At 59.9% G+C, this 57,042-nt stretch carries 44 protein-coding genes, 17 pseudogenes and 1 other annotated feature; of the genes and pseudogenes, 41 read left to right on the top strand and 20 right to left on the bottom strand.

Annotated features, from left to right (window positions below; genetic code table 11):
* The first annotated feature begins 1,152 nt into the window (after window positions 1–1,152).
* Entirely contained in the window at window positions 1,153–1,677 is a 525-nt protein-coding gene (locus IVA75_RS04900) for a hypothetical protein (RefSeq protein WP_247282144.1), read from the top strand.
* A gap of 73 nt (window positions 1,678–1,750) precedes the next feature.
* On the opposite strand, the gene IVA75_RS04895 is transcribed toward IVA75_RS04900, so the two are convergent.
* The 3 genes from IVA75_RS04895 to IVA75_RS40100 form a co-directional block, all read right to left on the bottom strand.
* The gene (locus IVA75_RS04895; protein ID WP_247282143.1) at window positions 1,751–2,812 is read right to left on the bottom strand and encodes a pyridoxal-phosphate dependent enzyme; all 1,062 of its coding nucleotides are present in this window, start codon (window positions 2,810–2,812) and stop codon (window positions 1,751–1,753) included.
* A 335-nt stretch (window positions 2,813–3,147) separates the two neighbouring features.
* The gene (locus tag IVA75_RS04890; RefSeq protein ID WP_247282142.1) at window positions 3,148–3,546 is read right to left on the bottom strand and encodes a hypothetical protein; all 399 of its coding nucleotides are present in this window, start codon (window positions 3,544–3,546) and stop codon (window positions 3,148–3,150) included.
* Window positions 3,547–3,931: 385 nt separating this feature from the next.
* Window positions 3,932–4,057, bottom strand: coding sequence for a hypothetical protein (locus IVA75_RS40100; protein WP_018459068.1), 126 nt, complete (start codon window positions 4,055–4,057; stop codon window positions 3,932–3,934).
* Window positions 4,058–4,943: 886 nt separating this feature from the next.
* Here IVA75_RS40100 and IVA75_RS04885 point away from each other — a divergent pair.
* From IVA75_RS04885 to IVA75_RS04780, 22 genes and pseudogenes are all read left to right on the top strand, one after another.
* On the top strand, window positions 4,944–5,156 hold the full coding sequence (locus tag IVA75_RS04885; protein WP_249798980.1) for a nickel-dependent hydrogenase large subunit: 213 nt from the start codon (window positions 4,944–4,946) through the stop codon (window positions 5,154–5,156).
* Window positions 5,157–5,631: 475 nt separating this feature from the next.
* Window positions 5,632–6,723, top strand: coding sequence for a hydrogenase small subunit (locus IVA75_RS04880; protein WP_247282160.1), 1,092 nt, complete (start codon window positions 5,632–5,634; stop codon window positions 6,721–6,723).
* Window positions 6,724–6,754: 31 nt separating this feature from the next.
* Window positions 6,755–8,545: a nickel-dependent hydrogenase large subunit gene (locus IVA75_RS04875; RefSeq protein ID WP_247282141.1), complete on the top strand. Its 1,791-nt coding sequence runs from the start codon at window positions 6,755–6,757 to the stop codon at window positions 8,543–8,545.
* A 16-nt stretch (window positions 8,546–8,561) separates the two neighbouring features.
* Window positions 8,562–9,305, top strand: coding sequence for a Ni/Fe-hydrogenase, b-type cytochrome subunit (cybH, locus tag IVA75_RS04870; RefSeq protein WP_247282140.1), 744 nt, complete (start codon window positions 8,562–8,564; stop codon window positions 9,303–9,305).
* A gap of 18 nt (window positions 9,306–9,323) precedes the next feature.
* Window positions 9,324–9,908, top strand: coding sequence for a HyaD/HybD family hydrogenase maturation endopeptidase (locus tag IVA75_RS04865; RefSeq protein ID WP_247282139.1), 585 nt, complete (start codon window positions 9,324–9,326; stop codon window positions 9,906–9,908).
* Between the two features lie 25 nt (window positions 9,909–9,933).
* Window positions 9,934–10,230: a HypC/HybG/HupF family hydrogenase formation chaperone gene (locus IVA75_RS04860; protein WP_247282138.1), complete on the top strand. Its 297-nt coding sequence runs from the start codon at window positions 9,934–9,936 to the stop codon at window positions 10,228–10,230.
* Between the two features lie 238 nt (window positions 10,231–10,468).
* Window positions 10,469–10,912, top strand: a complete 444-nt coding sequence (locus IVA75_RS04855; RefSeq protein WP_247282159.1) for a hydrogenase accessory protein — start codon at window positions 10,469–10,471, stop codon at window positions 10,910–10,912.
* Entirely contained in the window at window positions 10,909–11,772 is an 864-nt protein-coding gene (locus IVA75_RS04850; protein WP_247282137.1) for a hydrogenase expression/formation protein, read from the top strand. The genes IVA75_RS04855 and IVA75_RS04850 overlap by 4 nt, the downstream gene beginning before the upstream one ends.
* Window positions 11,769–11,978, top strand: a complete 210-nt coding sequence (locus IVA75_RS04845; protein ID WP_247282136.1) for a rubredoxin — start codon at window positions 11,769–11,771, stop codon at window positions 11,976–11,978. The genes IVA75_RS04850 and IVA75_RS04845 overlap by 4 nt, the downstream gene beginning before the upstream one ends.
* Window positions 11,975–12,490, top strand: coding sequence for a [NiFe]-hydrogenase assembly chaperone HybE (hybE, locus tag IVA75_RS04840; protein WP_247282135.1), 516 nt, complete (start codon window positions 11,975–11,977; stop codon window positions 12,488–12,490). Before IVA75_RS04845 ends, hybE begins: the two co-directional genes overlap by 4 nt.
* Window positions 12,487–13,581 (top strand): nickel-dependent hydrogenase large subunit, encoded by a 1,095-nt coding sequence (locus tag IVA75_RS04835; protein ID WP_247282134.1) that lies wholly within the window; start codon window positions 12,487–12,489, stop codon window positions 13,579–13,581. The genes hybE and IVA75_RS04835 overlap by 4 nt, the downstream gene beginning before the upstream one ends.
* On the top strand, window positions 13,574–13,915 hold the full coding sequence (hypA, locus tag IVA75_RS04830) for a hydrogenase maturation nickel metallochaperone HypA (protein ID WP_247282133.1): 342 nt from the start codon (window positions 13,574–13,576) through the stop codon (window positions 13,913–13,915). The genes IVA75_RS04835 and hypA overlap by 8 nt, the downstream gene beginning before the upstream one ends.
* Window positions 13,915–14,806, top strand: a pseudogene (gene hypB, locus IVA75_RS04825) (hydrogenase nickel incorporation protein HypB). Before hypA ends, hypB begins: the two are co-directional and overlap by 1 nt.
* The gene (gene hypF / locus IVA75_RS04820) at window positions 14,803–17,058 is read left to right on the top strand and encodes a carbamoyltransferase HypF (RefSeq protein WP_247282132.1); all 2,256 of its coding nucleotides are present in this window, start codon (window positions 14,803–14,805) and stop codon (window positions 17,056–17,058) included. Before hypB ends, hypF begins: the two are co-directional and overlap by 4 nt.
* On the top strand, window positions 17,058–17,294 hold the full coding sequence (locus IVA75_RS04815) for a HypC/HybG/HupF family hydrogenase formation chaperone (protein ID WP_247282131.1): 237 nt from the start codon (window positions 17,058–17,060) through the stop codon (window positions 17,292–17,294). The genes hypF and IVA75_RS04815 overlap by 1 nt, the downstream gene beginning before the upstream one ends.
* Window positions 17,291–18,433: a hydrogenase formation protein HypD gene (hypD, locus tag IVA75_RS04810; protein WP_247282130.1), complete on the top strand. Its 1,143-nt coding sequence runs from the start codon at window positions 17,291–17,293 to the stop codon at window positions 18,431–18,433. Before IVA75_RS04815 ends, hypD begins: the two co-directional genes overlap by 4 nt.
* Window positions 18,430–19,470 (top strand): hydrogenase expression/formation protein HypE, encoded by a 1,041-nt coding sequence (gene hypE, locus IVA75_RS04805; RefSeq protein WP_247282129.1) that lies wholly within the window; start codon window positions 18,430–18,432, stop codon window positions 19,468–19,470. The genes hypD and hypE overlap by 4 nt, the downstream gene beginning before the upstream one ends.
* A gap of 8 nt (window positions 19,471–19,478) precedes the next feature.
* Window positions 19,479–20,273 (top strand): formyltransferase family protein, encoded by a 795-nt coding sequence (locus IVA75_RS04800; RefSeq protein WP_247282128.1) that lies wholly within the window; start codon window positions 19,479–19,481, stop codon window positions 20,271–20,273.
* 189 nt (window positions 20,274–20,462) lie between these two features.
* Window positions 20,463–20,720, top strand: coding sequence for a hypothetical protein (locus IVA75_RS04795; RefSeq protein WP_247282127.1), 258 nt, complete (start codon window positions 20,463–20,465; stop codon window positions 20,718–20,720).
* Between the two features lie 56 nt (window positions 20,721–20,776).
* Complete coding sequence (locus tag IVA75_RS04790; protein WP_247282126.1) at window positions 20,777–21,163, top strand: hypothetical protein; 387 nt, start codon at window positions 20,777–20,779, stop codon at window positions 21,161–21,163.
* A gap of 104 nt (window positions 21,164–21,267) precedes the next feature.
* Window positions 21,268–21,636: pseudogene (locus IVA75_RS04785) on the top strand (aminotransferase class I/II-fold pyridoxal phosphate-dependent enzyme); the annotation flags it as partial.
* Window positions 21,635–21,814, top strand: a pseudogene (locus tag IVA75_RS04780) (IS256 family transposase); the annotation flags it as partial. The pseudogenes IVA75_RS04785 and IVA75_RS04780, both read left to right, overlap by 2 nt.
* Before the next feature lie 103 nt (window positions 21,815–21,917).
* On the opposite strand, the gene IVA75_RS04775 reads toward IVA75_RS04780, so the two are convergent.
* The 3 genes and pseudogenes from IVA75_RS04775 to IVA75_RS04765 form a co-directional block, all read right to left on the bottom strand.
* Window positions 21,918–22,484, bottom strand: a complete 567-nt coding sequence (locus tag IVA75_RS04775) for a hypothetical protein (protein WP_247282125.1) — start codon at window positions 22,482–22,484, stop codon at window positions 21,918–21,920.
* Window positions 22,485–22,600: 116 nt separating this feature from the next.
* Window positions 22,601–22,759: a hypothetical protein gene (locus IVA75_RS04770; RefSeq protein WP_247282124.1), complete on the bottom strand. Its 159-nt coding sequence runs from the start codon at window positions 22,757–22,759 to the stop codon at window positions 22,601–22,603.
* Window positions 22,760–23,198: 439 nt separating this feature from the next.
* Window positions 23,199–23,423 (bottom strand): annotated as a pseudogene (locus IVA75_RS04765) (transposase); the annotation flags it as partial.
* A 129-nt stretch (window positions 23,424–23,552) separates the two neighbouring features.
* On the opposite strand from IVA75_RS04765, the gene IVA75_RS04760 reads away from it, so the two are divergent.
* The gene (locus IVA75_RS04760) at window positions 23,553–23,822 is read left to right on the top strand and encodes an HAD hydrolase-like protein (protein WP_247282123.1); all 270 of its coding nucleotides are present in this window, start codon (window positions 23,553–23,555) and stop codon (window positions 23,820–23,822) included.
* Between the two features lie 389 nt (window positions 23,823–24,211).
* On the opposite strand, the gene IVA75_RS04750 is transcribed toward IVA75_RS04760, so the two are convergent.
* Window positions 24,212–24,823 (bottom strand): hypothetical protein, encoded by a 612-nt coding sequence (locus IVA75_RS04750; protein WP_247282122.1) that lies wholly within the window; start codon window positions 24,821–24,823, stop codon window positions 24,212–24,214.
* A 40-nt stretch (window positions 24,824–24,863) separates the two neighbouring features.
* Window positions 24,864–25,125: pseudogene (locus IVA75_RS04745) on the bottom strand (integrase core domain-containing protein); the annotation flags it as partial.
* A 202-nt stretch (window positions 25,126–25,327) separates the two neighbouring features.
* Here IVA75_RS04745 and IVA75_RS04740 point away from each other — a divergent pair.
* A pseudogene (locus IVA75_RS04740) lies at window positions 25,328–26,601 on the top strand (transposase).
* Window positions 26,602–26,809: 208 nt separating this feature from the next.
* Here the strand turns inward: IVA75_RS04740 and IVA75_RS04735 are convergent.
* The 3 genes from IVA75_RS04735 to IVA75_RS04725 form a co-directional block, all read right to left on the bottom strand.
* A complete protein-coding gene (locus IVA75_RS04735; protein WP_247282121.1) occupies window positions 26,810–27,712 on the bottom strand; it encodes an NAD(P)-dependent oxidoreductase in 903 nt (300 codons plus the stop codon).
* A 358-nt stretch (window positions 27,713–28,070) separates the two neighbouring features.
* On the bottom strand, window positions 28,071–28,394 hold the full coding sequence (locus IVA75_RS04730) for a hypothetical protein (RefSeq protein ID WP_247282120.1): 324 nt from the start codon (window positions 28,392–28,394) through the stop codon (window positions 28,071–28,073).
* Window positions 28,395–28,403: 9 nt separating this feature from the next.
* On the bottom strand, window positions 28,404–29,993 hold the full coding sequence (locus IVA75_RS04725) for a hypothetical protein (protein ID WP_247282119.1): 1,590 nt from the start codon (window positions 29,991–29,993) through the stop codon (window positions 28,404–28,406).
* 727 nt (window positions 29,994–30,720) lie between these two features.
* On the opposite strand from IVA75_RS04725, the pseudogene IVA75_RS04720 reads away from it, so the two are divergent.
* Window positions 30,721–31,015, top strand: a pseudogene (locus tag IVA75_RS04720) (ATP-binding cassette domain-containing protein); the annotation flags it as partial.
* A 653-nt stretch (window positions 31,016–31,668) separates the two neighbouring features.
* Here the strand turns inward: IVA75_RS04720 and nodU are convergent.
* The 4 genes and pseudogenes from nodU to IVA75_RS04700 all read right to left on the bottom strand — a co-directional run bounded on the left by nodU (window position 31,669) and on the right by IVA75_RS04700 (window position 36,161).
* Entirely contained in the window at window positions 31,669–33,381 is a 1,713-nt protein-coding gene (gene nodU / locus IVA75_RS04715; protein ID WP_247282158.1) for a nodulation protein NodU, read from the bottom strand.
* A gap of 896 nt (window positions 33,382–34,277) precedes the next feature.
* A complete protein-coding gene (locus tag IVA75_RS04710; RefSeq protein ID WP_247282118.1) occupies window positions 34,278–34,973 on the bottom strand; it encodes a hypothetical protein in 696 nt (231 codons plus the stop codon).
* 226 nt (window positions 34,974–35,199) lie between these two features.
* Window positions 35,200–35,930 (bottom strand): annotated as a pseudogene (locus IVA75_RS04705) (helix-turn-helix domain-containing protein); the annotation flags it as partial.
* Window positions 35,931–36,038: 108 nt separating this feature from the next.
* Window positions 36,039–36,161 (bottom strand): RES domain-containing protein, encoded by a 123-nt coding sequence (locus tag IVA75_RS04700; RefSeq protein WP_247282117.1) that lies wholly within the window; start codon window positions 36,159–36,161, stop codon window positions 36,039–36,041.
* Between the two features lie 1,773 nt (window positions 36,162–37,934).
* On the opposite strand from IVA75_RS04700, the gene IVA75_RS04695 reads away from it, so the two are divergent.
* The 6 genes and pseudogenes from IVA75_RS04695 to IVA75_RS04670 all read left to right on the top strand — a co-directional run bounded on the left by IVA75_RS04695 (window position 37,935) and on the right by IVA75_RS04670 (window position 42,229).
* Complete coding sequence (locus tag IVA75_RS04695; RefSeq protein WP_247282116.1) at window positions 37,935–38,357, top strand: transposase; 423 nt, start codon at window positions 37,935–37,937, stop codon at window positions 38,355–38,357.
* Window positions 38,351–38,704, top strand: coding sequence for an IS66 family insertion sequence element accessory protein TnpB (tnpB, locus tag IVA75_RS04690; protein ID WP_247282115.1), 354 nt, complete (start codon window positions 38,351–38,353; stop codon window positions 38,702–38,704). The genes IVA75_RS04695 and tnpB overlap by 7 nt, the downstream gene beginning before the upstream one ends.
* A gap of 51 nt (window positions 38,705–38,755) precedes the next feature.
* Window positions 38,756–39,655 (top strand): annotated as a pseudogene (locus IVA75_RS04685) (IS66 family transposase); the annotation flags it as partial.
* Window positions 39,546–40,052, top strand: coding sequence for an ATP-binding cassette domain-containing protein (locus tag IVA75_RS04680; RefSeq protein WP_346658401.1), 507 nt, complete (start codon window positions 39,546–39,548; stop codon window positions 40,050–40,052). The pseudogene IVA75_RS04685 and the gene IVA75_RS04680, both read left to right, overlap by 110 nt.
* A gap of 1,214 nt (window positions 40,053–41,266) precedes the next feature.
* The gene (locus tag IVA75_RS04675) at window positions 41,267–41,872 is read left to right on the top strand and encodes an MATE family efflux transporter (protein WP_247282113.1); all 606 of its coding nucleotides are present in this window, start codon (window positions 41,267–41,269) and stop codon (window positions 41,870–41,872) included.
* 33 nt (window positions 41,873–41,905) lie between these two features.
* A complete protein-coding gene (locus IVA75_RS04670) occupies window positions 41,906–42,229 on the top strand; it encodes an MATE family efflux transporter (protein ID WP_247282112.1) in 324 nt (107 codons plus the stop codon).
* Between the two features lie 410 nt (window positions 42,230–42,639).
* On the opposite strand, the gene IVA75_RS04665 is transcribed toward IVA75_RS04670, so the two are convergent.
* Entirely contained in the window at window positions 42,640–42,897 is a 258-nt protein-coding gene (locus tag IVA75_RS04665; protein WP_247282111.1) for a hypothetical protein, read from the bottom strand.
* An 821-nt stretch (window positions 42,898–43,718) separates the two neighbouring features.
* Between IVA75_RS04665 and IVA75_RS04660 the strand changes: the two genes are divergently transcribed.
* The 5 genes and pseudogenes from IVA75_RS04660 to IVA75_RS04640 all read left to right on the top strand — a co-directional run.
* On the top strand, window positions 43,719–45,206 hold the full coding sequence (locus tag IVA75_RS04660; protein ID WP_247282110.1) for a pentapeptide repeat-containing protein: 1,488 nt from the start codon (window positions 43,719–43,721) through the stop codon (window positions 45,204–45,206).
* 206 nt (window positions 45,207–45,412) lie between these two features.
* Window positions 45,413–46,291 (top strand): pantoate--beta-alanine ligase, encoded by an 879-nt coding sequence (locus IVA75_RS04655; RefSeq protein ID WP_247282109.1) that lies wholly within the window; start codon window positions 45,413–45,415, stop codon window positions 46,289–46,291.
* A gap of 1,371 nt (window positions 46,292–47,662) precedes the next feature.
* Window positions 47,663–48,556 (top strand): TauD/TfdA family dioxygenase, encoded by an 894-nt coding sequence (locus IVA75_RS04650; RefSeq protein ID WP_247282108.1) that lies wholly within the window; start codon window positions 47,663–47,665, stop codon window positions 48,554–48,556.
* Window positions 48,557–49,513: 957 nt separating this feature from the next.
* Window positions 49,514–50,536, top strand: a pseudogene (locus IVA75_RS04645) (IS110 family transposase).
* A 367-nt stretch (window positions 50,537–50,903) separates the two neighbouring features.
* Window positions 50,904–51,314 (top strand): annotated as a pseudogene (locus IVA75_RS04640) (DDE-type integrase/transposase/recombinase); the annotation flags it as partial.
* Window positions 51,315–51,589: 275 nt separating this feature from the next.
* Here the strand turns inward: IVA75_RS04640 and IVA75_RS04635 are convergent.
* Window positions 51,590–52,791: pseudogene (locus tag IVA75_RS04635) on the bottom strand (IS3 family transposase); the annotation flags it as partial.
* Window positions 52,391–52,507 (bottom strand) — a sequence feature (AL1L pseudoknot). (Overlaps the previous pseudogene by 117 nt.)
* Window positions 52,792–52,911: 120 nt before the next feature.
* A pseudogene (locus tag IVA75_RS04630) lies at window positions 52,912–53,907 on the bottom strand (IS110 family transposase); the annotation flags it as partial.
* A gap of 79 nt (window positions 53,908–53,986) precedes the next feature.
* Here IVA75_RS04630 and IVA75_RS04625 point away from each other — a divergent pair.
* Window positions 53,987–54,183 (top strand): annotated as a pseudogene (locus IVA75_RS04625) (integrase core domain-containing protein); the annotation flags it as partial.
* A 79-nt stretch (window positions 54,184–54,262) separates the two neighbouring features.
* Here IVA75_RS04625 and IVA75_RS04620 read toward each other — a convergent pair.
* Window positions 54,263–54,595 (bottom strand): hypothetical protein, encoded by a 333-nt coding sequence (locus tag IVA75_RS04620; RefSeq protein WP_247282107.1) that lies wholly within the window; start codon window positions 54,593–54,595, stop codon window positions 54,263–54,265.
* A gap of 224 nt (window positions 54,596–54,819) precedes the next feature.
* On the opposite strand from IVA75_RS04620, the pseudogene IVA75_RS04615 reads away from it, so the two are divergent.
* Both IVA75_RS04615 and IVA75_RS04610 read left to right on the top strand, forming a co-directional pair.
* Window positions 54,820–54,927: pseudogene (locus tag IVA75_RS04615) on the top strand (transposase domain-containing protein); the annotation flags it as partial.
* A 404-nt stretch (window positions 54,928–55,331) separates the two neighbouring features.
* Window positions 55,332–55,739, top strand: a pseudogene (locus tag IVA75_RS04610) (hypothetical protein); the annotation flags it as partial.
* A gap of 101 nt (window positions 55,740–55,840) precedes the next feature.
* Here the strand turns inward: IVA75_RS04610 and IVA75_RS04605 are convergent.
* Window positions 55,841–56,266: a GNAT family N-acetyltransferase gene (locus IVA75_RS04605; RefSeq protein WP_247282106.1), complete on the bottom strand. Its 426-nt coding sequence runs from the start codon at window positions 56,264–56,266 to the stop codon at window positions 55,841–55,843.
* A 500-nt stretch (window positions 56,267–56,766) separates the two neighbouring features.
* On the opposite strand from IVA75_RS04605, the pseudogene IVA75_RS04600 reads away from it, so the two are divergent.
* Window positions 56,767–57,042, top strand: a pseudogene (locus tag IVA75_RS04600) (IS701 family transposase); the annotation flags it as partial.

Raw genomic sequence — 57,042 nt, 5'->3', positions numbered from 1 at the left:
CGGGTCGAGTGCTTTGAAAGAGGCGCGCGTCGCGCCACGGATCCACAACGGTGAAAAAGCGGCTGATCACAAAACAGAACCGGCTTGGCCGAGCGCGGTATTTCCTGCCCAGGTCATTTTTATTTATCCAATGAATGACGCGGGTTACTCCCGGGAAGAGCCGGGTGCGGGAAAGCCGGCTCCCGGGTCTGTGAGGGCAAAGCCAAATGGCCGAGCTACTCGACCGCGATCGTCAGACTAGGGTACGTGACTGGCGGCATGGACGCGGTCAGCCGCGGCACAAAGCCATCTTGGTGCCCGCCGCGTGCTGCCCACACTGTTGCGCCACAAAAAACAGAAACCCACGCATTCCGAAGAATTCCCCAGCAATTCCATCGCAATTTGAAACGGCTGACACCTGATGGGCTTGCTCTAAGCTCGCCGCGAAAATGCCGCCGCGTTCAATGCAGGCTGTTAGGCTTGCAAGTCGAAAAGATAGGCCCACTCAGTCGCCAATCGATATTCCTTGTATTTTCGAGTAAGTCTGCGAACCGGGTGGTCACGCTTGAAAAATGCACCGCGTGCGTATGATGTCCTTGTGGCGGTAAGACGTGGCCCCGCTACGATGCCGATCTCACGATGCCAGCCCATACACCGGTAAATTCCGGCATAGGGGAGCCGTGGCTCCTGGCTCATGATCCTGGTTAAGTGGCTCGCTGTTAGACTCGCGCAGATAATGCCCGTTCTTATAGATCGCGATTCGTCATCTCTCAGTCGGCTAGCTTTAACTTTGCCTATAGCCATCGGTTCGGGCGCAGAGTTGATCTGAGAAGCTAGCTGAGCCCGCCTTCTGCGAGCGTGCTTGTTTATCTTTCGACAGCGCTCCCGGCAGATTGCCGCTGGTGCGGAGGAGCCCGCGCCATCGCGAGTGTACTTAGAGCTATGGACGCGATCGTATCGTGCGTGTTTTCGTTGCCCGTGCAGCGTTAATGCGCCGAGTGCCTGTTGGCGCTGGAAAACATCGATTCGTTGCACGAGCAGAGTCGTGTGGACGCTGAAGCGGCATGATCTTTCCCGATATCTTTGTGCGCATGACCAATTAGTTTCGCATAGACGCTCTTGACCGTCATCTACTACCGCGGCAACGAGAGCCAATATAGATCGAGAGAAAGAATGATGGATGTGATTGATCAAGCGAACGGTTCGGAGTTGCCGCCCGTCTTGCAGACGTCATCAAGACGCCTTCCGTGGGTTGTTGGATTTGTCGCCATCTTCATCGGGCTATGCGTTGGGGGTCAATTTTACCGGCCCCATATCGACCGAATGATCGAGGCGCTAGTGGCACGTGAAGTCGTCCCAATGCCGGCGTTGTCACCTGAAGACAAAGCGGCCCTTTCGGAGATTCGGTTGGGGCAACAGCAGGCGAGCGAGGAGATTTCAGCGCTCAACCGCAACATCGATGCGCAGCAAGCCGATTTGAAACGCATGTTAGATCAAATCGCAGCCCTGACCTCAAGAATTGAGTCTCTGCAGAACATTGCTGCGCATCTTCCTGCAGATATTCGTGCGCCAGTAGCCCAGGCCGCTTCAAAGCCGACTACAAGAGCCACTCGCCCGCCTAAAGCAGAAGGGCCCGTTTCCCTCGGGGGCGCGCCGCTGGGTTCTCGAGCCGGAGACGGACCGCCGATGATCCAGTGATGAAGCGTCGAGCCTGCCGGACATGGCGTCACTGAGAGGATGCAAGTCGAACTAGGAGCGAAGATTGCGGTGCTCACGTTCGGTCCTCCCAGGCGCGTTCGGTGAGGAGGACGAGAATGCGGCTCAACCGGTCGAGTCCGAGATCCCTTGTATGGCTCGGGTCTGCGAGGGCAGCCATGGCACCCGCCAGGCCCGCTGCACCGGACGGCGTGGTGGCAAGGCCATCGTGGGCGGAGAGTACGCGGACAGCATCCACCAATTCCGCCTCGGGCACGGTGATGGCGCGAGCGCCGTGACGCCTGAGCACCGCAACGGCGGCCGCACTCGCCTGGCCGCAGGAGAGCATCTCCGCGGATGTTCGGAGATCGCCCATCACCCGAATCGGGCGACCGGCCGCGAGCGCGGGCGCGAGACACGCTGCGGTTTCCGGCTCGACCGTCACGATGCAGCCCGGAGATGCCAGCCAGCCCGAGAGACCCTCGGCGATGGCAGCGGCGAGTCCGCCGACCCCAGCTTGTATAAAGACGTGTGTCGGACGCCCAAGGCCGGCGAAATCCACCTGATCACGGATTTCCGCCGCCGTGACGCCGTATCCCGCCATCACGTCGCAAACGATGGGGTCGTTCGGATCGTCGGTCGTGTCGGCGACAAGAATGCCGGCGCCTTGGCAGGCCGCGGCTGCGGCCGCATCAACTGCATTGTCGTAGGTGCCCGGCACCCATACGATCTCGGCACCCTGATTCTCGATGCGGCGCGCGCGCGCGTTCGGCACGCCTTCGTGCAGGAACACGCGGGCAGGCGCCCCGGCAAAGCGCGCGGCGGCAGCTACTGCGAGCCCGTGATTGCCGTCACTGGCGCAGACCAAGGTCGGCTGCCCCTTAGGTCGGGCCGCGAGAAGGTCGGCCAACTGCATGCGCGAGGCCCGGGCGAGCGCGCGCAGCCCGGCATAGGTGCCACCAAGCGACTTGAAACTGCCGAGCATGCGGCGGCCCTCGTCTTTCGCTAGCACCTGCGCCACTCCGAGCCGCTCCGCAAGCGCCGGAAGGTTCAGGAGTGGCGTCGGCGCGTATGCGGGATCGAGGCGGCCAAGCTCGGCTGCGATCGCATTGACTGGTGAAGAGGAGGTGCTGTTCATGGGGTGATCTTGCCCGCTACAGGTGACGGCTGCTGCTGGACCGTTGCACAGCAACTGTTTCCGTCGATCATAATCAGCTGTACCTGCGAGCACCACCCTCGACGACTTCGATCGCGCGCTTTTCGCGGAGGCCCCTTTGCGCGCTCGAGTCCGCCTACGCCTTTAAATTGCGCATTTGCGCAATGATCTGAGAGGTTTATCGGCAGGAAGTCTCTTGGAGCCGTAAGAAGTTTGCGAGCAGCATGTGCCCTCGTTGCGTAAGTATCGCGATCTTGCTGTACTATCCTATCGGGACTTGCCTCGGACTTCACAATCCAGCCTTGGATCCATCACACTCACAGCTGCATGAGGTGCTCGTCAATGTCTGCATGAACCTGTGACCTATATGCGCTGAAGACAAATGCGTTAACCTCAACAACGCGGGACGCTTGGTGAGCCACAACCGCAATACAAGCAATCGCGACAGCGCGGGGTATATCCGGATCTCGCGTGACCAAATCACGTGTCCCCGATATGGCGGCGCCGGTGGTGGTGTAGCTCGGCAGAGCAAAGCCCTCCGGAAGCGCGCTGACCTGATCGACGAACCACATCCGCGCTTGCGCAACGGTATGGTCGACATTGCAAGGGGCTCTGCCATTGCCGGCTGCAATGTCAAAGATCACCGGAGCTTGATCTGCCCCCGTGCCGCGCCGCCACAGCCGCACCGTGCGCGCATAGCCAGGTTTCGTCGCCATATCCGGCCCATAAGAGCTCGACAGCACCACCGTACCGAGATCAACCCATTCAGCGTCGCGGCTCGGCTTCCGGCAACACGGAGCTATCGCGAGCGACCGCTTTCCCGTCGATGTTGAACTCACGGAAGGTGACAGCATCGCTGGCGCGCCGGCAGGCTCAGCACTCCTGCGTCCAGGAGCCCCGGGCAGCGAGGGCCGTCGCATTCAGAAGCCGGTCTTCACCCTCGCTGATGCCGAGCTGGCCGATGTCGAGCAGAATTTCCCACAAGGCGGCGCTCGAATTCTTCCAGAGTGGTTCGTCGCCAGAGGCCGCGCGGACTGTTGGCGCACTTCCAGAGATTGTAGAGATAGCCGCCGGGCGGCTAATATAAGGTATATTGTCTGTTCAATCATAAATCGAGGCCAGCGCGTCCCGCTCCCGCTCGAATGCCGCTCCGTCAAACGTCTGCAACGTCTTGTAATTTTCCCGGTTGATAAATCTCAGCGCCTGCGCGCTTTCGATCTGTTCCAATCGCAATATGGATCATCGTCTGGAGCCGAGAACGAGGGCTTTCCAGCCCGCCACTTCGTCTTCGCTCTTGCTTTGGTTGCAGTTCACTACCTCCAGTCCTGGCATTTAGGCACACCGTGGGTCTGGCATCCGCGGTGAAGCGCCGTCTCTCGTAAGTTTCTACGACCTGACGAGACGTGAGATGCAAGGCCAGTCCTTGGCGGATGTCGCACGGCATCACCGCTTTAGTGCTGATGACAATACGCCCGCGGTTGGAGCGATCCCAGCGAAGCTCGACTGAAGGATTGCGGCGATGGCCCTCGCGACGCAGCCCGACGCGGGCGCCATTCTGCGGTGCTGCTCTGTTCGCGGATATCACGTCGCAGAACCAGCCGACGTTTCGAGCGAACAGTACTTGGGCTCCTTCGCCTGCGTGATCGAGGCGATCGTTTCCGTCATCAAAGTCTGGTCCTCCCTGCATGTGTACTCCGGTATTCGGCAAATGTGTGTTGTGTTCGATTCCGACGCGGCCGTGTTTCAATGCACGTGTGTCGCGAAAACGACATTCCCGAGCCGAGGCAGTGGCGGTTTACAGAGCGGAAGGAAGTTCTGTCTTAATTTATATGCGATACGTTTGGCGTCGCGTGGGTGGCCGCTATTGGGTCACTCGGACGCCATGACATCGTGAACGAATCTCCATCACGTCAGCGAAAAGCGTATCGCCAACCGTGCTACGGTGACGCCAGAAAGCCCGACCTTCAAGTTCAAATTTATCGATTGGCGCGCTGCGGGCTCCCCTGTGCGACTACCACCTTTCACATCCGTAAGATTGGTTGTCTTTCCAACATCGCGCATACGCGCCAGATGAGCAGGTCATCGAGGGGCGTCCGCCCCCGAGGCGCTCGCGCTGGCGCCGCGGATCTACGGCATCTGCTCGGTCTCGCAGTCGGTCGCCGCGGCTGCCGCTCTTCGCGATGCGATGGCGGCCGAGGTCGCGCCGAACGGGATACCCGTCACCAATCACGCGCATGCGGCGGAGAATACCGCCGATCATCTCATGCACTTCTACATCTTCTTCATGCCGGACTTCGTTCGCGAGGTCTGTGCCGCGCATGCATGACGAGACACGGGACCGTTTCGCAGCGACGCGCGGCACTGCGGCACGCGATGTCTTGCCGGGGCGGGCGCGGCTGCTCGAACCCATGGGTATCTTCGCCGGAAAGTGGCTGCATAGTGTGGCCTTCTAGCCGGCCGATGACGGCGGCCCGCTGGAAGGCGCTGATCGGCACCGATCTCGGCGAGCCGGCGCACGCTCGGTTGCCATCCAGCACGTCGTGCGCTCGTTCGATCCCTGGATCGTGTGCGCCGCGCATTGAGTGGTCTCTCGCGCGGGGGCGGAAACTTCGTTGTCGCCTGAAATCGAATTGTTTCCGCTTTTCTCGGTCGCGGCACGCGCGCGCACCGCAATTCGAGCAATTCAAATCTGCGACAATTTGGTATCACTCTACTCTACTTTCCTTACCTCTTCCAGTGCTTGGCCTGCTTCTTGCTGTCCTTGGCGTTATAGAGAAGTCAAAGCCGAGGCGAGAGGATTCATGGGCGCGGCGACGGAAACGTTTTACAGGGTGATCAGGCGACAAGGTATCACCCGTCGGAGCTTTCACAAATTTTGTACCCTGACCGCGACGAGTCTCGGACTCGGGCCGCTGGCGGCGAGCCGCATCGCGAACGCGCTCGAGACCAAGCCGCGCGTGCCGGTGATCTGGATGCACGGCCTCGAATGCACCTGCTGTTCCGAGAGCTTCATTCGTTCCGCGCACCCGCTGGTGAAGGATGCCGTGCTCTCGATGATCTCGCTCGACTATGACGACACCATCATGGCGGCCGCAGGCCACCAGGCGGAGGCGATCCTCGAAGAGACCCGCGCCAAGCACAAAGGGCAATATATTCTCGCGGTGGAAGGCAATCCGCCGCTGAACGAAGGCGGCATGTTCTGCATCGACGGCGGCAAGCCGTTCGTCGAGAAGCTGAAGATGATGGCGGAGGATGCGATGGCGATCATCGCCTGGGGCGCTTGCGCCTCGTGGGGCTGCGTGCAGGCGGCCAAGCCCAATCCGACGCAGGCGACGCCCATCGACAAGGTCATCCCCAACAAGCCGATTATCAAGGTGCCGGGATGCCCCCCGATCGCCGAAGTGATGACCGGCACTGTCACCTTCATCACCACTTTCGGCAAATTGCCCGAGCTCGACCGTCAGGGCCGGCCGAAGATGTTTTACTCGCAGCGCATCCACGACAAGTGCTACCGGCGCTCGCATTTCGACGCCGGCCAGTTCGTCGAGGAGTGGGACGACGAGGCGGCGCGCAAGGGCTATTGTCTCTACAAGATGGGCTGCAAGGGCCCGACGACCTACAACGCCTGCTCGACTGTGCGCTGGAATGGCGGCGTCTCCTTCCCGATTCAGTCGGGGCATGGCTGCATCGGCTGCTCGGAAGACGGATTCTGGGACAAGGGTTCGTTCTACGACCGTCTCACCAACATCAAGCAGTTCGGCATCGAGAAGAACGCCGACCAGATCGGCATGGTGGCGGCCGGAGCCGTCGGTGCGGCAGTCGCCGCGCATGCAGCGGTGACCGCGGTGAAGCGGCTCGCCGGCAAGCGCAAAGACGCGCACCGCACCAGCTAAGCCGCCAAAGAGATCCAAGGGTAAGAAAATCATGGGTATCCAGACTCCCAACGGCTTCAATCTCGACAATTCCGGCAAGCGCATCGTCGTCGATCCGGTGACCCGAATCGAAGGTCACATGCGGGTCGAGGTCAATGTCGACGCCGACAACGTCATCCGAAACGCAGTCTCCACCGGCACGATGTGGCGCGGGATCGAGGTGATCCTGAAGAACCGCGATCCCCGCGACGCCTGGGCGTTCACGGAACGGATCTGCGGCGTCTGCACCGGCACGCACGCGCTGACCTCGGTGCGCGCGGTCGAGAACGCGCTCGGGATCACCATTCCGGAGAACGCCAATTCGATCCGCAATCTGATGCAGCTTGCCTTGCAGGTGCACGACCACGTCGTTCACTTCTATCACCTGCACGCGCTGGATTGGGTCGATTTGGTCTCCGCGCTTTCGGCCGACCCGCGGGCAACCTCGATGCTCGCGCAGTCGATCTCGAGCTGGCCGCTGTCGTCGCCGGGTTACTTCAAGGACCTGCAAACCCGTCTCAAGAAGTTCTTCGAGTCGGGGCAGTTGGGGCCCTTCAAGAACGGTTATTGGGGTAGCAAGGCGTACAAGCTGCCGCCTGAGGCCAATCTGATGGCGGTCGCGCACTATCTGGAGGCGCTCGATTTCCAGAAGGAGATCGTCAAGATCCAAACCATCTTCGGCGGCAAGAATCCGCATCCGAACTGGCTCGTGGGCGGCGCGCCCTGTCCGATCAACGTCGACGGCACGGGCGCGGTCGGTGCCATCAACATTGAGCGCCTGAACCTGATCTCGTCCATCATCGATCGCCTGATCGAGTTCAACGAGCAGGTCTACCTGGCCGACGTGGCGGCGATCGGTTCGTTCTACAAGGACTGGCTCTACGGCGGCGGTCTTTCCGGCAAGAGCGTACTCTCTTATGGCGACGTGCCGGAACACGCCAACGACTACTCCTCCAAAAGCCTGAAGCTGCCGCGGGGCGCCATCATAAACGGCAATCTTTCGGAGGTGCTTCCCGTCGATCATGCCAACCCCGATGAGATCCAGGAGTTCGTGGTTCACTCCTGGTACAAATATCCCGACGAAACCAAGGGACTGCATCCCTGGGACGGCCTGACCGAGCCGAACTACGTGCTGGGACCCAATGCGAAAGGCACCAAGACCGCGATCGAGCAGCTCGACGAGGGCGGAAAATATTCGTGGATCAAGGCGCCGCGCTGGCGGGGTCACGCCATGGAGGTCGGCCCGCTGGCGCGTTGGGTGGTGGGCTATGCGCAGAACAAGGCCGAGTTCAAGGATCCTGTCGACAAGTTCCTGAAGGATATGGATCTTCCGCTGTCGGCGCTATTCTCGACGCTCGGTCGGACGGCGGCGCGCGCGCTGGAGTCGGTCTGGGCCGGTCGACAAATGCGCTACTTCCAGGACAAGCTCGTCGCCAACATCAAGGCCGGCGACAGCTCGACCGCGAACGTCGACAAGTGGAAGCCGGAGAGCTGGCCGAAGGAGGCCAAGGGTTTTGGCTTCACCGAGGCGCCGCGCGGCGCGCTGGGGCACTGGATCAAGATCAAGGAAAAGAAGATCGACAACTACCAGTGCGTGGTGCCGACCACCTGGAACGGCTCACCGCGCGATCCGCAAGGGAACATCGGTGCATTCGAGGCCTCGCTGATGAACACCCCGATGGTCAATCCCGAGCAGCCTTTGGAGATCCTGCGGACGATCCATTCCTTCGATCCGTGCCTGGCCTGCTCCACGCATGTCATGAGTCCGGCCGGCCAGGAAATGGCCAGGGTCAAGATCAGGTGAAGCAGGGGGAAACGCCATGATGGATGTAGCTGCACGTCCGTCGGAAGCCGAGCCGGACCTCTCCGCGATAGCGGCCGATGCGGCCGGCGAACATGCGGTCGGCCGTCCCGCCGTCTATGTCTACGAAGTGCCGGTGCGGATCTGCCATTGGGTGAACGCGTTCACGATCATCGTGCTGATGGTGACTGGTTATCTGATCGGAACGCCATTGCCCTCGGTCGAGGGCGAGGCCTCGGCGAACTTCGTGATGGGCTATATCCGCTTTGCCCATTTCGCGGCGGGGCAGGTGCTGGCGGTGTTCTTCCTTGCCCGCATTCTGTGGGGCTTCGTCGGAAATCACCATTCCCGGCAGATTTTCTATCTGCCGGTGCATCGCAAGCACTTCTGGAAGGAAGTGCTGCATGAAATCCGCTGGTATGCGTTCCTGGAGCGCGAGCCGAAGATGTATGTCGGCCACAACCCCCTGGCGCGGACCGCGATGTTCACGGGCTTCACGCTCTTCGTGGCGTTCATGATCGTTACCGGCTTTGCGCTCTATTCGGAAGGTGCGGGCATCGACCGCTGGCAGCACAAGCTGTTCGGCTGGGTGTTCGCCATCTGGCCGAACAGCCAGGACGTTCACACCTGGCATCATCTCGGCATGTGGGCGATGGTCGTGTTCGTGATGGTGCACATGTACGCCGCGGTCCGCGACGACATCATGTCGCGCCAGAGCATCATCTCCTCGATGATCTCCGGCGAGCGGCAATTTCGCGACTGAGAAACTGGAATGATACCGATGCCGACATCTTCGCAAGCAAACCGCATCCTGGTGCTCGGCATCGGCAACATCCTGTGGGCCGACGAAGGCTTTGGCGTGCGTGCGGTGGAGGAATTCCACCGCCGCTACGCCGTGCCCGACAATGTCACCATTCTCGACGGCGGCACGCAGGGGCTCTACCTCGTGAACTACCTGGAGGATGCGGATCGTTTGATCGTGTTCGACGCGATCGACTATGGGCTCGAGCCCGCGCAGTTGAAGCTCGTTCGCGACGACGAGGTGCCGCGTTTCACCGGCGCCAAGAAGTTGAGCTTGCACCAGACCGGCTTCCAGGAGGTCATCAGCGCGGCCGACCTGCTTGGCCGTTGTCCGCGACATCTCGTATTGATCGGCTGCCAGCCGCTCGACGTCGAGGATTGGGGTGGGCCGCTGACGGAGCCGGTTCGCGATCAGATCGCGCCGGCGCTCGAGCTTGGTTGCGAGATCCTGGCCGAATGGGGCGTCGAGGTGATGCCGCGCACGGCGCCGTTGGCAGAATCGGAGCGGCTGCTCGCCAACGACATCGATCATCAGCATTATGAGATGAGGGGGCGGCCTGCCTGACCGGCTGCACCGTCGGAGATCCACCATGTGCCTCGGCTTGCCGATGACGATCGTTGAGACTGACGGGATATCGGCGCTGTGCGAGTTCCGAGGCGAGCAGCGGCGCGTTTCGATGCTGCTGCTCTCGAACCCGCCGGCCGGTGCCAGAGTGCTGGTCTCTATCGACACCGCCGTTCGGCTTCTGCATCAGGCCGAGGCGCTCCTGATCGGTGCCGCGATCGACGGTCTGGGCGCAGCGATCAATGGCGAGGATTGCGATCGCTTCTTCGCCGACCTCATTGACCGCGAGCCGCAACTGCCCGAGCATCTCCGGCTTGATTAGCGCGGCAGCCCGCTCCGCGAGAGCCCGCGACCTCGCTGGAAGGTAAATGTCTATCTGCTAAGTTCATTTTCATCCGATATGGAAATTAGCTTTCCGTCTTGGGATTGATACATCTCCTGTCGTGGAAATATATGATTCAAATCAATTAGATAAATCAGGAAAGGTGATAATCGTCCTTGGCACGTACCTTGCTGATCGCTGTTCCCAGCAGAATCATAAGCTTGTCAGGGGAGGTCTGATGAAATTACAGCAGCGAAGGCAGGATCTGGCGCGGCGTGGCTTGCCCGAGGTGGATGCTGCGACGGTCGATCGTTTTCTGAATACGACCGACCAGGCCCGCGCCATCGCCGTGTTGCTGTCGGCGGGAGACCCCGCGCGTTTTCCGGAGGCGATCGATGTCGCGGTCGTGCTGCCGGAGCTGATCGAGGCATTCAAGGGTCGGTTGCGTGCCGCGGTGATCGCCCGCGGTGCCGAGAGCGAACTCGGCCACCGTTTTGGCGTGCGCGTGCAGCCGACGCTGATCTTTGTCGCCAACGGCGAGACACTCGAGCTGATCGCGAAGATCCAGGACTGGTCAATCTATGTCGACCGCATCACCAAGCTGAGCGACCGTCCGCGCGGCACGAGCGCCGTTGTCATGACAACCATCGTTCCCCAGCACCGCCAGGGTGTTGAACTATGAAAGCGGGTTTCTGGACTGCGCCCGAGGGCGCGGAGCAGCCGATCAACGTGTTTCCGATCGGCGATGAGAGCCTGAACGCGACGGGCGGCAGCCTGACCGCGGCCGGTGCCTTGGCCAAGCTTGCCACGCTCGACAGCGCGGAACTCGCCAGGATCTGCCCGAACGCCATCGAGCTGTTGTCGAAGGTGGCCGCAGCGATCGCGAGCCAGAAGGCCGACATGCCGACGCAACTGTTCCGGCTTAGCAATCTCAACGATCTCGAGCGCAAGCTGATTGCCGACGTGATGGGCGAGGGCGAAGCGGCCGCCGTGGTTGAGTTGCCCGATGGATCGTTGGCGCAGATCCAGGAAGCTGTGCTGGCCGGGATCTGGCGCGTGCGGCTCGGGAGCGACGCCAATCACGAATATCTCGAGGTCGGGCCGATCCCGGAGATCGTGAAGCGCGCCGCTGCCGATCTCACCGCTGCGGATTTCGAGATCGGGCAGGCCCCCGAAGGGGCCATGAACGTGCTGCCGGTGCTTGCGGAAATCCGCGAGCGGGCGCTCGCATGGCGGCCGGGCATCCGCTCGCAGATCATCAACTTCACGCTGCTGCCGATGAGCCCGGTCGACATGAGTTTTCTCCAGGACACGATCAAGAACGGGCCGATCCAACTGCTTTCTCGCGGCTACGGTACCTGCTGGGTACTCTCCACGGGCATCCGCAATGTCTGGTCGGTGCAGTTCTTCAACGCCATGGACACCGTCATCCTCGATACGCTGGAGGTCGGCGGCGTGCCCACGGTGGCGATTGCGGCTGACGAGGACTTCGAGGACTCGGCTGAGCGGCTTCAGGAGATCATCGAGGCCTATTTCAAATGAGCGGGTTCGAGAATTTTGGCGTGCGCCAGGACGTCGCTGATGTCACGCGGCTGGAATGCGGCATCTGCTGGACGGTCTATGATCCCAGCGATGGCGACGGGGTGGCACAGATCGCGCCCGGCACTCCGTTCGCGGCGTTGCCGAAAGACTGGTGCTGCCCGAACTGCGACTCTCCAAAATCCAAGTTCATGGCGCTCCAGCCATGACGGCAGATGCGCAAATTCCTGCCAGCGACGCCAACGCCGAAGCGTGGGGCGAGCTCTTGGCAGGAAGCTATCGGGAGATCGGCGAGCGCGCGATGCGCGATCTGCCGATCTACAACGACGCGCTCGGCGTCGAAGCGGTCGGTTTCCGCTGGTTCAACGGCACGACCATCGGCATCATGGTCACGCCCTGGTTCATGAACGTGGTGATCCCGGCGGGCGCGATCGCGCGGGATACTTCGGGCCCGAGCTTGCGAATCCGCCTCCCTGCGGGCGATGTCGAATTCACTCTCAGCGAGGTCGGACAAATGGGCCTGATCGCGAGCTGCTCGCTGTTCTCGCCGATGTTCCACTTTTCGGACATGGTCGCCGCGCGGGCGACGGCCGAAGCGACCTTCGCCGAGCTGATGCTGCCGGCCAACAGCGAGGAGGCGGTCCGTCGTCGCGAGCCCGCAACAAGCCCGATCGATCGGGGTAACTTCCTGCGCGGTGTTCTGACGGAGCGGTGCGGATGAGCCTGGCCTTCCGGAACGAGATCGACATCACGGTGTGGCTCGCCGGCGGCACGATCGCCGACGTTGCAATCCGGCCGCGCAGCCGGCCGCCGTTGACGCGCTTGTTCGCGGGAAAGCTGGCCTCGTCACTGCCGTCGGTGCTGCCGCGTCTGTTCTCCCTGTGCTCGATGGCGCATCAGGTAGCTTTCCTGTCCGCGGTCGAGGCGGCGCGGGGCGAGGATGCCGGTCTCCAGATCGAGCGCGGTCGCGTCGTCGCTGTCGTCGCCGAACGCCTGACCGAATTGTTACGCGGCCTGTTCGTTGGCCGTCTCACGCTTGACGGCGCCGGCGCCGCAGCGGTTCGTGCCATGATGGAGGCCACGGCCGTTCTGGGTGGCAGCATCGCCGAGCGCGGGGAGGCGGTCTCGCGCCGCGAGGCGGTGGCGAAGATCAGGGCATCGCTCACCGCGCTCGGGATCGCGAGCGAGGAGCAAACCCCCGGGGCCGGCAGCGCGCTGGCGGTACATCTTGCGAATTTCGATGGCGATGCCTTGCTGCCGCGGGTCGTCGAACAGTCATTCCTGTCGGCAGCCGACGATCTCGAAATCGTCATGCGGCTGCTCGCCGATGGCGCGATATTCTCCGATGCGCCTGATCTCCATGGCCGGATTCCGGAGACCGGCGTCTGGGCGCGGCGGGTTAGGCGCGAGCCGATCCTGCCGCCGGGCGCGGGGCCCGCCGAGCGTCTGAAGGCGCGGATCGCGGAAGTGGCGCGGCTCTGCGGCTTCCTCGAGGCGGACGATGGGACAGTCGAGGACGGTGTCCTCCAGAGCTACCGGCTGGGGACCGGCAGAGGCGCGGGTGCCGTCGAATGCGCGCGGGGCCGGCTCTATCATGCCGTCGAGCTCGACGATGAAGACCGCATCCTCCGCTTCGAATTCTTGGCGCCGACGGAGTGGAATTTCCATGCCCGCGGGCCGTTGGTTCGTAGCCTCCAGGGCTCCGTTCTCGCCGGGCGCCGGCAGGGGCTGGATGCGGTCCGCGCGCTCGTCGGCTCGTTCGATCCGTGCGTCGGCTTCAGCCTCAGCTTCCGCGAGATCGGCCATGCATGAGATGGCGCTGTGCCAGGGAATCGTCGAGATTATCCAGGAGGAGTCGCGCAAGCGCGCCTTCGCTAGGGTGAACGTCGTGTGCCTGGAGATCGGCGCGCTCAGCCATGCTGCGCCTGAGGCGATGAAGTTCTGCTTCGAGGCCGTCGCCGCGCGCACCATTGCGCAAGGAGCAAGGCTCGAGATCGTCGAGACGCCGGGAGCGGCCTGGTGCGTGGCCTGCTCCAAAGGCGTCGAGATCAAGCAGCGCTATGAGCCGTGTCCGTCCTGCGGCAGCTATCAATTGCAGGTGACCGACGGCGAAGACATGCGCGTGAGGGAACTGGAGGTCGACTGATGTGCACGGTATGCGGTTGCCGCGATGCCAAAGCGTCCACAGAACACACCCATGATCATTCCCATGATCATTCCCACGGGTACGATCATTCGCATCATCATGGGCACAGCGACGACCATCACCATCATCATGATCACGCGCCCGGCGATGGCGGACTGGTCGATTGCAGCGCCAACCCGGCAGGCCAGCAGATCGCCGGCATGAGCAGCGACCGCATCATCCAAGTCGAGCGTGACATTCTCGGCAAGAACAATCGGCTTGCCGCCGACAACCGCGCGCGCTTCGGCACCGACGACCTGCTCGTCTTCAACCTGGTCTCGAGCCCCGGCGCCGGAAAAACCTCGCTTCTGGTTCGCGCCGTGTCCGAGCTGAAGGACAGCTTTCCCATCGTCGTGATCGAAGGCGATCAACAGACCTCCAACGATGCCGAACGGATTCGCTCGACCGGCGTGCCGGCGATCCAGGTCAATACCGGCAAGGGCTGCCATCTCGATGCCGCCATGGTCGGCGCAGCCTATGACCGCTTGCCCTCGCTTAACGGCGGCATCCTCTTCATCGAGAACGTCGGTAATCTCGTCTGTCCCGCGGCGTTCGATCTCGGCGGAGGCCTGCAAGATCGTGGTGTTCTCGACCACGGAAGGCGAGGACAAGCCGCTGAAATATCCGGACATGTTCGCCGCCTCCTCTCTGATGCTGATCAACAAGATCGATCTTGCGCCCGTACTCGACTTCGATCTTGCAAGGACGATCGAATATGCGCGCCGGGTCAGTCCGAAGATCGAGGTTTTGACGGTGTCGGCGTGCACCGGTGAGGGTTTTGCGGCATTCTATGCCTGGATTCGCAAGCGAGTTGCACAGATGAAGCCCACCGAGATGGCGGTGTCGGGATGAGCATGAGCGGCGAGGCCACGGCGCGAGACCGAAGACGGCTGCGCCTGCATGTGCGCGGCGCCGTGCAGGGCGTGGGCTTTCGTCCGTACGTCTACGGCCTCGCCGCGCGCTATCGGCTCGGCGGCTTCGTTGCCAATGATCCCGATGGCGTGGTGATCGAGGTCGAGGGCGACCGCGCCGCGGATTTTGTCCATGCGCTCCCGCTGGAAAAACCGCCACTGGCTCGGATAGACGAGATCTCCGTGCAACCGGTCGGCATCACCGAAAGCGACGAGTTCCACATCCGCGCCAGTGAGCAGGGCAAGGTCTCGACCCGGATCGCCGCCGATGCCGCCACCTGTCCGCAGTGTCTGAGCGAGCTGTTTGATCCGGCGAGCCGCTTCCATCTCTATCCTTTCGTCAACTGCACCCATTGCGGCCCGCGCTACACCATTGCCGAGCGGCTGCCCTATGACCGCGGTACCACCGCGATGAGGCGCTTCGCGATGTGCACGGCCTGCGCAGCAGACTATGCCGATCCGGCGAGCCGTCGCTTCCACGCCGAAGCAATTGCCTGCCCGCGATGTGGGCCAAGGATCAGTCATGGTACCAAACAGATCGCCACTGCGATCGCCGACGGGAGGATCGTCGCGATCAAGGGGCTCGGCGGATATCAATTGCTCTGCAATGCCCGTGAAGATGCGGCCGTGTGGCGTCTGCGGCACCGGAAGCATCGCAACCAGAAGCCGTTCGCCGTCATGGTCGGCTCGGCGGATGTGGTCGGCGAGATCGCTGAAATCGATGCGGTCGCGCTCGCGCTGCTGGAATCCTCGCCGCGGCCCATCGTGCTGATGAGATCCCGCGATATGCTCGCGCCCTCAATTGCGCCGGAGCTGTCGCGGATCGGGGTCATGCTGCCCGTCGTGCCGCTGCATCATCTGGTGCTGAAGGCGCTCAATTCGGCGCATCCGCGAGCGGACGGCGCAAGTTGGGCGATCGTGGCAACCAGCGCCAATCCTGGCGGCGAGCCGCTGGTGATCGTCAATGACGAGGCCAAACGGCGGCTTGCCGGCATCGCCGACCTGATCGTCACGCATGACCGCGATATCGTCACCCGCGCAGACGACTCTGTCGTGTCGGTAGTCGCGGGGCGGGCGCAGTTCATCCGCCGCGCACGCGGCTATATTCCAGAGCCGATTAGGCTCGCGAAGTCGGCCCCGCCGGTGCTTGCGGTCGGCGGCGCGCTGAAGTCGACGGTCACCGTCATCCGCGGCAACGAAGCCTTCGTCTCCCAACACATCGGCGATCTCGACACCGCGGAAGGCATTCGCTTTTTCGAGGAGACGGTGGATCACCTGCTCTCGACGTTGGACATCGAGCCGGTCGTCATCGCCCACGACCTGCATCCGAACATGGCCTCGACCCGTTTCGCCGAAGCCAGCGGGAGGCGGCTGATCGCGGTCCAGCATCACCATGCCCATGCGGCATCCGTGATGGCGGAACATGGCGTCGCGGGGAGGGCGTTGGCGCTGGTGCTCGACGGCTTCGGCTATGGCAGCGACGGTGGCAATTGGGGCGGCGAGTTGCTCTCGTGCGATGGTGCACGCTTCCGGCGAATCGGACATCTGGCCCCGATGAAGATGCCGGGTGGCGATCGCGCGACGCGCGAGCCGTGGCGCATGGCCGCGAGCGTGCTGCATGCCTTGCGGCGCGGCGACACGATTGCGAAGCGCTTTGCGATGCAGCCGCAGGCTGCGCGTCTCTGCGCTATGCTCGACCAGCCCGGCGTGGCGACGACGACCAGCGCCGGCCGGCTGTTTGACGCGGCGGCGGGCCTGCTTGGTGTCTGTCCGGTGCAGAGTTACGAGGGCGAAGCCGCAATGAAGCTGGAAGCGTGTGTCCGCACACCGCGCGTCGCCGAGGACGGCTGGACGATCGAGAGTGGCGTGCTGTCTCTTTTCCCCTTGCTCGAGCGCCTTGCGGTCGATCCGGTCGATGGGGCCGAGCTCTTCCATGGCACCTTCGCCGCCGCCTGCATCGACTGGATCGCGCGCGCGGCACTGGAGACCAGCGTCACGACTGTCATCCTGAGCGGTGGCTGCTTCCTCAACGCGATCCTCGCAGACGAGATCGCGTGCGGCTGCGTCGCCGCCGGGCTCTCGCCGTTGCTGCCTCGCCAGGTGCCGTCCAATGATGGCGGCCTCAGCCTCGGGCAGGCCTGGGTCGCCGCGCTCCAACTCCTCGAACAGCAAGGCCTGGAGGGAAACGCCTGATGTGTCTCGCGATACCTGCTGAGGTCACAAAGCTCCTGCCCGACGACATGGCCGTCGTCTCGATCGATGGTGTCAGCAAGGAGATCTCGGTGGCGCTGATCGAAAACCTCGCCGTCGGCGACTACGTGATCATCCATGTGGGCTACGCCCTGACCAAGATCAATGCGCAGGAGGCGCAGCGGACGCTGGAGCTATTGCGTGAAATCGGCGCCGAAAGCCGGGAGGCCGCGCAATGAAATATGCCGACGAGTTTCGCGACAAGGAGATCGCGGTGGGATTGGCGAAGGCGATTCGCTCGGAGGCCGATCCGGAAAAATCCTATCGTTTCATGGAATTTTGCGGCGGCCACACGCATGCAATCTCCCGCTACGGGCTGGAGGACATGCTGCCGAAGAACGTGCGGATGATCCACGGCCCCGGCTGCCCTGTCTGCGTCTTGCCAGCGGGGCGCATCGACATGGCGATCCGGCTCGCCGAACGGCCGGACGTGATCCTTTGTATCTACGGCGACCTGATGCGGGTGCCGGGCTCGCAGGGTGCCTCGCTGCTGAAGGCCAAGGCGCGCGGCGCCGACGTCCGTATGGTTTATTCCACGATTGATGCAATCCGTGTTGCGGAAGAAATTCCCGGCCGCGCGGTCGTGTTCTTCGCCATCGGCTTCGAGACCACGACGCCGCCGACCGCCGTGATGATCCGGCTCGCCGAGAAGAAGCAGCTCAAGAACGTCAGCGTGTTCTGCAATCATGTGCTGACGCCGCCGGCGATGCAGAACATCCTGGAAAGCGCCGATATCCGCAATATCGGCCCCGTCGAGATCGACGGCTTCGTCGGGCCGGCCCATGTCTCGACCATCATCGGCACCGAGCCTTACGAGTTCTTTGCCGAAGAATTCGGCAGGCCGGTGGTGATCGCGGGCTTCGAGCCGCTTGACATGATGCAGGCGATCTTGATGCTGGTGCGGCAGGTCAACGAGCACCGATATGAGGTGGAGAACCAGTATAGCCGAGCAGTGACCCGTGACGGCAATCTGCGTGCCAAGGAGGAGGTCTCCGACATCTTCGAGCTGCGTGACCAGTTCGAGTGGCGCGGTCTCGGCCTAGTGCCTTATAGCGGGCTCAAGCTGAAGCGGGCCTACGACAAATACGACGCCGAGGTCCGCTTCGACATGAACGAGCTTCGGGTTGCCGACAATCCGGCCTGTGAATGCGGCGCCATCCTGCGCGGCGTGAAGAAGCCGGTTGACTGTAAGCTGTTCGGCACGGTGTGCACGCCGGAGGCGCCGATGGGGTCCTGCATGGTCTCGTCCGAGGGTGCATGTGCGGCACACTGGACCTACGGCCGCTTCCGCGATCATCAGCAACGGCGGGAGTCATGAAAGCCCATCAGCGCAAGATCGACATAAAGAATGGCTGCGTCGACCTGTCCCACGGTTCCGGTGGCCGCGCGATGTCGCAACTGATCTCGGGCCTGTTCCACGAGGCCTTCGGCAATGAATGGCTGGCGTGCGGCAACGACCAGTCTGCGTTCGATGTCGGCGCCGGGCGCATGGTGATGACGACCGACGGCTATGTGGTCTCGCCGCTGTTCTTTCCGGGCGGCAATATCGGCTCGCTGGCCGTGCACGGCACGGTGAACGACATCGCCATGGCCGGCGCGCGGCCCCTCTATCTCTCGGCGAGCTTCATCATCGAGGAAGGTTTTCGTTTGTCCGACCTGAAGATGATTGCGGATTCCATGGGCGAGGCCGCGCGAGCCGCGGGCGTCTACATCATCACCGGTGACACGAAGGTCGTCGAGCGCGGCAAGGCCGACGGCCTGTTCATCTCGACCGCCGGGATCGGTGTCGTGCCTGCCGGGCTCGACCTCTCTGCCGGGAATGCCCGCGTCGGCGATCGTGTCCTGATTTCTGGAACGCTCGGGGATCACGGCGTCGCCATCATGTCCAAACGCCAGAACCTCGCTTTTGAGACCGAGATCGTCTCGGATTCTGCTTCGTTGCATGATTTCGTCGCGAGCATGCTGGCGGCCGGCGGCGAGGGCATCCGTTTGATGCGCGATCCCACCCGCGGTGGGCTCGCCGCGACGCTGAACGAGATCGCCCAGCAGTCCGGCCTCGGCTTCCAACTTCAGGAGGCGGCGATCCCGGTGAAGCCCGGTGTTGCTGCGGCCTGCGAACTGCTCGGGCTCGATCCGCTCTACGTCGCCAACGAAGGGAAGCTGGCAGCGGTCGTGGCGCCCGAGGTTGCAGCAGCCGTGCTTGCGGCGATGCGGATACATCCGCTCGGCCGTGATGCCGCCGAGATCGGCGAGGCCGTGGCAGACGACCACCATTTCGTGCAGATGGCGACGCGCTTTGGCGGCGGAAGGATCGTCGACTGGCTATCGGGCGAACAATTACCCCGGATCTGTTGAGGCTCAGGATGCGCATTCTGCTTTTGTCGCATTCCTTCAACAACTTGACGCAGCGGCTGCATGTCGAACTCTGCGAGCGTAGCCATGAGGTCTCCGTCGAGCTCGATATCCATCCCGACGGGACCCGCGAAAGCGTTGCGCTGTATCGGCCCGACCTCGTTATCGCGCCGTTCTTGAACGATGTCTGGCGTGGCGTGCGTTGCCTCATCATTCACCCCGGCCCGCCCGGTGACCGCGGTCCTGCGGCTCTCGACTGGGCCATTCTCGAGGGCGTCGCGGAGTGGGGTGTCACGGTGCTGCAGGCGGATGGCGAGTTCGACGCCGGTCCAATCTGGGTCCATCGCACGTTCCCGATGCGGCGTGCCGCGAAGTCCACCATCTACCGCAACGAGGTCACCTCCTACGCGGTGGAGGCGGTGCTCGAGGCCATTGCCGCGATCGAGGCCGGGCACGAGGCGCCCGCGCCAATGGCGAGCGACGATCCGCGCATTTGCGTGCGGGGGCCCTGCCGGCAAGCGGATCGCGCGATCGACTGGCAGCACGACACATCCGTCGAGGTGCTTCGCAAGATCGACAGCGCCGACGGCATGCCCGGCTTGACCGACAGTCTGTTCTGGCAGGACGTCCGGCTGTTCGATGCGCGTGAGGCCCATGGCATCTCCGGCGAACCCGGCACCGTGGTGGCGCAATGCGAGGGTGCGCTGGCCCGGGCGACCGTCGACGGCGCGGTCTGGATCGGCCACGTCCGGAGTGTCGCGCCGAAAGGCTTGAAACGTGCGGCGACGAAGATCTTCGCGTCGTAGCCGCGCATCTGCCGCACAGGCCAGGTTGCGGCTACGGTCCGATCGAATATCGCGAGCATTGCGAGGTTGGCGGGCTGCAATTCAACTCTACAACGGCGCCATGAGCTCCGACAACTGCAAGGCACTGCTCAACGCCTAATCGAACCGCGCTTGCGCGCGCAACCAAGGTGCTGCTGCTGACCGGCGGCCGTGATTATTGGTCGAACGGCATTTCATCTTGCCGAGATCGAGGCCGCCGACAGCGCGGCGGATGAGTCCTGGCGCAACATCAACGCCATCGACGATCTTGCGCGGGCCATCATCGAGACCACCGATCGGCTGGTTGCTTCCGTCGTTCGCGGCAATGCCGGCGCAGGCGGTGTGTTCCTCAGCCTCGCCGCCGACGAGGTCTGGGCCAGCGACCGGATCGTGCTCAATCCGCATTACAAGGACATGGGCAATCTCTAAGGTTCGGAATACTGGACTTATCTTCTGCGCGGCGCGCGGGTGCCGCGAGTGCGGCCATGATCACTCAATGCCGGCTGCCGATGGGCGTGGCTGAGGCCGGACGCTTCGGCATCGTCGATCGCGTGCAAACGGCCAGGGGCGCCGCAACGGACGATCTCGTGAAGCTCGCGGCCGCGCTTGCATCGGATCCCGACTATGCCGCGCGCCTCGTCGACAAGCGAAGGCGCCGCGCCGCTGACGAAGCCGAGAAGCCGCTCGACGCGTACCGCAACGAGGAGCTGCGCCGCATGCGGCTCAACTTCTACGGCTTCGATCCAAGCTACCACGTGACGCGTTACAATTTCATTCACAAGGTCCCGAAGTCGCGTACGCCGCTGACCATCGCTAATCACCTGTCGCGGCGTGAGCGCGCACGACCTACCTGCATGGCGGCGCGATCATGAGCATGCCAGGAAACGTGTAGGACACGTGCCAGGAGACGTCAAAGGAACCATTCTCGTCGTCGTCAACGAGAGTCACTCGCAGGATGCTCTGCGGCGCGTCCGCGTGGATCGTGGTCGAAAGTCTCTATAGCTTGGATCGCGATTTCGCGCCGCTCGAAGACCTTGTCGCAATCGCGGACCGACCCGATGCATTCCTGATCGTCGATGAGGCGCATACAGCCGTCTAAGGTGAGCAAGGGCGGGAGCTAACTGCGCCTTGTGAGGGGCGCGAAAACCTTTTGGTCGTTCACACCTGTGGCAAGGCGCTCGGTGCCGCCGGCGCGCTTGTCACTGCATCCGGTGTGCTGCGCAATTTAATGGTCGATCGCTGTCGTCCATTCATCTTCGCCACCGCACCCTCGTCCTTGATGGCCATCGCCGTGCGGGCAGCGCGATCGATCCTGCAGGAGGAGTCCGAGCGTCAGCAGCATCTGCCTGTCCAACAAGACGGCACTCGCGATGGTCTTCAAACTGCTCGAGGCCGCGCAGAGAAGCTGGCGTCGTCTCGATGGCCACAACCAGTTGCCAAAACTCGTTGTCGGTGTGACATTCAATGATGGGATCCAGGTCATCGCCAAGCCGACCGACCGTCAGCCCATAACCGCCGCCTGACCGGCTCCGGCCGTCACCAAAATTTGGCGATAGCTCTGAAATAGGCCACTCGGGATTTCAAAGTAGGCCAGTGGCGCAAACGCTCTCTAATCGGACAGCGCGCTTAGGGTTGGGGCTGGTGCATCAGCGAACGAAAGAGCATCGAGAGCGAATCCACCGTCAGATCCCGGTTCTTTTTGAGATAGTGACATACGTTGTAGAGATAACCGAAATCGAATTCGCGCGGGTTCGGCTCGTATGCCCAGCAAAGCCTATAAGCTAAATCAAACGACAGCATTTGATTGTGGAAGGCTTCGTAGAACATAGGGAAGCGGATCATTTGCTGGCCAAAGCCATAGCTCAGCCCAAGCACTTCGCCGCTCTCCACTTGCTCCATAGTCCCGAAGGAACTTGAGTCAAACTCAACGGCCGTTACGATATCGCTCTTGTACAGAGCGTGAAGCATCGCGCCCGCGCGCTTGTAGTGATCGGGGTTTTCTGAGTCCAAAAGGACTGCATATTGCTTGATGTTCTGCGCATATTCGCCGTGTGCGAATAGGATGCGCTCTTGGTCGATTGTATGCACACAGGGGAAGTCTTGGATGGCGGCTTGCGGCGGCTTTTCAAAGTCTGCGGTGACATAGGCTACGAACGTAGCCTCATCCTCCAAGCTCTTGAACACGCCATTCATTTTCGCAACCCTGCGTCGAATCGACCATCGGAACACCCGTGGACCAACCGGCCAGCCATAAAAAAAGGCCCTGCATAAAGCAAGGCCTCTCCTGTAATAAATGCTTAATATTCAGACTATTTTCCGTGGAAGAACGCATCCTTCACCACCTTGAACGCGCTAAAAGCGTCTTTCGGATCGCGAAGCTGCTCATTCAGGTGATTGCACGGATACATGCGGACGAAGTCGTCGCCCGCAGGGGTCGGCGCCGTTTTCTTTTCCGATGCTTTTGTCATCACTCGCTCCAAATCTTAGCCGCCGCATCTTTGCAAAAAAGCATTAACGCTTGATTCGCAAAGAAATATGACGCGGGGTTGCATCCCGCGCCGTTTGGCCGTCTCCGGCACGATATAGAGATTTACCGGTTGGTCAACAAGAAAGGCCTTGACAGTTAACGAATCTGTGATCTCGTTGAATTTCCTCAAGAATCACACACTCGCCCCTTGCAATCTATGCTTGCGTCCGCAGCATCGAGTCAATGCGCGTCAAGCGGTCGTGTTCCAAAAAATCCGACTGTTGCACAGAAGACTCACCCATTAGTCGGGCCTGCGGCCGGTGCGGTTCACGCCATCCCTCCCTGAATTACCGTGAACTTCCGGCGCCGATCCGGCGGGGTCTCAGTGGGCAGCGCGGGGGCCACGGCGAGCGCGGGGTCCACAAGCTGCGCAAAATGGTCCAAGCCTTGTCCATCACGCCCAGCGCCATCGCTGGCGTCGTGCGCAGGGCTTCATGGACGCGGCAGAGGTTGTAGTGGGCAACGTAGAGCGCGACGGCCGCAACGTGGTTGTCGAGCTTCTTGCTAAAACCGTTGGTCAACCGGGTAAACCGACGCGACGCCATCGGCAACGAAAGGTTCTGGCGCTCGACGTAGCTGGTTGAAACGTACTGGTCGGGATCGCCCGATACTACGTCACGGCTTACGGCTACTACGGCAGCGGGCGAGTATTCGTCATCAGCGCGCCATCCCTTACGAAAGCCATGACAGACGCGGGGCTCGAGGTGACGGATCGAAAGCCCGACGCCGTGGTCATGGGGCTCGATCGACAAATTACGCATGAGAAGCTGCGGATTGCGGTCGACGCGATCCTAAATGGAGCAGCCTTTATTGGCACCAACCCCGACCTCCTGTTGCCGACGGCAGGTGGATTCGAGCCCGGGGCAGGAGCTACGATCGCCGCCGTGGCTGCTGCCACGAAAGTGGAGCCTTTGATTGTTGGTCAGCCGGAGCCGCATATGATCGAGACTGCACTTTCCCGCCTGGGCACGGTACGCAGCGCCACCTTCATGATCGGAGACTAGATCCGGCTGGAGGACCTTCCCCAGCTCATTCAGCAATTTACAGTCGAAGCTACAGGGGATTCGAACGCGCAAACCCTTGCAATAGAAAAGCCTGCGTTCTTGGCGCTAGCCGGCCATCATTGGGGTCGGAAATTGGACAGAGTTGCGCCAGATAGTCGATCAACTCGTAATGTTGAAAGACACGCATAAAATCGCCGACGTCCTCAAGCCGCGTTTGAACTCGGCGTCGCCCACCAGGCCCACAGGGGCATTCTCCGAGCGCGAGTGGATCATGGGAGGCCTGAAACGAAACAGGCTCCATCGTGGAAAGACCGCACGTTCTCCAGGACTTTCAAGGAAGACGCTTTACAACAAAATCAAGAAACTGCGGATACTGGAATAGCCTACGATCATGTCTTGCGAATAGGTTGTTTTGAAGCCGTCGCATGCAAAAGCGAGAATTTTGGTGTGGACGACCCCTGTTGGTCAGGCCGGACCAATTCCATCTCGTCGCGAATCCTCAACTCAAGAGCCCCTTCGGGCAAATGCACAATACCTTTGAGATGCGAACCAAGTCTTCTCTCTGCCACTGTGACCTCAGAATCACTGACAGCAGCAAACAAGTTATTGAATCCCAAGCTAGCAAACCATTCCATACGCCGAAGTTCAAGCTCCAGTCCGGTGTTAACCCGCATGGTAGCCGAAGGCTGCTCGATGATAGATGCAGGTGGAAAATTTACGACACCGCAAATTCTCGCCTCTTTTAATAAATCGGCAAAATCCTCCCAACAGGCGAAGGAATCGATCATTACCATTGCTGCGTAGGCATGAATGAACGTTTGCTTGCCGAGGCTGCGCAAATCGCGCAAAAGGCAGTCATTCCAGTCAATGACAGGCAAGGTCGCCATCACGAGCATGGAGCCTGCTGGAAGACTTCGCAGGGACGGCGCGTAGATTTCGAAGGGCGCGCCATTAGGCGCAGCCGTTAAGTGTGTAGCAAGCTTGCAGATGAGTTTTCCCATTCTTACGCGTCCGGCCGTATGGCCGATCTTATACACTGCTTTAGACCAGTAAGGTGTTTCGTCCTGGCGTTTGCTGGAGCGGATTGAGTTTGAATCGTGCTGGCTGGGAAATCCAGCATTGAAGACGTATTCGCAGGGTGTGAGGCCCTTCAGGGTCTCCAGCCGCCGAGCTTAGTTGTAGGCGGTGAGAAAGTTGGCAAGGTGAGTTGGAGCTGATCGTCTCGATCGTGATGGTAGCGTTGGACGGTCGCTTCCTTGATCGTGCGGTTCATGCGCTCGACCAGGCCATTGGTCCAGGGATGCTGATCTTCGCCAGCGGTGTTCGCCCCCATTTTTTCTTCGCATCGCACAGAGTGCTCTCGGGCTCTCTTACTATTCTGTATTGCTCGAGGGGAAGTTGTGCCGTGTTCTGTTGATTTTCTGAAGAGGTCGGCGTTGCCCACCTTGAGCCGGTAGGCTCGGGGTGCTGATTCCACAAACGAGAACAACGCCAAGACGGGAGATATCACACCGGCTGGTTCGCTGGCGACCGAGGCTTGTGGACGAAGCGTTCGCAGAAGTGCGGGCGAGCTTCGACCAGTCCTGCCTTGCGGCAGGGACGAGGGGCTCGGCACGATGATGGAGGCGGATGTCACGGCGGCCTGCGCGCCGCCCCACGGTCGCGACGCGGCGCGGCGGACGAACCGTTCGGGCCGAACGCGGGGACAGATCGGCTTCCACGGCGGCAAGATCGAGGTCGAACCCGCGGGTCCGGGATGTGGACGGCTGAGGTGACGATCCCGAGCTGGAACCGGCGGCGCAGGAGCACTGGCTCGGTCGCTGGGCGATGAGCCTGATGCTGATCAATGTGTCGACGCGCCGGTTCGGTCGCGCTGTCCGGCTGCCCGAGGGTGACGTGCCGGCACCGCCCGGATCGGGGGTTTTCGAAGTCGGCGGCCTCGCGGAGGTTTGTGGCGATGTCGGCGGCGCGGCTGGCCGACTTCATGGCTGCCGATCTGTCCGCGCTCCACCTTTTGTCGAAATCGACGCGCTGCATCTCGGCGACGATCTCGTGCTGGTCGACGCGATCGGGGTGACGGAAGGCAACAAGCATCCGCTGGCGCTGGTGGGAGCGACCGACAACGCCGCAACGGTTCAGGCCATGCTGGACAACGTGGTCTCGCGCGGGCTCGCCCCGACAGTGCCAAGACTGTTCATCGTCGACAGCCGCGAAAGCGTTGTCGAAGGGATCCGCCGCACCTTCGGTTCGGCCGCCGCGATCCAGCGCTGCCAGATCCACAAGGCGCGCAACATCACGGAACGCCTGTCGAAAGAGCATCGTGCGCCACATGTCGCGTGCTCCGCCAGGCCTGGGAGCTCGATGCGGACAAGGCTAAAAAATTGATCCGCAATCTCGCGCCTCGAGTCGATCAGCAATGGCCCGGCGTAGCGGCCACCATCCTCCAAGGCCTCGAGGAAGTCCTGACTGTAGTACGGTTGAAGGTGCCAACGGAGCTGCGTCGATCGCTCGCCTCTACCAAGATCGCCGAGAACATGATGGGTACCATTCGCCGCGTCACGCGCGACGTCAAAGGCTGGCGGGATGCCGGCGTGGCCTTCGATGGGCCTCGGCCGGCATGATCGACGCCAACAAGGGCTTCCGACGATTGAAGGCGCATAAGTAATTGTCGGTCTGGGTGCGGCCCTTCAAGCTTCACCACGATCGCATGACAACCAAGTCCGTTGCCCACGTCCGAGCGCCGCGTAACATCCATTCCGGCAACGTCGGCCCGATCTAGTTTAAGAGCGATCGGGACATCTCCCTCGACGGACTGCCTCCGTCGTGGTGGCGCAGCCGTGTTGAACAGTCCTATAGCGCATGCTTCGAATCGTGCGACAAGAATGCACCATCAAAGCTTGAGATTAAACAACATCGGAGAACGTCGGACGAGGCAAGGATCGATCTGGTCGCCACCGATCCTCGTTGCGGTTCGATAGGCCGAGAACTTATGGGTGAGACAAATGAGGTAGTGTCAGTTCGCCTTTACCCCCGGCAACCGCGTTGTTTAACTTGTGGGCGGTGGCAGCCAGGATCGGTACCGAAACAGCGCTCTCGCCCGCCAGACGCACTGCGCACCCGATATCCTTTGCAGAATTGGCAATTGAGACTGCCAGAACATCGGGTTTCTCGCCCAACAAAAAGGCCACGAAGGCTTGGAATATTCCACTATTAGTGGAACCGCGACTAACCAAAGAGCGGAGTGTTACAAGATCGAAGCCAAGAGCGTTCGCGAATTGGCAGACCTCTGAGGCTACCGCCGCTATGCCCATAGTCATGCTGTTGTAAACAAGCTTGAGCTCATGACCTTTTCCGACATCTCCCACATGAAGAACGGTCTCACAAAAATTAGCAAGAATGCCTTCAGCCGCAGGAAAAAGCGTTTCGTTCGATCCAACAATCGCGTTGAGAAGGCCGAGCTCTGCTTGTTCAGGGCTCCGTGTTACTGGGGCATCTATAAAAGCGAGGCCGCGTTTTTGAGCCTGCTCCGCCAGTGCAACTGTCGAGCTAGGATAAGACGTGGTGCAGTCAATTATTAAACCTCCACGGGACATATGGACAAAAAGCCCGTCCTGCCCAAGACACACTGCCTCAACCTCCCGGCTTGATGGCAGGGATAACACCACCGCACTTACATGCGGCGCCAGCTCAGCGATGGAAGGATGCTCACGGGCGCCTGCCGCACCCAATCGATCCGCACCGAAACGACTTTTGTTCGCTTTGATATGCAGTTCAACTTGGTGCCGCAACAGGCAGAGACCCATTCCGGTTCCCATGCGTCCGACGCCGATAAGGCCTATTTTCTGGTTCGCAGCTTTTGGACGTGCGTTGGGTAATAGCTCGGCGGTCATGATTTATGCATTCTGAAAGAAGCCGCGCCTTTGTAAGATCGGCGATAACTCATGATGGTTGTCAATCGTGTAGTCAGGATTCGCCGCGTGCAAGCGCAAATCCGAAACAAAACCGCGGGTGATCCATACGCTTTGAGTCCGAGAATGGCGTGCCATGTCCATTTCGACGGCATATCGCCGATGATGAAGATTGACGCCGGCTCTAGATTGTTCTTCTGCATGTACAGACGAAGCCGCTCTCCGTTGCCCATCGACTGGTATTGAGTGGTGCGGCTTTCAAAGGCGAGAACCTCGTTAATGTAGTTGTCGATTCCAAGTCGTCTCAACTGAGACCGGAGCGGGGCGACGATATGATTGCTCACGATGATGGACAAGCTGCTTCGCGCCGCGCCAGCTCCAAGAGTCTATGTGGGCCCTCGCGCAGATCGGCCTTATCCGCAAGAGGTTCATAGGTCTCGTGAGAGGCGGCGCTCCCATCGCGATCCACCTCCGCAACCTCGTCCCGAGACATTCCGAGACTGCGATAAAGAAGTGATAGCAGAACATCGCGATGTTTCCGAAACGTGTCCATGTGGATCGTCGCACGACCAAAGCGGTCGAGACTGGCATTTGTCGTTTGGAAGAGCGCGTGCGCATCATCGAGCTGCGTTCCATTCCAATTAAAGACGAGGACGGGATTCATGAACTGACCTCAAGCGCGGATTGATTGCATACAAGGAAGATCGGCGGTTAGTTTGCGTAAGTTCCTGTCCGCGCGCTGCTGTCCCGCCGGGGTTGGCATTTCGAATGTAAAAGGTGACAAATCGAAGTTCTCCAGTCTGCCGGGCAGCAACGATCCTAGGAGCGGGAAGGGCAGATACGTTGTCGTGGCTGCGTCGATCGATGCCGCGATATTACTTTCGATTAGTCTGAGAACGTGGGGTTCCATCTTATGGAAGAGCATGCTTTGAGTACGCTGCTCGGACGGCAATCGCTTCCAAACCTGCCAGAATGCGAGCTCATCTAGTGTGTCGATGCCCATGCCGTAGTAGTTCGGAGCTACTATAGGCGGCGAACCGATCGCCCAATGCACGGCTTTGGCTCCAGCGGTAAGGAGCATACTCGTTACTGCTTGACTGGTATCGCCGCGAATGAGGGCTTCGTCGACAACTATTATGCTGGCCTTAGCAAGGTCGGTGTCCGACACGCGGTATTTTCGAGCTATGCGAGATTTTCGTCCGCCAGGTGTGCCGATGAGAGTCCGCTGAAGAAGTGTCGTCGCGACCACTTCGCGACGCTCGGCCAACAGCCCGTATTCAGCGAGAGATGCAAACAGGCCATCGGCGTACGGGCCACCAGTATGCGGCATGGAGGAGACAATTGTGGGCGCAGGGCCCGCTTCCGCTTGCAGTCGACGCGCAACGAGTGCCCCCAAGACGACCCCGATGTTGTAGCGGGTTTCGAGATGTGACTGGCCTTCGATCGATGTGTTCGGACTGCCCAAGTAGAGAGCTTCGTAGGTGCAGAGCGTGGCTTTATGTCGTCCGTTGCTCACCGAGTGATCAACGCTGCACCCCGTTTTCCCGTCCACATACTTTATGTGGCCTGGCAAGATTTGCTGCGTATCACCCTCTAGAGCGGCAAAGGCACAATTTTCAGAAGCAAAGAGCAAAAACCCGTCATCTGTTTGCATCGCCTCCAATGGTCGCAAACCGGTCCGATTGCGATATGCAACGAGATTTCCGTCTCCGTCCAAAAAAAGCGCGCTGATAGCGCCATCGATACGGTCATCAATCTCTCGAAAGACAGTTTCGTAATTAGCGGCTAGACCGTGGCGCCAATAATCTCGTTCACAACACCGTTCAATACACTTGAGCAAGAGCTCAGCATCTGTGTTGACGGTTGTTCGTTGTTGCTTGGAAAGGAATTCTCGTCTGAGTTCACGAGCATTGACCAAAGCGCCGTCCAGAGAAACTGCCAAATGGCGGCGGGTGCTCCCATTGTTGTGAATCGGCCGAATGTCACCGCCATCACTCAGTTCGCTGCACCGGCTACGGACATGAGCGATCGCAACATGAGGCCGAAAGCTTCGATCTTGTTCGCTGGGTTCAATGCGCACTGAACCGCTCGATGATTGAAGCGCTCTCCCATATCGAAAGCCTTGCTTGTGCATGAAAGCGGCAACCCCGACCCCCGCCTGCCCACGAAGTGCAAGTTTCGGAATCATGTGCTTGAGTCGATCATAAGCAGTCGATGGTGAATGGCTTGAGGGGCATAGAAAGGCTGCAGCAACGCCGGACATACCTTTACCCCTCGTGTTAAACGCCGATGTTCCGGCTGGCATCACAGGCGAATGTACTTAGCCGAAAGAAGTTGCTCCGCTCTATTTAAGCAAGCGCCATACCAGTCCTCAGGCGACCCGGCTCGCGCTGACGGAACGACGCAATTCGAGAAGCTTAAACAATTGGGCTGCCCGGGATGAGTGTTTGCGTGTCCGTGTCCCGACATGCTGACCGAATTGCGACGACTTCGTCCGAAAGCCGCCAAGCCCCGACGACTGGTCGGAGGCTCTCGCGCTCGTGGTTGCTTCGAGGTAGGCATCTCACATGAGCGAGCATGGCGAACTCGAGCGGCGCCAAGCCCGGCGAGGACTCATCCTGCAGGTCGAGGGTTGTGCCAGCTACAGTCGGCTGGCGAGGGCCGTAGGTACGAATGAGGGTGTGACCCTGGCGGCATGGATAACCTCACTGTCACGCTCATCGCGAACACGACAGCCGCTGCTCGTTCTCGCTTATTCCGGCCCTTGCGTGCTGCGCAGGAGGTGAACACGGCCGTTGCGGCACGTCGATAATTTCGTAGCTGGCCCTGAAGCGATCCGGACAGGAGCAAGAGCCGGCACCGTCTCGACATGTAAGCGGTTCCTAGCGCTCCTGCCGCTGGTAAACGGTAGGATCGGAGGCCGGTCACGCGTAACCGGGCGGACGGTCCCAACAATTTGCAAGCCTCTTCGACCTGACGAACACCGCTTCGATCAGCCGGGTGGGACGCTTTCGGGCGGAGAGCGTAAGGTCCTGGCGATCGGCGGGCACTATTGGGAAATCCAAAACTGCTGCTGCTGGACGAACCGACCGAGGGAGTTTGGATCGGCGTGATCGAGGAGACCGCCTGATTGAGCTCGCCAATGAGATTGCGGTAATCATCATCGAGCAGCGCCCTTGGTCCCGCATGCACGTGGCGAACCACGGATATGAACTCGATCTCGGCCACGTCGCGCTGCGGGGTGCGGAAGGTGATGTCCGCGGTAATCCGAAACGTCTGCGCTAGCTCGCATCTTAAGTTTCTGGCGCCAGCTCTGGAGGAGTCCTGTTTGAGTGGTTGCTCAAGAAGCCGGATTTTAGGGAGCAGACGAGCGTCTGGCATACCAATCGCAGGAACCAGGAAGTGTTGTCTGAGCCAGGCGAGAGCGCGGCCGAAGCTGCCGCCTACGGCTGAGAGGACGACGTTGGCGGCACCGCCGGCACGGCCTAGCGGCGACTGAGGTGACCGTAGGCCTTGATGTGTCCGATTCGATCATGGGTGGGATGGCGGCGCCGCCCGTGCGGGTTGCGCCCGATCGACGTCGAAGACGCGGCGCAGTTCTCGCCGTAAACCGAAGCGATCTCGACGCCGATCCAATCCAGTCGAAGTTGCCGACAAGCAGAACCGGGCGTGCCTCACGGACACGATCTGAACCCAATCGCAGCCGTAACAGGGCCATTCGATCCTGTCGTCTTGTGCATCTTCGGCCGCATCGGTCCCTTCGATGCAACATCCTCAGGCGGTGCCATGCCGACGACCACGCAATTGTGCGTCTGCCCGCACCGATCTTTGACCGGAGCACTCTTCCGCAACCATATCGACTTGCTCGACATGATGTCGCTACTCTGGAGATGCGTTCATCTTCGCGCGAGACGCGCCTTCGGACGCCAATCGCTCGTTTATGGAGCTTTCGTCCACAGTATGCCGTCGGCCCATACGTGCTCAACGCGTCCCCACTCGCAAGCCGCTGCGAGATCCGGGAAGAACCCATGTCCATGCTGATTGGCACTCGTATTGCAAAGCAGCGGGATGCCCGTGAGCTCTTCGTATTCGACTAGAAGCTCGGCGACTTTGTGCTGAGAGGTCCTGCAAATCGTCTGCAACCGCGCAGATCCGTCGAGATGTACAACGGCCGGGATTTTGTCCCGCCACTCTGTTCGTGTCTGGTGATCGAAAAGCATGTAAGGGTCCGGCGTTCCGGGATTAAAAATATCTGGCGCACGATCCTCTAGGCATATCGGCGCCACTGGCCGGAAGTGTTCACGAAGTTTGATGTCGTTGAGATGATCCTTCATTTGCGGTGAAGTCGCGGCTGCAAGAATGCTTCTGCTGCCCAATGCCCGCGGTCCAAGCTCGGCGGGGCCTGCAAGGAAGATCACGGGCTGGTTGCTGGCCAGAATGGTTGCAAGTTCATGCATACTGCACGGCGCAGCCTCCCAATTGGGCGGCACATCGCTAGGCTGCAGGGCTGGACCACTATATACCGACCATTCCAGCGGCACGAAGCCTTTGTCCGCTACCATTGCGCAGCAAGCGGCACCGATCGCCGAGCCACTGTCATTCGGAAAAGGGGGTACCCAGACAGCATCGAACAGGCCTGACGCACGTAGTGCACTGTTCCATTTGATGTTGAGACCGCAGCCACCGGCTATGCACAAATTGCGCGACGCAAAACACGCATGCCGCTGCAAAGCATTCGTCATTTCACCGATCAGGAGGCGCTCGAGGAAGCAATGAAACGATGCGAGCACATCTTGGGGTGCCGTGGCCTTCAACCGGAGCATGCTGGCATCGAAGAAGTCACGTACACTCGCAAGCGCGGATCCCATGCTCTCGATGTCCGTATGGAAAGCGGAAAGCTTCGTGTCCGCCGCAAAGCGCTCTTGATAGAGTTCCTCAAAGACCGCGACGATGGTTTCACTAACACACCCGAGGGCGATATAGGCCATCAGCTTGCCGGCAATGCCCAGGTTGAGCTTGCCGGCACCGCCTGGGTCCAGCTTGCCGGGATCGGCTAGATCCCAGTTGGCGCGGTTCGCTTGCTTGTAGGGTCCATAATGAAGGCCCGCGGCCGCGTATACGTGTCCAATAAGCGGGAACAGGGATTCGAGGAACCGTGCGCCCTCGCGTTCTATATGATAGAGACGCGGAAAGGTGCCGCCGTCCCACACGAGGCAAAAAGCGGGCTGTCCCGCCTTGGCAAAGGGGCTGGTGCAGTATGCGGAAGCTAGATGGGCTGTGACGTGCGGATAGCTCCTGTAAGGGAAATCTCTGCCGTCGAGCCTGAGGCCAAGACCGTCGCGGGAGGTGAGAAGACCCTCTGCATGGCGTTCGACATACGGCGCGCCTTTGAGAGTGACAGGTGTGGTTCCGCTGAGGACCTGGAATTGCGATTCCACTTTCCCGGCCCAGCCGTCGATGACGAACTGATCAACTTGCTGCGGATCTAGACCGTGTTCCGCCAAGGCGACGACGATTGCATCAAGGTTGCCGATCGACTGATAACGCGGATTATTGCTCCGCTTCTCCTGCTCGCCGCAAAAAACAAGCCGGTTGTCCTCGACGAGAGCGATCGCTCCGTCGTGCGTCAGCTTGATACCGCAGATGCGCATAGTGCCTCCATGTTTACCCGGAAATTCGAGTGATTTGAAGATCAAGTCGGAGTCCGAGAGCATGCGAGCAAGCGGTCGTCGTGGCCGACTCATCTCCTGGCGCTGCTCGTTCGATCTTGATCAACGTGTCATTCCGTATGTCGATGTCTCTTTCGGCATCGGCAGCATGAGCCTAGCGCAGAGATCTGATTCCTAAATGCCGCGCGTAGCGCAGTGCACGATTTGCGCCAACGCCAATCGGAGCAAGCCAGCAGCAGACAGCCGAAGCATGCCGCCGATTTTGCGGATAGGTAATCTCGCTCGTGGCGTTTGCAGCGGAGCCCGGATCATGCGACCGGGCCCGTACACCCGTCCACAGGCCGGCCGCAATCGGCCGGAACGGGTGGTCTCGATCAATCGGAATGCCTGGTCGGGATTCGGTATACACAGCCGAAGTGAAGAGAGTGCCGCACGCGATCCATGGACCGGCTGGAGGTGCGCTAAGTCTCCAAATTGTCCGTCGTCAGCGGCGCACCTGTCGAGTCCTTGCGTGACGTGTCGCTGCGCCGGCGAGTTCATGGCGTTGAAGTCGGCAAAGAATCAGGTTGTACCTTCGGAAGTTGTTGTCGGACAGGTGCGGCGATGGTCGATTAAGTCGTAGCCCTCCCCCGCAGCATTCAACTCCAAAGACATGGTCGTCGAAAACGAGTTCGAGCGGCAGCGCCGCGCGACAGCAACATCGATGAGAAGCCCCCCGAGGTACTCAGGTTAGCGAAACAATCACACCTATCGCCATTTTCAACCCATTCACATTGCTGAGATGCAGGTTTTGGAGTTTTGGAGTTCTCACCTGCGCAAGCCAAGACAGCCGACCAGATGGGCAACTTGATGGCCCGGAAGGTTCAGTTGACTCCTTATTACTTTCCAAATCCCACCATCTTCATGGTCCAGCGGTTGACGCCCCCCTTATCGTTGCGATGGATGAACATCTTCCTAATTGTGGTCTCGAGGTTTCTGCGTTCAATCGCGGTCAGAAACGGAATGTCAAGCTGACGCGTCTGGGTAAACTTCTCCACTACCGTCTCAGTTGAATTGCAGGGCGGCAATCGTGCGGCAATCGCGTGCGTGGTATGAAGATCCTCGATAAAGTAAAAACCGCCAGGCTCGACGATGGGAAACAGCTTCGCTAGAGCAAGCTGCTGGTGGTAAGCTGCGTGTGAAGCATCCTCGATAATGATCCTTACAGGCGGGAGCGAACTCGCAAGGCGTTCCAAGGCTACCGCATCGCCCATGTCAAGGCGCTCGAAACGGAACCGATCCATCTTAAAGGCGCTGAAGTCAGCAATGTCGCAGCCGACGATCTCAGCTTTGGGAAAGAACTCCAACCACATTTTGATAGACGGAATATCGTCAACCTTGCGACCGACGAGTAAATCAGGATCGAGGGAGCCGTTCCCGTGCTGTAATCCAATCTCAACCATTGTGAAGGGTTCGTGGCGGAACTCCTCGAACAGAAAAGAGTAGAAGCCGGTGTAGCCATGGGTGTCGCCGACCTCATCACCCTTGTCGCTTCCGAGGGCATTTGCTCGTTTCGTCAAATTTGGGACGCTCATTAACACCACCTCTTTTTGACATGGGTCATCACACGACGGGATGTCCCTTCATAAGTTCAAAGAGCGTGCCAAACGGGCGCACTGATATCCATTGCTAATTCCCATTTGGCGCGTGTCGCGGGTAGGACGGGGTGTCGCGACTCCGACAATTCGTCGCGATGCTCCATCTCGCTTCTTTTGCGCGTCGCCGTTTTGATGAAGGCTAAACAGCGCGCTGCGCTACTTGCGTGAAATGAAATTGCACATTGGGGTGGGCCTTGAGCCAGTGCTCGTTCTTCAGCTTTCGGCCCGGAAAGGCCGCGGGGACGCTTTTCATGAAGCCGAGAAACTCGACGCGGCGACAGCGTTTTGAATGAGCCGCGATGATCTTTCCGGTGGCGACCTCAAGCGCCGCAAATAATGTTGTGGTGCCATGGCGCCTATAATCGTGGCTCTGGCGGGTCAAGGCGCGGCCATTGGGCAACTTCAGATAACCCTGCGCTCGCTCCAAGGCCTGGATCGAGGGCTTCTCGTCCACGCATAGCACAATGGCCTTGGCGGGCGGGGCGACGTAGAGGCCAACAACATCGGCGGCTTTGGCGTAAGATTCGGGTCGTTGCTCTCGCACCAGGACTTGCGAGCCGCGAGGTCAATCTGTGGCTGCGCAGGAATCGCCAGACATATTGGACGTCAACATCGCCCAGCGCCTCGGCTACTAGAGGGCCGGTCCAGCGCGCAAACTCTTGCGGGGGCAGTGCAGCCCTTCAAGGCCATGATCGGCATAGCGGTGCCGCCAAAGACTGACATCCGCGGCTGGACTCCGACTTCTTTCGAGCGGGTGCTACGCCCGTCCGCCGCCAACAGAACTATCCGCGCCCGCTTCAAATCGCGCTGCAACGTCACCGGCGAGCGACAACACGCCTCAAGCACCTTGCGATCTTTCCGCGAAAGGTGGACTTCTCTTGCTTCGGGGATCATCCATGTCTTGAATAACGACTCACGATCCAAGAAAAGTGGGTACTAGCAAGAATGGCTTGCGCGGGTTTCGCTATTTTGGGAAGGGCAAAATCGGCAGCGCATGCGACCTCACCGGTATGAGGGCGAACCCTCGGCTAGTGCAGTTTCGGGCAATGAGCCAAGATAGAAGTAGGGAATGCCGGGCGGATTGGCTCGGCCGTGTGCCGCCAATCGCCTCGGCGGCGCTCCCATTTAGGCATGCCGTCAGCGCGAACGCGCGCTGGACATGTCGTCGTTCCGAGCGCTACCGGAATTGGTGCTGTTGCGGACGCCATTCGGCAAGGCCGTGGTGCTGGTGCCGTCTGCGCCTGCGAGACCGCTGCTCGCGGTATTGGAAGAAGCGGATCGCCAATTGCTGGAGGGGGCGCTGCGTGTTCGGTGCGCGCACCTCGATGGCCGGCGGGCTTGGCGGCCCAAGGTGTTTGCTGACGGCACGATACGGAAGAGTCATGCGTGACTGCGGCGCGGCAATCAGTTGGGGCCAAGCACTTCGACAGCGTGTTGTGTAGAAGGCCCGCTTCAGCGCCATCGACGCAAGCGGCTCGCTGGCTTCGTCAGGACCAATAGGCGTCATCCTCGATGGCCAGGATGTCCCGCTTCCGTGCGATCTCGCGACGGCGCCCGCGCTCGTAATCCTCTCCCTCGGACTCTGTATGGTCGGAGGCGCGAAAACGCGCGCGCCGTCCGGCCGCGGCCGCCTTGTCGAACGGCCCGCAAGCAGTCCTTCCCCCGCCATCGGCCGCCGACCAGCTAGAGCTTAGCCAAATGTGCGTACGACTTCATGCCATGGTAGGTGGCCGCTTCGACGAAGACTTTGTCTCCGGCTGCCAGATCGAACTGAGTGCCAGCGCTATCCCATGCCGCGCTCCATAGGTAATGGAGTTTGTCCGGATTCGCCACGAAATCCTGCCTGGCGAAACAGGTTCGCCAGTTGCGCCCGGTGTTCTGAAGCACCCGAGTGGGACAGATACTCCACGTAGTCGGAAATATCGGCCGTTGAAAAGTGATCGCCGCGTACATGTGGCGGCGCGCACCTTTGGAGACGTTTTGAAATCTCGCAGCAGACAGTCATTCCAGTCGATGATAGGCAAGGAGGCCACAACGAGCATGGAGCCTTTCGGCAAATTGCGCAAAGATCGTGCGTAGATTTCCGATGATGCGCCTTTACGGGTGGCCGGTAGAAGCGTGGTAAGTTTTCCGACAGCCTGTCACTTTCGCCCATTGTACCCGATTTTACTCATCTATGGAATTCACCGATCTGATACCTGGTTTCAACCCCGTCTAGATGTGAGCACGCGCCGACCCGTCCTGGCTGCCGAATGTTTTCACTTAGAAACTGACCCCCGATGGGTTAACTCCGGCCAACGCTCTATTGCCGACTTCTCTGGAGTGCCGATCCGCTGGCAGACCGGGCTGGTCTGCTTCCTCCCACGAATCAGGCCGCTCCTGGATAAGTCCAGCAGCGGCCTCTTTTTGGCTTCCGGCCAATGCGGGCCCGGCACTTCCTCGGGCGAGACCGTGATGAGGCACACCGGTTGAAGCCGCTCGGCGGGCAGCCGTCGTTCGGAACTTTGCGCGAACTCGGCAGCGACTGTGCCATCGAGATCGACACGAACGTTACCCTGGGGCCGTGTGAGGCGGCCGCCAAAAGCATGAGACGGGATGGCTTCTTCGAAGCAGCCTGCGGAAGAACTGCAAATCAGTCCCGGGGGCCGACTGAACGCGTAGGGCGCCGCGAGCAAATCCTGGATGCTGCCGAACGGCATTTGTGAGAGCGCGGCCAAGCGGCCTCAACTCTACGCGAGATTGCCACTCGTACGATGTGCATCACGCAAGTGAGAAGGCTTCACGAGCCCGCGCGGTCCTCTAGCTGGATTGTAAGCGGGGCTGCGAGGCCCACCAGATTGTTTGTGCGTAGACCTGTGAGCGCCGTTAGAAGAGTCATCTTCTGCAAGGGTGCTCACAATGGACGACCATTCGGACGACATAAGACGACCGTTGTCACCGCGCATAGAAGTGTACGCCGGCGGCGGCCGGAAACAGTGGCCAGATGATTTGAAGGCGCAGATTGTCGCGGACAGTCTCGAGCCGGGCGCGATCGTAACAGATGTCGCACGTCGCCATGGCTGCCGGCCCCAGCAGGTGCATGACTGGCGGCGCCGGGCGCGTTTGGGTCAACTGGTGCTGCCAGCTGCGGCGGGTGCACTGTCGTTTGTGCCGTTAGTGTCGGAATCGTCGCCATCGGCGGCTGCAGCTCCCTCCGGGGCGCCGGAAGCAGCCGTTGTGACGGTTGAGCTCCATGGGGCACGAGTTGAGGTGCGAGGGACGCCTGGACTTGCCGTGCTGAGTGATGTGTTTGTTGCGTTGCGCCGGACACGTTCATGCTGACGGCTCCCGCTAACCTCATGATTTACGTTGCGAGCCGACCTGTAGACTTCAGGAAGGGCGCGGATGGTCTGGCGCTGTTGGCGAAGGAGACGCTGGGCCACGATCCGATGAAGGGCGTGGCGGTGGTCTTCCGTGCGAAGCGCGCTGATCGGGTGAAGATCGTGGTCTGGGATGGTAGTGGCCTCGTGCTGTATTGGAAGCGGCTTGAGGGCAGCGCCTTCAAGTGGCCGCCGGTCGTTGACGGCGTCATGCGAATGAACGCCGCGCAGTTGTCCGCGCTTCTGGCCGGCATGGATTGGACACGCATGCATGCGCCTCGAATCCCGCAGCCGAAAGCGCTTGCGTAGGACATAAAATCTTCGCTGCATCGGGGCGCGAAGCATGGCAGACTCGGGCCAATGAGTGATTTGCCTGATGAACTGCCGAGCGATCCAGCCGAGTTGCGTGCCTTTGCCGCGGCTCTGCTGGATCGCTGCGCCAGGCTCGAGCGGTTGCTCAAGCTTGCAAAAGACGCGCAGTTCGGTCGATCGTCGGAAAAGCTTGACGCTGATCAGCTCCAGCTTATTCTGGAGGATATTGATCAGGCTGTCGCGGCTCTCGAAGCAGCCGAGGACCGCGCCAATCCCAAAACACGCGAGAAGAGAGCTGCCGAGCGCAGGGCCAATCGTGGCAAGCTGCCGGAGCATTTGCCGCGCATCATCGAGACCCTGATGCCCGCTGCAACCTGCTGCCCATGCTGCGCAGGCGACCTTTTTGAGATCGGTCACGATGAGAGCCAGAGGCTGGACGTCGTACCGGCGCAGTATCGCGTTATCGTCACCCGCCGCCCCAAACTGGCCTGCCGCGCCTGTCACGGCGTCGTCCTCCAGCATGCTGCTCCCGAGCGATTGATCAGGGGAGGACTGCCGACCGAGCGGCTCGTCGCGCATGTGATCGATGCCAAGTATCATTGGCATTTGCCGCTTTACCGCCAGACGCAGATGCTGGCGACGCACGGTATTGCCATCGACCGTTCCACGCTCGCCTTCTGGGTCGGCTATGCGGCCCAGGAATTGAAGCCCTTGTGGCATCGTCTGCGCCAGCTTCTGCTCGCCTCTCCGAAGCTCTGTGTCGATGAGACCCCGGCGCCGGTGCTGGATCCCGGGCGCGGCAGGACCAAAACCGGCTACTTCTGGGCGCTGTCGCGCGATGACAGGCCTTGGGCCGGGCCTGATCCGCCCGGCGTGGTCTATGCCTATGCACCAGGCCGCGGCGCCGTTCATGGCTTGCGACTGCTCGAAGGCTATCGCGGCATCATCGATCGCACGAATGGCGCTGGCGCTCGACCTACCCGACGGCGGGGCCGTTCTGTTTCAAGGTCAGGCCTGGACCACCCTCCCTAATCGCGAGCGCAGGACGTGGCGCCGGGCTATCACGGTTATTTACCAGGCTCCCGTCAGCTCCTTTGATCCTCGCTGGACTGTGGGACGCATCATATCCGATAGCCTCGCCAATGACGTGTTGACCAGAGGCGAGCGCGATGCACGCGTCGTCCAGCACCTTGACCTGGTGGGACTATCCTCAGCGTTCTTGGATCGCCAACCGCTTGAACTCTCGGGCGGTCAGCGCCAGCGCGTTGCGATCGCCCGCGCGACCGCTCCAAGGCCCGCCGTGATCGTCTGTGATGAAACCGGGTCTCAGCGCTCGACGCCCTAATCCAGGCACAAGTGCTGAACCTGCTTGCCGATGTGAAGGCGCATCTTAACATGAACATCTTCATTTCGCATGATCTCGGCTTTGTCCGCCATCTCAGCGATCGCGTCATCGTCATGCGCAAGGGCGCGTCGTCGAGACCGGCACCAGGGACGAGATATTCCTCAATCCGAGTACCGACTACACCAGAGGCTTGATCGCCGCAGTCCCAAGTCTTGCGCGCGGCGGGCTGGCCAATCGTTCATTCAGCCGCTCTAAGAAGACGCTCATAAGTGCGCTCATTCCCGATCCTGTGATGAAGGCCGTTTCGACGAACGGGCCACGGCCTTTGGCCATTGAAAACGCGTCGAAGCCATACCCTGCTCAGGCAAGCGACGCCTTTGTCTTGCGCGCAGCGATTATTGCCACCCGAGTCGAGAGTTCAGTCTAGCCGATTTGCGGCGCTGGCGAGCTCGGAGGGTTGTCATATCGGCATCCGTCTATTCGGATTCCTGGTGGATTTGCGGGATGTCTGCGGCCTTTGGGCTCGTCTTTGATGCTGACCGTGGGATTTGCGACATGTTGTCGGAGGAGGACACGCCCGCCAAAGCAAATAGCCATTCCAAATCAAGCTATCGCAGTTGGCACGAGCCTTAAAAGGAGCTGTCATCCAGCATGGCATGCTCAAGGAATGTAGTGATGGCTCAGAAGATCATAGCCTCTCAGTTCACGTATGCGTCGCGTGCGATTGCGACTCCCGAGTGCCACTGTCCGACTCAGTGCGCGCTCGCGCACGCTTTCGCCAAGGTGATCGACCAAGCCTCGATTGCGGTCCACGCCCGCACCTCTCGCGGTGCCGATGACCGCCAGCCACCTGCCGCCTTTGGCTTAAAATGCGACTCGATGCGCTGGCGGAGGCGCTGATGAAGCCGCGCATCAGCGCGCGAGCAGTCGCCAAACCACAGGGTTAACGGTAAGCCCAGGCCGATGCGCGCCTCCTCTGTGAGGCGCAGCTGCCCGGCCGGACTGATCCCGCATGGGCAGGAGATCGCGACTTCAGGGCGAAAAAGAGCATCATCTCGGCGGAACAAGAGTCGTTTGCGGCCGGGGCAAACAAGTAGCTAGATTTCCATGGGCAAAATAATCGAAGCACAACCGGTATCAGTTTTGCGGCAGGGCACGAGACGGGCGGCTGGCCAACACTTCAAGATCGAGCTCAACGAAACTGTGAAGCTCGCGTGGCCGATGGTGTTGACCCAGCTTGCGCAGGTCGCGATGATGACGGCGGATCTTGGGCCTTCATCGGGCACATCGGGCCTGAGGCACTCGCTGCGGCCGCCCTGGCCGTCACGCTCTATCTCGTCAGCTTCACCGTTGGCGCGGGCCTGGTGGCGCCGATCGCACCTTTGGCGGCGCAGTCGTATGGGGCCGGTAATCTTGCTATGGTACAGCGCGCACTGCGCACGGGCCTATGGACGGCGCTGTTACGATCGTTCCCGATCATGGCGTTTGCGTCTCGTGGAGAGCAAATTCTGCTCGCTTTCGGTCAGGCCCAGACGCTGCGCGGCAGCAATATCTGTTCGGACTGGCCTTGTCGCGTAGTGCCGGCGCTATGGCTGCAGGCCATCCGTAATTTCATGGTCGCCGTCAACCGGCCGGAGCCGATCTCGTGGATCACGCTGGCGGCAATCCCTCTCAACGCGGTGCTCGTGTATCTGCTGGTCTATGGCAAGTTCGGGCTGCCCCGGCTTGAGCTGTTCGGTGCGGTGCTTGCGAGCGCGCTGGTGAACTGTGCGATGTTCCTCCGCTTTGTGGTTTGCCACAATGCGTCGTCCTTTTCGTAACTACCACGCGCTTGCAGATCTCTGGCAATTGGATTGGCCCTTCTTGCGACAGCTGATCGTGATCGGAACTCCGATTGCAAGCGCCTCCTGATGCAGTACGGAGTTTTGTCGGTTTCTGCGCTCCTGGCGGGCCTGATCAGCACCAGTGCACTCGCGGCTCATCAGATCGCGCTTCAGATCACCGTGATTACATCCATGATCGCTTTCGGCATCAGCATGGCGGCGGCCGTACGCGTTGGCCATGCGGTCGGCCGCAACGACGGTCCCGGCATCAAGCGGGCAGACCTGGTCGCGATGCTGCTCGGTACGCTCATCGCTGCCTTGCTGACAGTTGCGGTGATCGTCGCGCGTTTTTAGATCGCCGAGCTGTTTTTGGACAAATCGGTCGGAGGTGCCGACGCAACGATCGGACTGACTGCAGAGCTCCTTATAGTCGCCGCGAGCCTTTTTGTCACTGATGCCGCGCAGAGCATTGTGGCGGGCGGTCTGCGAAGGAAACTCGGGTGCCGCTTCTGTTCGTCGCCATTGCCTACTGGGCAATCGGCTTCTCACTTGGCCACGTGCTTGGTTTGAAGATCGGGCTTGGTGCGACCGGCATCTGGATTGGCTTGTCAATCGGGAAGAACATCTATACAGGGCCCCTCGTCCTCCGTTTCCCGCTGCGGGCGAGCAGGTGTGCATTCAGAGCCGTCACTTGATTGCGTAATGGCGGTTCTTGGCGAGCGGGAATCCAGGAATGCGAGGCGACTCCGCGGGTCCCTCCGCCTTCAAAGAGGGCAAGGCGTCCGATTGGAAACAAAATTCGTGACCGCGCAGTCACCAGCAGTTCCGTGCCTTTGCAAAGGCACATCGAAACCAATTTGCCGGCCCAGTTTGACATCCATCTCGTCCTTGGCAACCACGCGACCACAAGCATCCAAGGAGCTGTCCCGCCCGAAGTCCAGGCTGGCACATTCTCTCCAGCCTATGCTTCCTGCCTCAAGCAGGTCGAGCGCTTCCTCAGGCTCATCACCCGTCACGCCCATCCGGCATCGCCGAGCTCGTCAAGAAAGTGCGATAACCGACCCACGCATGTAATACAATTGTACGCCCTGCATGTGAACTCCTGACCCGAACACCGCCCCCGGAACCTCGCGCGACCTTGTTGGCGGATTTCCGGAACGGAGCTGCGTCGCCGGGACGGAAACTGAGGAACACAGGCGGCGAATTGTGGCTCAATAATACGACATCGGGAGAATGCGCCAACGTGCATTGAAAGCAACCGTCACTCGACGGTCATGGAGAGGGACATCGCACTTGTCGTCGAAGCGATAGAGAACAAGCAGGAGCCGCCGTTGCGAGCGTCGGGAATGATTGTATGGTTTGTGACAGGACGCAAGTCCTTGTCAGTTACCAAAGCCCAGACGCCTTCTGCCGAGCGCCGTTTCTAGACAATGATTCAACGTCTGTCAGGATAGATGAGGGACTGGCACAGACGTTGCTATTGAAGTGCATCGTGAGGCCGACTGTTAGAAGCACGAACTCGGGGGTAGCCGAAGTTGCGGCGTTTTTCACTCGACTGTCGACAGATCGATTAAGTACCCAAGGGTGACGTCCTGGGAGATCAACTCCGTCTGCTGCAACTTGCTCAGGCTTTTCGTGCGTGTCGGTTCGTGATGGCGCAATTCAAGAGCCCCGGTCAGGTAAGTTAGATCCTGATGAGGGATGATGCTTAACTCGCAGAAAGAAATCCCAAGAGGCGCTCGCGGCAAACCTTGGCGACTTCAAACAGGCGGGCCATGCAAAAAGCGCGCGGCAAACGAGGCTGAGAAAGTGCGCTCGTCATGGAGAATGGAAGACCCCGGCAATGACGCAAGCTACCGACGCCACTAGCCATTTCAGCGTGCCTGAGGAGTTGGGCATCCATGCAACAGCGATAAGCCAATCTTCGGCAGATGGCGACTTTGTCCGCTACTGGAGCCGAAACGGTGATCGGGCGTCTGCGTTGGCTGCGGTGGGAAGGCGAACCGAGGACGCGATCAAGAAGACCGGCATCGGCCTGCGGCTATCTTCCGAGAACTTCAACGGTCACGATCTATCTGGATTTCCGTTGCGGCGATGCATCCTCAATCGTGCGCAGCTTCACGGAGCGAAGCTGGATGGAGCCGATCTGTCCGAGGCCAACCTCATTTGCCCGGGATTGGAGCGAGCAAGTTTCCGCGGAGCCAAGCTCGACTTTGCGTATATGCATGCTATTGCCGCACAGGTTTGCAATTTCGACGATGCAAGTCTGCGCAATCTCATCGATGCAACGGGTAGCCTATTCCACGGGTGCAGCATGCGAAGGACCCGTTTCGACAACGCAGTGCTAAGTGGCGTCCTCTTTTATCAATGTGACGCGAGCCACGCTGTCTTTGATGGCGCTGAACTGCAAGGATCCACCATCAACGAATGCTACCTGCCTTGCTCGTCCTTTCATTTTGCCAAGTTAAACCAAGTTACGATGACGAAGGCGCATCTGACCGGCAGCTCGCTCTTGCAGTCAAGGGGGGAGTATCTATCAATCCTGCGCCCCACTTCGGTCGATGATCTTGTCCTAGAGAACGCTCATCTTCCTTACTTCAGGCTTTCAAAGGCGAGCGGTCGCATCCTGGCCAAAGCGCTGAGCGCCCCCTTTGCGGATTTCAGCCTCTCAAATCTCGCGAAGGCGGAGCTCGAGGAGGCAGATCTATCGGAGGCGCGACTTCTGTCGGTAAACCTCGCTAATGCCAACCTCGTCGGCGCGGTGTTGAACGGAGTATCCGTTCGTTCTTGTCAGCTCGATGGAGCTGATCTATCTCGCGCATCAGGGGAAGCCATTTCGATCTTCGAGAGCACGATGCGATCCGCCCAGTTGCGCGGCTTCCGTGCGCGCTGTGCGTTTATACGCGATTGCGATATCTATGATTCAGATTTTTCGCAGGCGTACCTATATCGCTCAATGATTACCGGTGATCCTCCGCAGTCCATGGCTTTGAACCGCGCCAATTTCGAGGGAGCCAACCTTGTTCAGTCCTATATTGCGGCAGGAATGACTGGCAGCAACCTGGAAGCGGCCCGTACGGCATACGTTCGAATGAATCAATCCTCGCTCTGCAAGACTAACTTGAGTGGAATTTCACCTTTCCAGGCAAGCTTTGTAAAAACAGACTTCTCGGGTGCAAGGATAACGACCTTTGAACCGCCCTTTTTTGCAGACAGATGTCCTGGGCTCCAGGCTGCTTTGAAGGACGTGGAAGATCAGAAATCCGAACCTTCAGAGTATTTGGCTGAGTTCTCATCGCTAATGAGGCGCGGTCGAGAAGGATCGACCTGATGGGCTAAAGGACGCATGACCATTTGGGGCGCCTGTCATCATAGAGAAGGACAATAGAGAAGCGGGATGTGTCCCCGTTGTGGCCGGACTCCAGGCGCTCATGAGCTCATCCGCCGCGCCGTCGATGTGGCCGGTAGCGCTCGCCATGGGTCATGTCTGCTCGAGCAGCAGGGCTGCCGGGCAATCAACAAGACGGAGTAGGAAGCATGCATCTAGCGTCTCTTTCAGCTGGCAAGACCTTCATTACGGACGTAGCAAGAAGAGAGCAGACTATCGGCACAGTACACACTTTAGGAGCATTGCATCTGGGCCATGCGGAGTTAATCAGAAGGGCCGCAGCCGAGAACGATGTGGCCATTGTCACAGTCTATCCGAACAAGATTCAGCTTAGCCCAGGTCCTGAGTACGAGTTCAATTTGGAGGATGACATTGCGCTTGCGCTGGGAGCGGGCGCTTCTGCCGTCATTTCAACGACCGACGCGGAGATGTTTCCGCCAGGATATCGCACCTTTGTATCTCAAGGGGATTATCCGCTGCGTGCGAGCGGGCCTCATGGGCTCCTCAAGGAAGGTATCACCGGATGCATCCGCTGGATTTGTTTTGCGCGACCAAATCGCAGCTATTTCGGTTTAAAGGATATTGGACAGGCCCTTCTCGTGAAACAAGCGGTCACAGACTTGCTTGTTGATTGCGAGATACGTTTTGTGCCGACAGTACGATACAGGAACGGAGTGCCCATTTCGTCGCGTTTGCGACACTTCAATCGTTCTGAGCTGGACGAGCTTTCGTCCCTCTTCATGGCGCTGGACCATTTGAGAAAAGAGGCCGCGCGGGGAGTATCTTCCGCCAAAGACCTGATAGCGTCGGCAAAACCGCTGATGAAATTCCGACGGTTTGAATTGGAAAGTCTTCGAATTGTTGGCGCGGACAGCTTTGAAGATCAGAAGCAGATCGAGCTTCCCGTTATAATCAGTGGAGTCGCCGTTGGTCACGGCCTTAGAATGCCTGATAATATCTATGTGCCGGATCAAGATACACTTCTGAATGGTCCTGCAGATATATGGATCGATTTGCCCGAAAGGTAGGAATCCGATGTCGATGCACAATCGCAAGCTTGGAGAGACCGGCTGCGGTTCGCGCATTGGGCTCTGAATCAGGAAAGACCCTTTTAGGGAAACTCCCGGGCCGAATCGCAATGGGCCTTCAACATCTTCCGAAATCGATGCTTATCGTCCCGGAGTTGCTTTAAGAAAAATGAGCCCTCGCTTCAACGATTTGTTCAGACCCGGACGGGAATCAGGCACAGGTGGTGCTGGACGGGTTCCTGCGGCGTGTTGGTATCTCAACCGTGATCCCGCTGCAGTCCGATGCTTGGAATGGGTCTGGGTTTTCGGTAGCCTGATGCGAGGTGAGGACAAACTAAGGGACATCGACGTCGCGCTCGAAACAACGTGGCGTCCAGAAGATTTGCCCGCTTATGCTGGAACGAACGGCAGTTCAAGGAGCTTCTGTCGTGCCGCGACGAAGTCGCAGCCATCCTTGGCCTCATCTGGCCAGCAGAGACATGGATAACCAAGCGCACCATTTATGGAGCTCGGCGGCATCCGTTCCTCGCCGGCGTTCAAGTGATGCAGCGATCTTGCCGAGCAGCGTCCTGCCGCCTCAGCTTCGTGGTAACAGAAGATGAGGGTGAATCGCCTCGTTTCATCGGACTCTGATCTGACGTTCCTCGTGTTCAGGTAGCTGATCTCCTAAAACGGGTGATATAGCCCCTGTTAAACCGTAGCGGGAACTGTTAAAGCGCACGGGGTATCGATCTGTCGCTTCGCGAGCAGTCGGCACCTGCTCCATCTGTGAAAGACGGGTGAAACAGCCGCACACATTGAAAATTCGATACGGCGAAACTCGTGCTCTAACGTAGAAATTGCGGGTGCAAGGTACCAACAACCGAAGGTATAGTAACTTTGATGTCGCGCCGATTGAAGACCACGAGCTATCCATTTCGTCCCGACCACCGCGATTGTACCTATTGCGACGCGTGAGAAATCGTCTTCCTAAAAATAGCTCGGTGCCTAGCTCGCCGGCAAAATGAACATTTCTCATCGTCGAAAAGAAAGCTGGTTTCGTTTCATGGACTAGACATCGATTGACCGTATGATTGAGATGTAAGAGCGAGGTAATTCATCATGCTGCACGTCGATCCCGGCGGCGTTGCCGACCGTTTCCGTCGTCTGATCGGAGCCGATGCAAGACTGGCCCTGATCGCGACAGAGCGGGGCACATGATGATGGTGGTGCGTGCCGACGACCTGGCGTGGCTCTTTGTGGCGGATGCTGGAGCACATTGCGGCCGAGTACGATCCGTCAACAAATCGTTTTCCCTGGCCTCCCCCATTAGTCTCGCGACGAAATATCGCACAGCTTTGTTTTAGGCATCACGATAGTGAGAGCATGATCATGAGCAACGTGACGACCATGGATAATGTCATTCCGCGATCGGACATCGTCAGGTCTGCGGCCCGGCTTGGTGCCGAGATCAAGAACATCAGGCTATCGGACGGATTGTCCGACGAGGTCATCTGCGCCATTAGCCAGTTGCTTCTCGAGCACAAAGTCATCTTCTTCCGTGATCAGGGACATCTGGATGATGCCGAACAGCAGCGCTTTGCCGTCCGCCTCGGCTCTCTGATCCCGCGTACCATAAGGGGAACATTGACCCCGGACATGGCGCCGGGCCGCGGCAGCGGTCGTGCCGACCGGATCCACATGGATCTCAGCTTCGGTGACTCATGTCCGAAAATCTCGGTACTGCGCGGTGTCGTGATCCCGCCTGATGGCGATGACATTATTTGGTCAAACACTGCGGCTGCATATCTTGATCTTCCCGAGCCGCTGCGAATGCTAGCCGACAACCTATGGGCGGTGCACTGCAGCGCCTTTGATTGCACCGTGACCAGGCACGCCATCGAGACGCAGCAATTCGATGATGTCTTCACCGGAACAATCTGCGAAACCGCGTGTCCGGTTGTTCGCGTCCATCCCGAGACGGGCGAGCGCTTGCTCGTGCTCGGACATTCTGTGCAAAACTTCGTTGGCCTAGAGAAATATGCCAGCCAGAAGCTGTTCAACCGGCTTCGATCGTACCTCACTGCGCGGGAAAATACCGTTTGCTGGAGCTGGAAATCGGGCGACGTTGCAATCTGGGATAACCGGGCCACCGAGTGCTACCCCGTCAAGCGACATCGCGTGGAGGAGCGCATCGCAAGCGATGGCGATGTGCCGCTCAGCATCGCTGGTTCTCGGAGCGTGGCGCGCACCAAGTCAAAGCCGCAGGCGGCCAAGGCTGCCTAGTTTGGAACCACCGATCTGGCTATTGCGATAGACGGAAGTGATCTGAAGTGTGCGTCGCCACTTTCGTGCGCGCAACGCGACGTCGATTAGTTGACGCGTACACGTTGGGTCTGTTGCTCTCACATTCGCGACGTCACTCGAGAATTCCGAAATCCGGGATCGAGCGTTTGGCCCTGAGCGGTTGGCGTTTCGGCGTTCGCCGATCATTCGACTATCGTTCTCGGTTAAAGCTGAAATGAGTTCGCTACTTCATGAACGGGCCGCAGACATCTAGTGTTCTGTCCATAAGTCCGTAGCATAATTATAGCATCGGTTTCGGTATCCTGAATCGAATGAGATACTGCGAACCGGACGCCCGAAGGCGACGCTCACAATATCCAGCGACGAACGGGCGCATTTCTTGGCGGTCGCGCGCTCGCGTTCGCTGCCGGTGGCACTGACGTTGCGGGAAGATCGTTCGGGCTGAGAGCGCGAGCCCCGCAACGCTGTTGTTGCGACGCAGCTTGGAGTAGGCCCCCCGAGGGGCTCTATGATGAGATGCGTACCGGCAGGGCCAGCACGGCCGTGAGGCTCACGCTACAGGCGTTTACGGCAAGAGAGACGAGGGCCCGCCGCGCCCTATGAGAGCGAGAACCTACTCGTTGTTCATTACATGCGGAAAGGCGTCGCGCTACAGGTGCGCTTGACACGGCCTATGACGTGCCGGCCGACTTCATGGCAATCGCTGCCGGCCATCTAAGTTCGCGACCGCGCCGTCACCCTCGACAGCTTTTGACCCTGCCATCTGGGACTTAATCCAGATTGAAGTTTGCTCTGGCCCAAGACGAGGACCAGAGCATGAAGCGCAATCGTTTTACGGAAGAGATGCGGTATTCGGTCCCGATCGCCTGACCTATTTGCCGCGCCGCACGTTTTTGACTGACGATTATGGACCGATTCCATCCTAAGGAGGAGAAGATCATGATCTACGTCGGCCTGGATGTTTCGCTGAATTCCGTTGCAATATGTGCGGTGGGCGAGACCGAGCTTATCCGGGAGGGAACGACGTTGGCGGACGCGCCATCGATTGCGCAGTACCTCGAACCATGGCCTGGTCAAGTTGAGCGGTTGGGCCTGGAGGCAGGACCGACCTCAGAATGGCTGACCGCAAATCTAATCGAACTGGGACTGCCGGCCGTCAGTTTGGAAGCCCGCCAGGTTAAGGCGGCACTTTCGGCCATGCCGGTGAACACCGATCGGAACGACGCCCGTGGGATCGCGCAGGCGGTGAGAATGGGATGGTTCAAGCCTGTCCACGTCGAGAGCATCGGCAGCCAAAGGGCGCGGACATTGGCGGCGGCTCGCAAGCATATCGTCCGCTCCATCGCTGCCACGGAGCAAGTCATCCGAGGACTTCTGCGTCCGCTCGGCCTCAAGGTCGGAATCGTCTCGCGGAATCTGTTCGCGACGCGAATTCGTGAGTTGGTCGGCGGTGACGCCATGCTGGAGGCGACCATGAATCCGCTGCTCGCCGGACGCGAAGCGCTGATGCGGGAGTACGCCCGATTGCATGGTCTGGTTCTGAAGGCCGTGCGCAGCGACCCGGCATGTCGGCTCTTGATGACGATGCCGGGGATCGGCCCGGTTTCTGCGTCGACCTTCCTCTCCACTGTGGACGATCCCAGGCGATTCCTGCATTCCCAATCCGTGGGCGCCTATCTCGGGTTGAAGCCCCGGCGATACCAATCTGGCGAGATTGATCGGGTGGGACGGATCACAAAAGTCGGAGATGGAGAAACGCGCACGGCCCTGTTCGAAGCTGCGAACGTCGTTCTCAGGCCATCGACCTGATGGTCTCCGATGAAGGCTTGGGCGATGCGTGTTGCACACCGGCAAGGAAGCAAGCGTGCGAAGGTCGCGCTGGCCAGAAAGATGGCTGTCGTCCTTCACCGAATGTGGGTCGATGGAACCGAATTCCGATGGACTGCGGCGGCGGCATAAGGCCGCCATCGCCTTCCCAAAAGACGCCCGTCGCGGGGCGTGGGATGGTCGAATTCGCATAATCTGTCGTGGCGTCCGCCTCAAGGCGGCTGACTACGCCGAAGAGCTTGAACCGACCATTCAACCGAATCCCATCATGTGGCGGCTTTGCCGACCACGAACAGAAGCAAGGTACCCGCGGCACGTGCTCCTAAGGGATTGACAGAAGCAGACCCGAATACAGAAGCAGATCGTCGGAGGTTTCGAAGGCAAAGCGACTGAGGAGGATGGAGGACGAGAACGCGCCCAACGCATGAGAGCGATCGGCAAGCTGCGCTGCCGCGCGTGCTATCGGCGCCCTCCACGTTCTGTTCAAGCGGGGCATGTGATCAACCACAAAAAGCTGTTCCGGCTCTACCAGGAAAGAGAAGCTTTGCGGTGCGTCCCGCCGTGGCGGCCGCAAGCGGGTGATCGGACCCCGGCGCCGATGACGGTGCCGATGGCGCCGAACGACCGCTGGTCGCTCGACTTCGTATCGGATCAGCTCACCGATGATCGCCGCTTCCGTATCCTCATTGTGGTCGACGACTGCACCCGCGAGTGCCTGGCGCTGGTGGCCGACACCTCGCTCTCGGGCACCCGGGTGGCGCGGGAGCTGGACCGGCTGATGATTGAGCGCGGCAAGCCGAAGATGGCGGTCAGCGACAACGGCAGCGAGCTCACCAGCAACGCCATCGTGACATGGGCTGATCAGAGCCGCGTGGAATGGCGCTACATAGCGCCAGGCAAGCCCATGCAGAAATGCCTTCATAGAAAGCTTCATGTATAGACGGCCCCGCGGGCGCAAGGGATTTCGACCACGTTTTGGAGATCGGTCTGGTGCGTTCATGTATACGTTCTGTTATTGCGGCCGATATCATGGCCGCTGGCCCTGCTGGAGATCGCGGATCGAGGCCATCAAGGCGTCCCGCTTGTTGCGCTTAAAGCTCTTCGGGCTTGCTCGATTGAACCGCCCCGGGATTGCCGGAGGCCATTCGGTTTAAGTTTTGCCGGCATGGCGGGTTGTTCCAGCATGGCGTAGTAGCGTTGCTCGGCTTCGGCCGGTGGTATGTTGCCGATGGGCTCCAGGAGCCGCCGGTTGTTGAACCAGTCGACCCATTCCAGCGTCGCGAACTCGACGGCCTCGAAGCTGCGCCATGGCCCGCGCCGATGGATCACCTCGGCCTTGTAGAGGCCGTTGATGGTTTCGGCGAGAGCATTGTCATAGGAATCGGCGACGCTGCCGACAGAAGGCTCCACGCCTGCTTCAGCCAGGCGCTCGGTGTACTTAATGGATACGCCTTGGCTGCCCCTGTCGCTGTGGTGCACGAGCCCGCTACGATGGACCGGCCGTCGATCATGCAGTGCCTGCTCCAGCGCATCGAGCACGAAGCCTGCATGCGCCGTGCGAGAGGCTCGCCAGCCCACGATCCTGCGGGCATAGGCGTCGATGACGAAGGCGACGTAGACGAAGCCGGTCCAGGTCGCGACATAGGTGAAGTCGGAGAGCCAAAGGACGTTTGGCCTTGGCGCCTTGAACTGGCGGTTGACGTGATCCAGCGGGCATGGCGCAGCCTTGTCGCTGATCGTGGTCTTGACGGGTTTGCCGCGGATGACCCCTTGCAAACCCATATCCCGCATCAGTCACGACACCGTGCAACGGGCAACATCGAAGCCCTCACGTTTGAGCTGCCGCCAGACCTTGCGCGCGCCGTAGACGCGGAAGTTCTGATCGAAGACGCGCCGGACCTCGATCTTCAGCGCAACATCCCGCCTGGCGCGCGCCGACAGCCTGGCGGGATCCCGCCGCTTGGCCACATGGGCGTGATAGGTCGAGGGGGCGATCGGCAGGACCTTGCAGATCGGCTCGACCCATGCGCCCCACGATGATCGTCGATGAAGGCGATCATGGCTTGGACCGGCGGTCGAGCTCCGCCATCGCAAAAATAAGCGCTTGCCTTGCGCAGAATCTCGTTGGCCTGCCGAAGCTCCCGGTTCTCCCGCTCGAGCGCCTTCAGCTTCTCGGCCATGTCGGTCGGAACGCCGGCCCGCTGCCCGCTGTCGACTTCAGCTTTCTTGACCCAGTCATGCAGCGTCTGCGGCGTGCAGCCGATCTTGGCCGCAATCGACGTCACCGCCGCCCAGCGCGAGGGATGCCCACTCGCGTGATCCAAAACCATCCGAACTGCACGCGCCCGGACCTCGGGTGAAAACTTGTTCGTTGTCTTGCTCGTCATGGCTCCACCTTCTCAAGAGTTGGAGCCTCCGGCAATCCCGGAGCGGTTCACGATCCCCGCTCCGCCGGTTTCCATCATGCTAGTGGCCTGCCTGCGTAGCAGTTTACCCGCAGCGTTAGGCCGATAGAACTCAACGGTCGTCATCATCGTCCAAATGATGCGAGCCAACTTGTTGGCAACGGCGATTGCAACGACCATGGGGCGACGTCGCTCAAGTAGTGCTTCGATCCAGGCCGCTCGACTCGTGATCGCGCCTTGGGTACCGGACGATGTTGCGGGCCCCAATAACCAGCAAGTGCCTGAGATAGGCGTCTCCTCGCCTCGTTATACGGCCGAGGCGACTTTCCTCCGGTGGAGTTCTGTCTTGGCCCGTTCCGAGCCAGGCAGCGAACTCCCGACCGGAGCGGAACATGGCGGGATCTGAGACAGTGGCCGCTACGGCCGTGGCCGTTATGGGGCCAACACCTGGGATGGAAGCCAGTAACTTGGCCATCGGATGTACTTTTTGGATCTGAGCCAACTGACATTCGATAGCGTCTATCTGGCTGTCGAATTCCTTCAGTTGGTTCACAAGCGCCACAAGTGCCATGCGGGCGGTGGTCGGCAGAATCAGTCCCTCGTCACTCAGCATATCCACCAAACCATCTATCTCGGTCGACCTTGCCCAACAACGATGCCGAACTCGGCAAAGTGAGCGCGGATTGCGCACGGCGTCATTGTGCTCTGGCGGACCAGCAAACCTCTCGCCCCGATGAAGCATCAAGAAGGCCTGGTTCTAGACACTCCTGATGGGAACAAATCTCATATTGGGGCGGGCGACAGCTTCGCAGATTGCCGCCGCGTCAGCGGCATCGTTTTGTTCCTCGCCGCACATAAGGTTTCACATACGCTGGCGGTATGAATCTCACATTATGTCCAAACCGCTGAATCTCACCCCCAGTAATGGGCGGGAGCGCAGGCCTCTATCCCAACCACGCAGGGTGAGAGCGCGGAGAAGAAGGAAACGATCTCGCCGCGCCGGAGGCGTTGGCGACCGGTCACTTGCCCTTGAGCATCAACTGCATGAACGTGAAATACATGCTTCGAAATATCCAACCCAATCGTCGCGACTTCCATGATGATTTGCTCCGGTTAGCGGTACGGAGATCGCCAGCATATCGCCGGCGCCGAGAGAGCGGGGCCGTCTTCCCCCATCAACGGCGGGGTGCGCGATGAACTGTTGAACGAGACGCTGTTCACGTCGCTGGACCAGGTCCGCGTCGCGCTCGGATGCCGGCGGGCCGATTGCAACGAGGCACGACCCCATTCGCAGCTCGGATGGAAAACACCATCGGAGTCGCCTTCACCTGCAATCCGCGACGGGATCTGGCGCTGCGCTATGCCGAGGGCTCGCTTCGCGCTCATGGTTATTGCCGACGAGATTGACTTCAGCCGATCAGATCGAGAGGCTCGCCGGGCGGCGAAGTGCCGGTCACCGCCTCACGTCGGCTTGCGCAAGAGGTCGGCGGCGAATGAATGGCAGGTGGCGAATGATCGTCGTCGGCGCCAACCCGCGTTCCCTTTGTAGAAACTCGGCGAACTCCCCAAATTCTCGTCCTGCGGCGACACCGGCGGCAGCGCCGCCGACGCGATCATGCCCGCCTCGCGCAACACCGATAGCGACCGCTTCAGCGCCGCCCAAGCTGGATGCACTGCTTCCCCGCTCGGTGCTTAAGGTGCCGTTCGGCCACGCGTTCATCGAGATCGCAACCTCAAGCCACATCTTTCGATCCAGCTGATGAGGCTCGCTGGCAAGTTCAGGCATCGCCACGTGCCGTGGCCAGCGAGTTCGTCCCTGACGAGGCGCGCCGCGTAGAGCTCGACGAGCTGTCTGTGGGGTCCACTCTTCAGGCGCCGGAATAGTCGGCTCCTGCCCAAATGCTCTTCTGGAATCATGTCCTGGCCTCCGCTGTTGAAAGCGGAGCTACAAGACAAAATCTGCCGAGCCGATTACACGCCGCCCAGGTGAATCTCGTTCGGCAGTCGGCACAAACTTGCAAGCTCAATGACGTCGATCCGCTCGCCTATCTCACCGGCGTCCTGACCAGGATCGTCAACTGGCATCCAAACCGCGACATCGACCAGCTACTTCCCTAAGTCTGCGGCGCTCAAGCCCTCAAAGCCGCGGCCTGAGAGGACGCTTACGGATCATCTGGGCGCTTATGAACAAGGGCGGAATCTATCGGTGTCCCGACCTACTGGCGATTACCACCGTCTCCCTCTGATGGATGCGTGACCGCCAAAACGATCTGACCGGCGCAGAGGGGGCAAGTTGCAACAACTGGCGATGAACCCGTGGGACGAAACCCCGAAACGAGTGAAGCTACTGCCCCGATGCGCTCAAGCGTAAACTTTGATCTAGCTCCGTTCCGCAGATCTCATCGAGGCCAGCGGCCATATTGTGCCGCGCGCAAAGGCCGGACATATGGCCGCACCGTTCCGATGTGTGAAATCGACTGAAAAAGCTCTTGCCTCGCGGTCCGTTCCACATATGGGGCACGGTCACTGTCGCCGTGCGGGACGCACTGTTTGGTCGGCCCGGATGAAGGTGAGCATCAGCAGCGTCTTTCTGAGCTGGTCGCGTTCACACATTGGGAGATGAGAGCGCGCAGTTGGCGAAGCCCGTCGGATTTGCAGATTGTGCTCTATTATCGTGATGCGGCCACGAGTGCACACCGCGTCTCGCGTCCGCACTGCAAGCTCGCGGCTTTGATATCCGCGGAATCCGGCCACCGACAGTACCGGCGGTCACGGCCCAGTTGCGAGTTTCACTTAAGCTCATCGTCCCGTCTGATTTCCACTTCCCGCATCAAGAGGGGGTCGTCGCCTCGTTCCACAGCGCATCCATCGCCTGGAGCGAGCTATCCTCCAGCAAGAGCTCCTTTGCTGCGAACGCCTATTCGATATGAGCAAACGGCGCGCGAATTGTGCATCCGCGTGGGGCTCACGCGCCGAGCGCCGCCGTATTCCAAATTGTGATAGGTCAAGAAAAATTCCTTTAAGGGAAGTTCTATGAGAATGCTTCTAAGTTCTTAGTCATAAAAAATCGGAACGTTCCGGCTGGATCGCAGGGCATTCGGCCGTTGGTCTTCCATCCATTTTGAGCGTAGAAATCTGATAGATTGACTGTGTAGAGAAAGGCCGATTGGCAGCCACGCCGTCGACCCTCTCTTTCAAATTGCTTCAAAATCTCTGTTCCCAAGCCTCTTCCGCGAAATTCCTTTGGCAAGAAGAACGAATCTAGGAACAACAATCCCACGGATGAAAGTCCAATCGCGCCGCCTAGAATGCGCTGTGTTTTTGAATCGGTTAAGACCACAGCAAGGGGACGAGTGTCGCCGATCCCAATGATAACATCACTGCAATCGTCGAGGCTGCCCTCGATCGCCTTTACGATACAAGAAGCGATTACATCGGTTACAACGATGTCCGGCATTTTCCCCTCCCTTCGCGTACATACAGCTCTTGCGGGAGCCTGACACGCATCGACAGATGACTTGTATCCGAGATAAACGCAATCAGAAAGCAACGGAACTGTTCGGCAAAGCACGAGAACTGATGCGGCGTCGCGTCCGACAGTACTGCGTTACATCGGGCCGATCTCCCTTTAAAAGGTGAAGTGGGCATCCACTTCGATGCATCACTTCCATTGCGCTCATGAATACAAGCGCCTGACCTGGACATGGGCATCATTCAGCGCAACTGATGGATCCATGTTACAACTGTGCTGATGAGCATTGGCCGGCATCGTGAACATTGGGGTTGATCTACCAGATATCTCTAGTTTGAACTATGCGCGCATGGCTCAGATTGCGTGGAGCGTGGAGCTTTTAAACTACCGGGATCGGTAGTATGTGCCCAAAAGCATATGGTACTCAGACGCCAGCCTAGCATTACAGTTGCTTTGTTTGCAGACTTCTGAATCCATGGGCAACCATGATTCGAATGTCGTGGACGCGGGCCGCGTCGGTTGAGGAGACGCTTGCGTTGTGGGCGGCGTCGCTTCGAGAGATCAAGCAACGGATACGTCCGTTGTTCACGCAAGAGCGTGTGGCGACGAATGCAGGCTTGTTCCTGGAAGGTCTGCTCGGAGATGAGCAGCGCAAGACCGGCTGGATGCGCGCGGAGGCGGCTGGCGATCCCGGCCCATGGCGGCAGCAGGCGATCCTGGGTCGCGGGGATTGGGACGCTGATGCCCTGCGCGATATCGTC

Origin of the sequence: Bradyrhizobium sp. 134, from assembly GCF_023074155.1 — a bacterium.
In the GTDB taxonomy this organism is placed as follows: Bacteria; Pseudomonadota; Alphaproteobacteria; order Rhizobiales; family Xanthobacteraceae; genus Bradyrhizobium.
The sequence above is the reverse complement of the archived record's forward strand: the minus strand, read 5'-3'. Positions and strand labels throughout refer to the sequence as shown.

What these genes read in the sequence shown, in the direction of transcription:
- IVA75_RS04815 (WP_247282131.1), top strand. Translation starts at nt 17,058, where the DNA reads ATGTGTCTCGCGATACCTGCTGAGGTCACAAAGCTCCTGCCCGACGAC.
- IVA75_RS04665 (WP_247282111.1), bottom strand. Translation starts at nt 42,897, where the DNA reads ATGGGCGTGACGGGTGATGAGCCTGAGGAAGCGCTCGACCTGCTTGAG.
- IVA75_RS04900 (WP_247282144.1), top strand. Translation starts at nt 1,153, where the DNA reads ATGATGGATGTGATTGATCAAGCGAACGGTTCGGAGTTGCCGCCCGTC.
- IVA75_RS04660 (WP_247282110.1), top strand. Translation starts at nt 43,719, where the DNA reads ATGACGCAAGCTACCGACGCCACTAGCCATTTCAGCGTGCCTGAGGAG.
- IVA75_RS04775 (WP_247282125.1), bottom strand. Translation starts at nt 22,484, where the DNA reads ATGAATGGCGTGTTCAAGAGCTTGGAGGATGAGGCTACGTTCGTAGCC.
- IVA75_RS04850 (WP_247282137.1), top strand. Translation starts at nt 10,909, where the DNA reads ATGAAAGCGGGTTTCTGGACTGCGCCCGAGGGCGCGGAGCAGCCGATC.
- IVA75_RS04790 (WP_247282126.1), top strand. Translation starts at nt 20,777, where the DNA reads ATGATCACTCAATGCCGGCTGCCGATGGGCGTGGCTGAGGCCGGACGC.
- IVA75_RS04605 (WP_247282106.1), bottom strand. Translation starts at nt 56,266, where the DNA reads ATGCCGGACATCGTTGTAACCGATGTAATCGCTTCTTGTATCGTAAAG.
- hypF (WP_247282132.1), top strand. Translation starts at nt 14,803, where the DNA reads ATGAGCATGAGCGGCGAGGCCACGGCGCGAGACCGAAGACGGCTGCGC.
- nodU (WP_247282158.1), bottom strand. Translation starts at nt 33,381, where the DNA reads ATGCGCATCTGCGGTATCAAGCTGACGCACGACGGAGCGATCGCTCTC.
- hypD (WP_247282130.1), top strand. Translation starts at nt 17,291, where the DNA reads ATGAAATATGCCGACGAGTTTCGCGACAAGGAGATCGCGGTGGGATTG.
- hybE (WP_247282135.1), top strand. Translation starts at nt 11,975, where the DNA reads ATGACGGCAGATGCGCAAATTCCTGCCAGCGACGCCAACGCCGAAGCG.
- IVA75_RS04700 (WP_247282117.1), bottom strand. Translation starts at nt 36,161, where the DNA reads ATGGGAGCGCCGCCGAGGCGATTGGCGGCACACGGCCGAGCCAATCCG.
- IVA75_RS04735 (WP_247282121.1), bottom strand. Translation starts at nt 27,712, where the DNA reads ATGACCGCCGAGCTATTACCCAACGCACGTCCAAAAGCTGCGAACCAG.
- IVA75_RS04695 (WP_247282116.1), top strand. Translation starts at nt 37,935, where the DNA reads ATGGACGACCATTCGGACGACATAAGACGACCGTTGTCACCGCGCATA.
- tnpB (WP_247282115.1), top strand. Translation starts at nt 38,351, where the DNA reads ATGCTGACGGCTCCCGCTAACCTCATGATTTACGTTGCGAGCCGACCT.
- IVA75_RS04880 (WP_247282160.1), top strand. Translation starts at nt 5,632, where the DNA reads ATGGGCGCGGCGACGGAAACGTTTTACAGGGTGATCAGGCGACAAGGT.
- IVA75_RS04725 (WP_247282119.1), bottom strand. Translation starts at nt 29,993, where the DNA reads ATGTCCGGCGTTGCTGCAGCCTTTCTATGCCCCTCAAGCCATTCACCA.
- IVA75_RS04835 (WP_247282134.1), top strand. Translation starts at nt 12,487, where the DNA reads ATGAGCCTGGCCTTCCGGAACGAGATCGACATCACGGTGTGGCTCGCC.
- IVA75_RS04730 (WP_247282120.1), bottom strand. Translation starts at nt 28,394, where the DNA reads ATGAATCCCGTCCTCGTCTTTAATTGGAATGGAACGCAGCTCGATGAT.
- IVA75_RS04855 (WP_247282159.1), top strand. Translation starts at nt 10,469, where the DNA reads ATGAAATTACAGCAGCGAAGGCAGGATCTGGCGCGGCGTGGCTTGCCC.
- IVA75_RS04620 (WP_247282107.1), bottom strand. Translation starts at nt 54,595, where the DNA reads ATGCCTGAACTTGCCAGCGAGCCTCATCAGCTGGATCGAAAGATGTGG.
- IVA75_RS04845 (WP_247282136.1), top strand. Translation starts at nt 11,769, where the DNA reads ATGAGCGGGTTCGAGAATTTTGGCGTGCGCCAGGACGTCGCTGATGTC.
- hypE (WP_247282129.1), top strand. Translation starts at nt 18,430, where the DNA reads ATGAAAGCCCATCAGCGCAAGATCGACATAAAGAATGGCTGCGTCGAC.
- IVA75_RS04895 (WP_247282143.1), bottom strand. Translation starts at nt 2,812, where the DNA reads ATGAACAGCACCTCCTCTTCACCAGTCAATGCGATCGCAGCCGAGCTT.
- IVA75_RS04875 (WP_247282141.1), top strand. Translation starts at nt 6,755, where the DNA reads ATGGGTATCCAGACTCCCAACGGCTTCAATCTCGACAATTCCGGCAAG.
- IVA75_RS04770 (WP_247282124.1), bottom strand. Translation starts at nt 22,759, where the DNA reads ATGACAAAAGCATCGGAAAAGAAAACGGCGCCGACCCCTGCGGGCGAC.
- IVA75_RS04890 (WP_247282142.1), bottom strand. Translation starts at nt 3,546, where the DNA reads ATGGCGACGAAACCTGGCTATGCGCGCACGGTGCGGCTGTGGCGGCGC.
- hypA (WP_247282133.1), top strand. Translation starts at nt 13,574, where the DNA reads ATGCATGAGATGGCGCTGTGCCAGGGAATCGTCGAGATTATCCAGGAG.
- IVA75_RS04800 (WP_247282128.1), top strand. Translation starts at nt 19,479, where the DNA reads ATGCGCATTCTGCTTTTGTCGCATTCCTTCAACAACTTGACGCAGCGG.
- IVA75_RS04710 (WP_247282118.1), bottom strand. Translation starts at nt 34,973, where the DNA reads ATGAGCGTCCCAAATTTGACGAAACGAGCAAATGCCCTCGGAAGCGAC.
- cybH (WP_247282140.1), top strand. Translation starts at nt 8,562, where the DNA reads ATGATGGATGTAGCTGCACGTCCGTCGGAAGCCGAGCCGGACCTCTCC.
- IVA75_RS04750 (WP_247282122.1), bottom strand. Translation starts at nt 24,823, where the DNA reads ATGGGAAAACTCATCTGCAAGCTTGCTACACACTTAACGGCTGCGCCT.
- IVA75_RS04680 (WP_346658401.1), top strand. Translation starts at nt 39,546, where the DNA reads ATGACAGGCCTTGGGCCGGGCCTGATCCGCCCGGCGTGGTCTATGCCT.
- IVA75_RS04655 (WP_247282109.1), top strand. Translation starts at nt 45,413, where the DNA reads ATGCATCTAGCGTCTCTTTCAGCTGGCAAGACCTTCATTACGGACGTA.
- IVA75_RS04860 (WP_247282138.1), top strand. Translation starts at nt 9,934, where the DNA reads ATGTGCCTCGGCTTGCCGATGACGATCGTTGAGACTGACGGGATATCG.
- IVA75_RS04865 (WP_247282139.1), top strand. Translation starts at nt 9,324, where the DNA reads ATGCCGACATCTTCGCAAGCAAACCGCATCCTGGTGCTCGGCATCGGC.
- IVA75_RS04760 (WP_247282123.1), top strand. Translation starts at nt 23,553, where the DNA reads ATGGGGCTCGATCGACAAATTACGCATGAGAAGCTGCGGATTGCGGTC.
- IVA75_RS04650 (WP_247282108.1), top strand. Translation starts at nt 47,663, where the DNA reads ATGAGCAACGTGACGACCATGGATAATGTCATTCCGCGATCGGACATC.